The sequence below is a fragment of the Candidatus Methylomicrobium oryzae genome (assembly GCF_016745425.1).
Classification (GTDB): Bacteria; Pseudomonadota; Gammaproteobacteria; order Methylococcales; family Methylomonadaceae; genus Methylomicrobium; species Methylomicrobium oryzae.
On the sequence record NZ_JAERVK010000012.1, the window covers coordinates 1 to 57,307 of the forward strand.

Below are 57,307 nucleotides of genomic sequence, written 5' to 3' on the forward strand. Positions count from 1 at the left end.
AGATGTGGCGCTTATATCAAATGAGCTTAAAAATTTACGAAGCGCGTATAATTAAGAGAAATTTTTGACAAAAAATATAGAGATTATGTCAATTTTTTTTACACTTATGTACCTGAAAAACGAATAAATCGCTCTTCAGTAGAAAAAACGCTCGAGCGGATGAAAAATAGCCAATTTTTTACAAACTTAGCGGAATCTACTGTGGCGGGGGCATGTAGGCGGTTTTTCGAGGTGTATGCATCATAATGAGTTTTTGATATTTTTGATAATGTGTCAAATGTACGCATTGATATTCTCTCTTAGTCAGCGTGGACTGTAGCAATAGCCCCCAAGCAGCATCTTTATCACAACTTTGCTATATGTGTTTGTGTTGGGATTTTTTACACAAAAAAAATGTTACCCCGTAAAAAACAGCAAGCCTAATTCTATATTTTTGTTTTATATACATTTTTTATTTTTGGCGCAAATTATGCTTAATAAAGGACACAGTGTTAACATCATAATGAGCCACACCTATTGTGAAATAGGGCCGGAAAGCTTGACAGGTCTCCTTAACAATTTATAAGAGAGATGGCTGGGTTGCAAATAGAGAATTTACCTCATGCCCTTAATTTCAAGGAATAATTTATGAAAGGCCATAGATTTTTAAAATATTTGTCAGCCAGCTTAGTAGGAATAACCTTTTATTCAACGACCGCTTCAGCGATTCCCATGTTGCAATTAACTATCGCAGGCGGAACCTACAACAATACGACCGAAACGACAGTCGCTGGCTCACAAAGTTTCGATTTGTATGCAATACTGACCCCTCAAGGCAATCCTACGCAAGCGGATATTGATGCGTTATTGGCGGGAACTTATCGCATCTCGGCTGCGGTAGCGCCTAAAACCGGGCCTGCTGATTCCAACTTGGGGTCTTTTACATTTGGGGGCACTACTGTAGGTGTAACTGCTGATATGGTATACGGGGTCGCGCCCATTGATACTATCGGCGGTCAGGATGCTGATGCTGGTGACTTACCCGATCACGGTATATTTGACACGTTTTTTACGGAATTCGATTTCCAGTTTAACCCAAGCAACACAGCGGGCACAATTGATGTTCAAACAACGCAAGGAGTTGCACCGCCAGCCGGTACAGGCTCATATTACGCCAAGTTTAGCGTAGATACTTCTTTGCTCGATGCTTTAGCGAGCATACATTTCGATCTGTATAACACTAAAATTTGCGCTAACTCAAGAGGGCAATGCCTCATCACTGGGGACGTTGATACAGATGATTTCGCACCTTTCTCCCATGATGCCCAGAGCCAAAATGGAGGTTGCACCACTGTTCCCTGCACTCCTGGAACATCAGGCTCGCCCGTTCCTGAACCTGAGAGTCTTTCATTATTAGGCCTTGGCATGGTAGCTAGCGTTTTTGCCTTACGCCGCCGCGACAGCAAGCTGAAAGTCTGTTAATAGCTTTTCCAGAAGTTCTATTCAAGCGCCTACTGGCCTCCAGTCAATAATAGGAGGTCAGTAGGCGTTTTTTATTTCGGCGTATAATTATCTATATTTTTTGATCGATGGATATAGTGCAGTCGCCCTCCTGCTTAAGCAATGAACGGAAACTCCGGCTGAAAAATCTATCGGCGTCGTTTTTTTTACTCTTCGTCATTTACGGATTTCATTCCATTGCCCCCTATTACCAGATATACGCAAACATCGAGCTGCGGTTATTTTCTCTCCATTGCCGTATCAGGGACCTATTACCAGCGCTTTACTCAGTTTACGGATTATTACTGTTGCTCTATTACCTGAGCGAAAAGCAACCCACACTCTCCAAATCGGTTTATTGCCTGCGGGCGCTTAAACGAGTGGTGCGCTCTCCCCGCAATGTCTATGAGGAGGGCTTAAAGCCCGAGGAACGTTTAGGCATTCTGAGCATCCTGCTCAAAAGTTTTTTTGCACCGTTGATGGTCGCTTGGCTGCTCGATCATACGATTCAAATGCTTACCAATGGCCTCTTTATTTTTAATAATCCAGGCTTGTTGACGAGTGAATTCTTGTTTGTTTTCAATAAACACGGCTTTTGGTTTTTGTTTCAAGCTATTCTGTTTCTTGACGTATTTTTCTTCACTTTAGGCTATTTGATCGAATTGCCTAGGCTGAACAACATCATCCGCTCCGTAGACCCTACCTTTCTCGGATGGGCTATAGCATTGGCATGCTATCCGCCCTTTAATAATATAGCGGGAAAAATTTTAAGCTGGAAAATAACGGAATTTCCCCAATTCAGTAATCCGGTCATTCACATCAGCGCCAATCTTCTCATATTGCTGTTAATGACCGTCTATACCTCAGCGTCCGTCGCGCTAAATTTCAAAGGCAGTAATCTGACTCATCGGGGCATTATTGCATCGGGGCCCTACCGATTTATTCGACATCCTGCCTATGTCTGCAAAAATCTCGCTTGGTGGATCGGTTCGCTACCATCATTAAGCGCAAACGCATCGACATCATCCTTCTGGAAAGCATTGCTCATACTGGCTCCAATGCTGGGGTGGACGTTAATTTATGTATTACGCGCATTAACCGAAGAGGATCATCTGAGAAAGGTTGACGGCGATTATGACCAGTATTGCCAGAGAGTTCGGTATCGCTTTATACCCGGCTTGCTATAGATCCACTGTTTTTCCCTTCCTAAGTAGTTTTACCAATCGCAACGGGAATGTGCGGACGTACGGTTTAAAAAATCGTAAAATACTCTGACACTTTAACTTATCTATTACGAAAATTACCACAAAAAGTTGTTTATAGTTTTCTCCGCGTTTTACCGTAAGGATTAGTTTAGCTACACATCAAAAACATCGCCTGAGTGCGCGCATCAACAGAAATTAACAGAAGAAAACGCATGTTCTCTTCCTTTACAACCCAAAAGTATAAAGGAAGAGGAAAGAGTAGTAGGGCGTTCGAAGTATTTAACAATTTATGAAATTTTGCCGCACTGAATCTTGCGTACGACTGTCACCAACCAGTCGATCTCCGCGTAGGTGTTATAGAACGCCAGCGACGGCCGGACCGTGCTTTCGAGCCCGAAACGGCGCAGGATCGGCTGCGCGCAGTGATGGCCGGAGCGCACCGCGATGCCTTCCTTGTTCAGCGCGGTGCCGATATCTGCAGTGCTGAGCCCTTTTAGCACGAACGACAAGACGCTGGTTTTCTCGCGCGCAGTGCCGATCAGCCGCAAGCCGGGAATCCTCGACAACAGCTCGGTCGCATAGGCCAACAGCTCGTGCTCGTAGCGGGCGATGTTGTCGATGCCGATCTTCTGCACATACTCCAGCGCGGCGCCGAGCCCTACCGCATCGGCGATATTGCCGGTGCCGGCCTCGAAACGCGCGGGCGCAGGCTGATAGACCGTCTTTTCGAAAGTCACGTCTTCGATCATGTTGCCGCCGCCCTGCCAGGGCGGCATCGCTTCGAGCACCTCCGGTTTGCCGTACAATATGCCGATTCCGGTCGGGCCGTAGATCTTGTGGCCGGAAAACACGAACCAGTCGCAATCGAGCGCCTGCACGTCGACCTTGATGTGCGAGATCGACTGTGCGCCGTCGAGCAGGACTTTAGCCCCGACGCGATGCGCCAGCTCGATGATTTCCTGCGCCGGCGTAATCGTGCCGAGCGCGTTCGAAACCTGTGTGAAGGCGACCAGCTTGGTCTTGTCGTTCAGCAATTTCCGGTATTCGGACAGCAGGATCTGTCCCGTCTCATCGACCGGAATCACCCGCAGGACGGCGCCTTTCTCCGCGCACAATTGCTGCCAGGGCACGATGTTCGCATGGTGTTCGAGCCAGCTGACGATGATCTCGTCGCCCGGCCCGACGTTCGCCCGGCCCCAGCTTTGCGCGACCAGGTTGATCGCTTCGGTCGAGCCCCGCACGAATACCACCTCGTCGGCCGAATTTGCGTTGATGAAGCGCGCGACAATCTGCCGGGCATTTTCATAAGCATCGGTCGAGCGCGCGGCCAGTTCGTGCGCCGCCCGGTGGATGTTCGAATTTTCGTGCCGATAAAACTGGCTCAACCGGTCGATCACGATCTGAGGTTTTTGAGTCGTCGCGGCATTGTCGAGCCATACCAGAGGACGGCCGTTGACCTTTTCGTTCAGGATCGGAAAGTCGCGGCGCACCGCCTGCACGTCGAACGGCGGATGCGCGGAACCGAGACTCTGCACCGCCGCGTCCCGCCCTGTGCCCACAGCCTCTTCGAGAAAATAAAACGAAGAGCCGGAGGATATTCCGAAAAGCCCGGTCTTCGGCATCGCCAAGGTTTTCAGCTCGCCGTTATCCGGCAAGCCGAAGCTTTCCGGCCTGACGCCGTATGATGACGCATCGCCGATCAGTCCGGACAAGCCATGCGTCGCCGACGCCTGCGGCACCGCGTCGAGCCCTTCCGCATTCGCATAGTGCTGAAAATAATACGGTGTACCCGACGCCGTGGGTTCTTCGGTTCGACTCGGCGCCGCCAGTTCATGCAAGCCGCTTTCGTGCGGAACGCTGAACGACAGAGGCACCTTCGCATGCCCCGAAGACGGCGAAATATCGGTGATAGCCTCGGTGACCGAATGGCTCACCGCCGGTTGCACGAAATGAGGACTTTCACCGGACGGCAGCTCAGTGAAAAACTCGTTCGCCCAGCGGCTCAGTTGCTCGATATCCGGCAAAGGCGGCGCATTGGTAAACCTCTCCAGATCACTTCTTGTAGTCATACGCGTAGTCATAATAGTTGTCCACTTCGACGTTTTCGAGCAGGCCGAGCGCATCGTCGGTCAACACCGCCAGCGAGCAGTACAAGGACACCAGATACGACGCGATCGCCTTGTGGTTGATGCCCATGAAGCGCACCGACAGGCCCATGCTCAGTTCGTCGGTCAGATTCGGCTGGTACAGGCCGACCACGCCCTGGCGGCTTTCGCCGGTGCGGAGCAGCAGGATGTTGGTCTTGCCGTTGGTGATCCGGAGCTTGTCGGTCGGAATCAGTGGCAGTCCGCGCCAGGTCAGAAACTGCGAGCCGAACAACGAAATGGTCGGCGGCGGGGTGCCGCGGCGGGTCGCTTCACGCCCGAACGCCGCGATCGCGCGCGGATGCGCGAGGAAAAAAGCCGGCTCTTTCCAAACCTTGGCGATCAGTTCGTCCAGATCGTCCGGCGTCGGCGAACCGTTGCGGGTCTTGACCTTCATCGAATCGGCGACGTTGTTCAACAGGCCGTATTCGGCATTGTTGATCAATTCGCTTTCCTGGCGCTCCTTGACCGTTTCGATGGTCAGGCGCAACTGCTCGCGGATCTGGTTATGCGGGCTGCTGTACAAATCGGCGATACGGGTGTGGACGTCCAGCACGGTATTGACCGCGTTCAGCCGGTATTCGCGGCCCCATTCCTCGTAATCGACGAAGGTTTGCGGCAGCACCTTTTCGTCGAGGCTGGAACAGTCCACCGCGAGGCTGGTTTCATTCTTGACTTTGTTGACCCGGTAAATACCCGCTTCGACCGGCACCCATTGGAGCAGGTGCACCAGCCAGCGCGGCGTAATGGTCCCCATCATCGGGACGGTCTTGGTGGCATTGGAAAGCGTACGGGCGGCTACGTCACCCAACGCGGTATGGGCTTCATGAATATCGGACATCGGAAGGTTCCTCTTGGTTAAAAAAATAGCAGGGACAAAAAGCCCGGTTTGCGCTTTACTCCCGGCAAACCGGAGCCTCTTTTTTGGATAAAATTTCGCTGTGCGCGCGCGATTGGGTCACAATGCTGCCGGGCGCGACGCTCTCGGTCAGCCAGACGTTGCCGCCGATCGTCGAGCCCCGGCCGATCGTGACGCGGCCGAGGATCGTCGCGCCGGCATAGATCACTACGTCGTCCTCGACAATCGGATGGCGGGGGTAGCCTTTGGCCAGATGGCCATCCGCGTCTTTCGCGAAGCGTTTCGCGCCCAACGTGACCGCCTGATACAGGCGGACATGGCGGCCGATCACCGCGGTTTCGCCGATCACCACGCCGGTGCCGTGGTCGATGAAGAAACTTTCGCCGATCCGGGCTCCCGGATGAATATCGATCCCGGTCGCCGAATGCGCGATTTCGGTAATCATCCGCGCGATCAGGCGTACGCCGAGATCGTACAGCACGTGCGCGATGCGCTGATGGATGATCGCGGTGACGCCCGGATAACAGACCAGTACTTCATCGATGCTGCCGGCGGCAGGATCGCCCTCGTAAGCAGCCTCAATATCGCTGTCGATCAGCCGTCGCAGGGCCGGAATCATTATCGCGAAAGCCCGAGTCACCGATGCGGCCTGCCGCAGAATCGCCTCGGGATCTGCGCCTTCCGGTGCCGTGAAGCACAACTCCCGGCGGACTTGTTTTTGGAGTTCCCTGAGCGTCACGTCGAGGGTGTGGCCGACATAGCTGTCGATGCCTTCGTCGGTCAGATCGGGAAGCCCCAAACGGTTCGGAAACATCGCCGCGCTGAGTCCTTCGACGATCGAAACCAGCACTTTGCGCGACGGCAGTTTCGGCGGCTTGTTCAGGCGCGACCGGCTTTCGAGCGAACGCAAGCGCAGCGTACGCAGTTCGGTCACGAGGCTGTCGATGGCAAGACGGTTTCCGTCCATGTTGATCTCTCCTAAGGTTCTCGAATGGTCAAAAACGATATCGGGCCGACGGCAAGCCGGCTCGGCAAAACCCCCATCACAAAATTTTGGGCAAAAAAAAGCCAGTGCTCCCGAGGCGAGGAGTCACTGGCTTCCGGTTGTCCGGTCAGCATGGATCTGACTGTGTGGGTGTAAAATACTGCAACCGGCGAAATGCTGTCAAGCCGGCCCGGCGTGCCGGCAAGTCAGGCCACGGTCTGCGGCCGGCCCGCCGCCAATAATTCGTCGATAAAAAACCGGCAGAACGACGGCAGGTACAGTTGTTTCAAATACGCAAAGCGGGTTACCGACAGCGGAATCAGATGCCCAAGATCGCGCGCGATCAGGTCTTCGTCGGCCTGCGGCTCGAACGCGGTCGCCGCGATGATCCCGACCCCCAGGCCGATCCGCACATAGGTTTTGATGATGTCCGAATCGGCCGCTTCGAGCGTGATGTCCAGCCCGACATGACTGTCGCTCAAGGCCTTTTCGATAGCCGAACGGCCGGTATAGCCCTTGCTGTAGGTCAGGATCGGATAATCGGCCAGCCGTTCCAGCGTGATCTCACCTTCGGCCAAAGGATGGCCTTTCGGCACGACCGCGACATGGTGCCATTCGTAGCAGGGCTTGATGATCAGCTTGTCGTCTTCCTCGTTCAGCTTTTCGGTGCAGATCGCGATGTCGGCCTGATGATGATGCAACAGATCGATCAGATTGGTCGGCGAGGACTGCACGATGTAGATCTTGATGTGCGGATAGCGCTCGCGGAACTTGCGGATCGGCTCCGGCAGAAAATATTTGGCCTGCGTATGGGTGGTCGCAATGTGCAGTTCGCCGCCCCGGTTGTTCAGGAAATCTTCCGCGATCGTCTGAATGTTGCGTTTGGACACGTTGATCAGCGTGACTTCTTCCATGATCCTTTCGCCGAGCGGGGTGAGCCCGATCAGCTTTTTCCCCTGGCGCTCGAACACTGGCGCGCCGAGCTCACCTTCCAGCAGCTGTAGCTGGCGGCTGACTGCCGACTGCACGACGAACATTTTCTCCGCCGCCTTCGACAGGTTGTAGTTGGTCTCCTGCAAAACCCGCAGGAGTTCGAGTTGGTTCAGATTCATGCTTTTCTTGACGTCAATTCAGCGATAGATTTTTGCAGAGAGCCGCGAGGCGAGACTTTGTCAACGTTCATTCTCTCTTCCAGGGGAGAGGATTAACTCCATGTAGGGTACGCTATGCGTACCTTTTAAAGCTTTTTAGAGGAATTGTGCCTCTTTAATTAAGGTACGCACCTCATACCCCATTAATTGAACCAGTGTGCATGCCGAATCCTGAGCGCAACCCGGTCGCCTTTCGCGAGCTGCAAAGCCTTAAACCGTTCGTTCGGCATTTGCGCATAGACGACCGGGGCCAACTTGCCCTGTTCCCGCACTTCTCTCGCCAGTTCGACCCGAATCGCCGAGCCCAGATGCTGCCAGTCCTTCAGGGTGAACGGCGAGGAAGACGCATCGGCGTTTTTTTCGATGTCGATGTCGTGCGGACGCACGTGCGCAGTCAGTGCCTCAGGATCATCCAGAACGATTCCCGCATGCTGCAGCCAGATTTTATCCTCATTGTCGAGATGGAACACATTGGTCTGACCGACGAATTTCGAGACGAACGCGTTGGCCGGATGGTCGTAGATCTCGCTCGGCGACCCTTGCTGCTCGATCCGTCCATGATTCAGCACCACGACCTGGCTGGCGACTTCCATCGCTTCTTCCTGGTCGTGCGTGACGAAAATGCTGGTCACGTTCAATTCATGGTGCAGATTGCGGAGCCATTGTCTGAGGTCCTTGCGCACGCTCGCATCGAGCGCGCCGAACGGTTCGTCGAGCAGCAGCACCGAAGGCTCGACCGCCAGCGCGCGCGCCAGCGCGATTCGCTGCCGTTGGCCGCCGGAAAGCTGATCCGGATAGCGGTCGTGCAGCCAGTCCAGCTGCACCAATTGCAGCAGCTCGTGCACTTTCCGGCGGATCATCGCTTCGCCGGGACGTTCTTTGCGCGGCTTGACGCGGAGCCCGAAAGCGATATTGTCAAACACGGTCATGTGCCGGAACAAGGCGTAATGCTGAAACACGAAACCGATGCCGCGATGGCTCGCATGCTGTTCGGTTTTGTCTTCCCCGCTCAACAGCACGCGCCCCGAATCGGGCTGTTCCAGTCCGGCGATGATGCGCAGCAGCGTGGTCTTGCCGCAGCCGGACGGACCCAATAAAGCGACCAGCTCACCTTCCGGGATCTCCAGATCGATATGGTCGAGCGCGGCGAAATCGCCGAAGTTTTTACTGATGTTGGAAAGTAGGATGCTCATAATACAGATTCAATGTGCAAAGTTAATGCGTAGGCTGGGTTGGAGCTTTGCGGAAACCCGGCAACGCGCATCGAAATGCCGGGTTTCGTTCCTCAACCCAGCCTACCTCTTTTATTTATCGCTTCTTCCATTCCAGAATGCTCTTCAAAATCAGCGTCACGATCGCAAGCCCGGCCAGGATCGATGCGCTGGCGAACGCGCCGACGAAATTGTATTCGTTGTAGCTGACCTCGACGTGCAGCGGCAGGGTGTTGGTCAGGCCGCGGATATGGCCGGAAACGACCGACACCGCGCCGAACTCCCCCATCGCGCGCGCGTTGCAGAGTAAGACGCCGTACAGAAGCCCCCATTTGATATTCGGCAGGGTGATCAGGAAAAAGGTCTTCCAGCCGCCGGCGCCCAAAGACAGGGCCGCCTCTTCCTCTTCGCTGCCCATTTCCTGCATCAAGGGGATCAACTCGCGCGCCACGAACGGAAAGGTGATGAACAGCGTCGCCAGAATGATTCCGGGCACGGCGAAGATAATCTTGATATCGTGCTCCCGCAGCCATTCGCCGAGCCAGCCCTGCGCGCCGAACAGCAGCACGAAGATCAGGCCGGAAATGACCGGCGAGACCGAAAACGGCAGATCGATCAAGGTGGTCAACAGGCTTTTGCCCGGAAATTCGAAGCGAGTAATCGCCCAGGCGGCCGCAATGCCGAATACGGTGTTCAACGGCACCGTCACCAGGGCGGTGAGCAGCGTCAATTGCATTGCCGCTTGCGCGTCGGGTTGCGCCAGCTCGGCCCCATAGGCCTGCCAGCCTTTCGCAAACGCCTCGACGAGCACGACCGCGAGCGGCAGGCATAAAAACAAAAAGATGAAACCGACCGTCACGGTGATCAGCCCCCATTTGACCCACGACGGGTCGCCGAGGGAAATCCGGCTCCGCGCGCCCTGTTCGGCCGGTCCGGAATAGGTAATCGCATTCATTGCATGATCCTCCTAAAGTTGACCCGAGCGCTTTCGCACCCAGTATTGCAGCAGATTGATCACGAACAGCAGCAAAAACGAAACCACCAGCAAGGTCAGCGCAATCGCGGTCGCGCCGGCGTATTCGTATTGCTCCAGCTTGGTGATGATCATCAGCGGCACGATTTCGGAAACATACGGCAGATTGCCGGCGATAAAAATCACCGAACCGTACTCGCCGATCCCGCGCGCGAATGACAGCGCAAAACCAGTCAAGAGGGCCGGAAACACGTTCGGGAAAATCACTTTTAAAAACACCTGCAGACGGGTCGCGCCGAGCGTCGAAGCGGCTTCTTCCATTGTCGCATCGAACTCCTGCAAGACCGGCTGCACGGTCCGCACCACGAACGGCAGCGCAATGAAGATCAGCGCGATCACGATCCCGGTTGGCGTATAAGCGACCTTGATGCCGAACGCCTGCGAAAGCAATTTGCCGAGAAAGCCGCCGGGCTGGTAGATCGTCGCCAACACGATGCCGGCCACCGCGGTCGGCAGCGCGAAAGGCAGATCGATCAGCGCATCGAGCACGCGCTTGCCCGGAAACGGATAGCGGACGAAAGTCCAGGCGATAATGAAGCCGAACAAACTGGCAATGGCCGCAGCGATCAGCGAGGCCGCGAAACTGACTCGAAAAGAGGCCAGCACCCGCTTGTTGGTGATGACGGCGAGATATTCATCCCAGCTGAGCAAGAGGCTTTTAGCAATTAACGTGCTGAGCGGAATCAGCACGATCAGCCCCAGATAGAACAGGGTAAAGCCGAGGGCCGGGCGCTTACCCGGCATGATGTGACTCTGTCTCATGAATTTTACGCTTTGGTGGTGGTGAGCATAAATCGGTCTTCTCTGGAAGCCGTTACGGCCCCATAGGGTACGCTCGATTGCAAGGATGCAGGAGCAATTGCCACGTGCGTACCGTTTAAAAATTCAAGTCTGTAGCAAAGCCGGTACGCGCAGCGTACCCTACAAAAAAAAGCGTTGAATGCGTCCGTCCCTCGACTACCCAACGCCAACCATGGGAGGCATTCACCATGGGATGACCCGATCGATGGCTCCGCACCGATCGTTGAGGAGGTTCTTCCTTGCCGGAATCGATATTTTCAAAACCGCTCGGCTCGTTCAGCTTAATCCTGCGTACAGGCCGAACGCATTATTTACTGTTCGTAAATCTGGTCGAATATGGCGTTGTCGTCAAAATGATCTTCCTGCACCTCGTCCCAACTGCCGAACACGTCGTTCACCTTGAACAGATCCAGTTTCGGAAACCGCGCGACATCGGCCGGATCGGCATATTTCGGCTCGCTCGGCCGGTAAAAATGTTTGGCTGCCAGTTTCTGTCCGGTCGGCGAATAGAGGAATTGCAGATAGGCTTCCGCCAGATCGCGCGTCTTGTGCTTATCGACAATCTCGTCGACGATCGTAACCGGCGTTTCGGCCAAAATGCTGCTCGGCGGCACTACGATGTCGACCTTACCTTCGCCGAGTTCTTTGATCGCCAGATACGCCTCGTTTTCCCAGGTCAGGAGCACGTCGCCGATTTCCCGCTGCAGAAAGGTCGTGGTCGCGCCTCTTGCGCCCGAATCGAGTACCGGTACGTTCTTGTACAGCTTCTTCACGAAGTCTTTCGCCGCGTCCTTGCCGCCGTATTTCTTTTCGGCGAACGCCCAGGCCGCCAGATAGTTGTAACGCGCGCCGCCCGAGGTTTTCGGATTCGGGGTCACGACCGAAACGCCGTCCTTGACCAGATCGTCCCAGTTTTTGATGCCTTTCGGGTTGCCCTTGCGCACCAGGAATACGATCGTCGAGGTGTAAGGGATGTTCTTGTTGGGCAGGCGCGACTGCCAGTCCTTGGGCAGCAGGCTGGTTCTGCGGGCAATGTTGTCGATGTCGTAGGTGATCGCCAGCGTCAGCACGTCGGCCTCGAGACCGTCGATCACGGCCCGGGCCTGCTTGCCCGCGCCGCCGTGCGACTGCTTGATGTCGACCGTTTCGCCGGTTTTTTCGCGCCAGTATTTGACGAATTCCTGGTTGAAGTCCTGGTACAGCTCGCGGGTCGGGTCGTAAGAGACATTCAGCAGGCTCCGGTTCGCGAACGCGTTGCCGCCGAGCAGCAAGGCCGCCGCCAGCAGGCCTGTTTTCAATACGTTTCTGGTGTTCATCGGTTCACTCGCACAATAAAGGAATAAAAATATCTGGCACTATCATAGGGTTTACCGTTTTGAATAAAAAACGATATATTCCGAATTTATTATCTGATTTTCAGATAACCGCCCTCTTTTCACTTGAACGCATTCAGGGTGAGTTCCAGGTAGAAAAAGTCGGTATCTTTTTCAAACATGCCCGGAATGTTTCCGTTCGAGGCCACCATTCGGTTCCGGACGAAATCGCCGGTCGTAAAGTGCGAATAGCCGACCGTAGTCTTAACGTGCTTGATCGGGTCGTAGCGCAAGCGGATATCGAACGAATTACCCAGGTAATCGCCGCTTTTTCCAGTTCTATCGCGGTTGAAATCATTCGCATCCGGAACGCTGAACAGATTGTTGAAGCGGTCCTTGTCGCTGGCCAGCCAATACAGGCCGAATCCGGTATCGATGCTCAGATCTTTGCGCGGCTGAAACTCCAGTCTGATTTTTGGTGCGCTGATGTTTTCCATTACAACGTAATCGTCCGCGCTCCAGGGCCTGGCAAAACCGAAAAACCGCTCGAACCGGTTGTTTTTGTTGTCGTTCGGATTTTTGTCGCCGCTCGCGTAACCGTACTGCGCGCTGATCCGGGGCTTCCAGGGATGGTCGAAGGTATAGCCCGCCTCGAAAGTAAAACCGAAAGCATCCTGTTGCAGCGCCTTTCCGGTATTTCTGTCGTTGCTGCGGCCGAACTGATACATCGCGTCCATGTCCCAGTTAAAGCCGGTGCCCGGAATAAAGCCGTAGGCACGCAGGGCGGGCGCGATAATATCCCGATTGTCCAGATCGCCGGGATTTTGGGTGGCCGATTTTCTTAAGCCCAAATAATAAGGTTCCAGCGTGACCCATTTGCTCCATTTGCGCCAATGCCCGATCGCTCCGTAAAACCATTGCTGCTCGATCGGCTTGTCAGTGTTGTACTTGAGGCGGTCCAAAGGCTGCAACGCCAGTCCGTCGATGCTCCAGTCGTTTTTATCCTGACCCAGTGCGACCTGGAACCCCTGAAAGGTGTTGGTCGTGTTGCGCCATTCGTTGCTCGCGATCAGGCGGCGATCGAGAAATTCGAAATTGAAGCGTCCCGCTTTGATGCTGAGCGGCCGGTTCTGGCCTAAGTCGTCTTTGCCCAGCGCGTCCTTGAAAAACAATTCGCCGTAAGCCTGAATGAACTCGAATTCGTTCACATCCCGGTTATCTTCCGTAAAGCGGCTGTTGTAGCGGCGGGAATCCTGAACTTCGACCGCAAAACGGAACGGATCCAGGATATCCTTAAGCCCCAGATAGGCACGCGTTTTCAACAGCACCGGCTCGTCGACGCCGCCGGCGTAGGCGCGTTTGGCCGCGGGGCCCGCATTCGGCAGCGGATTGCTGCGGCGGATATCGTCGTCGCGATGCTCGTAGCGCGTCCTGTTTTCCAGACCGACATCCAGCCAGGTAATGTCCCGGAACGCTTTAATGCCGGTTTTGCTCAGATTGACCGTGTAAGGCGGCGGCTGCGTGAGACGTTTGGTACCGTAAGTGCCGGGCTCCTTATAATAGCCATCCCGCTGAGCGGCTTCCTCGGCAATTTCCTTTTTGACTTCTTTTTTTCTGGCTTCGATCTTCGCTTTCATTTCGGCATCAGGCTCGCCGGCCGCAAAAGCGGACGGCGAACCGGCGATCCCAACCAAACCGTTGACGGCTGCGGTTAATAATAGAAATTTTCTCGTTCTCATACTTTTCTCGGGGGAACAGCCTGCTCCGGTCATCCGGTCGATTGCTGTCAAAAAAAATTGCTCTCTATCCTCGGTGTTCCGCTGGATTTCGGCTGCACTATTTACGGGAAAGGTCGGGCCTCAGTTTTTCTTTGCGCTCGATCTGCACGACCTTGCCTTCGTGCACGATGATTTCGAGAGAGCCGAAACGGATGCCTTCCAGCATTTGGCTGATCTGGTGCATGATTTCAAGGTGCTGATTCTTGGTCGGACTGGGTTCAACGTGATTGGCCATGCCGGTACTCCATACAAAAAGTCTTGTTGGAGCGAATTTTAAATAGCTGATTGAATTTGAAAAAACGATATTATTCGATTTGAATATCTGTTTTTTTGAAAGCGGCGAAATTATTTGTGCTAGCAAGCCAGCATGGCGCACGGCAAAAAACCGATCCGTTACCCCTGCTTCTGTCTGCCGAAAGATCCCCTCCCCGACACATCGCCCAGGGAGGCAAAACGCAATTTTTCCCGGCTATTTCTATCCCCGTTAACATGATGTTAATATAACCGTGTCAGACTTACTTTTCTTGGTTCTTCAGGATATTACTTTTAACTCTTCATGTGGTTTGGAAATATCATGAAAAAATTCGATTCGGCCAGCGTTGTTTTGCTCGGGTTAGCGGTCGTTCTGGCTCTCCCCGGTTGCGCGGGCAGCCGATGGCATGAGAGCACGGGAGAGCATTTCGACGATGTCCTGTTGACCGCCAGGGTCAAGACCTCGATTCTCGGCGATGCCGGGGTTAAATTTCTGCAGATCCATGTCGAGACCTTCAAAGGCATCGTCCAGTTGAGCGGCTTTGTCGATTCGGAGGCTGCCGCCGAGCGGGCCATCTATCTGGCGCGGACCGTCAGCGGCGTCAAGCAGGTCAACAACAGTTTGATCGTCAAGTAAACCGGATTCTTGACGCGCATCCGCGCCACTACCCATCCATTTTTTACCTCACGAAAACATCATGAAAAAATTCAGCTCATTCCTGCGTTTTTTATTGGCCTTGCTAATCATCGCCTCGCTGGCCGGGTGCGCGAGCAGCAAACGCTATGAAAGCACGGGCGAATATATCGACGATTCGGTATTGACCACCAAGGTCAAGGCCTCGATCCTCGGCGACTCCAAGCTCAAAGTGTTGCAGATCGACGTGGAAACCTTCAAAGGCATCGTCCAGTTGAGCGGGTTCGTCGACTCCCAGGCTGCCGCCGACCGGGCCGTGGAGTTGGCGCGTAAAGTTAGAGGCGTCAAGCAGGTCAACAACAGCCTGATCGTGAAATAAAAAAGCCCTGCCAGGCTTTAAAACCGGGCAGGGCTTCTAAGCTTGCGAAACGCTACGGGCTTTGCTATTCCTGCTCGCGCGCCTTCAGCATCGCGGTCAGGCTGCGCAGCGCCTGTCCCCGGTGGCTCAGCGCATTCTTGACTTCCGGAGCCAATTCGGCGGATGCGCAATCGAGCGTCGGCACCCCGAAGACCGGATCGTAACCGAATCCGTTGCTGCCTGCCGGCCGGGTCAGAATCCTGCCTTCCCAGACGCCCTGCGCGATCAACGGCATGGGGTCGGCCGCATGCTGCATGAAGACCAGCACGCAAATGAAGCGCGCGCTGCGCTCCGCTTCCGGTACGCCGTCGAGCTCCCTGAGCAGTTTTTGCAGATTGTCCAGGTCGTTGCTTCCAGGTCCCGCATAGCGCGCGGAATAGACGCCCGGAGCGCCGTCCAGCGCATCGACGACCAACCCCGAATCGTCCGCAATCGCGGGCAACCCGCTGTGCAGGGCCGCATGCCGGGCCTTGATGATTGCGTTTTCGACGAAAGTGGTGCCGGTTTCTTCCGCGTCGCCGATCGAGAAGTCGGATTGCGGCACGATCGGATGATCGGCCAGCATGGCCTGGATCTCACGAATTTTTCCCGGATTGCCGCTGGCGAGTACGATTTTTTGGTGTTTTGTGAAGAGCATGACTCAGGAGAAAGGCGAAAATTGTTGCTTTTTACGAAAGGTGGGTGCAGCCAATGTCCCTAGGTTAAGGTATTTTGTGGCCGGATAAGCGAAGCGCACTTGTGCCCTCTGGGGGTATCCGGCATCGGCGTGGAGGATGCGCTTCGCTTATCCACCCTACGGCCCATTAACTTAACGGCATTGGATTTACACCCAACATCCCCCAGGTTTTGGCAATGCTGCTGCGAATACAATCCGGAAAAGAAACAGTCGGCATGGGTCTCTCTCAGACCTTGAACCTTATCAGCATTTTTCCAGGGCTTCCCGCTGCTTCTCGATCAATTGCCTGATTCCGAAGCTGGCCAGTTCAAGCATGGCGTCGAGCTCGTCCTTCCGGAACGCATGCCCTTCGGCCGTGCCCTGGACTTCGATGAACGCCGCCGCGTCGTTCATCACCACATTCATGTCGGTTTCGGCGTTGCTGTCCTCGTTATAGTCCAGATCCAGCACCGGCACTCCGTTATAGATCCCGACCGACACCGAGGCGACCTGGCCGTGCAGCGGATTGGTCTTGATCAGCCTTTTCTTGAGCATTTGCCTGACCGCCAGCGACAAAGCGACGAAGCCGCCGGTAATCGAGGCGGTGCGAGTGCCCCCGTCTGCCTGCAACACGTCGCAGTCGATCGTGATCGTGTTCTCGCCGAGCGCCTTCAGATCCACCGCGGCGCGCAGCGAGCGGCCGATCAGGCGCTGGATCTCCATCGTGCGGCCGCCCTGTTTACCGGAGCTGGCTTCGCGCCCCATCCGGCTGTGCGTGGAGCGTGGCAGCATGCCGTATTCCGCCGTGATCCAACCTTCGCCTTTGCCTTTGAGAAAGCGCGGCACCTGGCTGTCGACGCTGGCCGTGCAAATCACGCGGGTATCGCCGAACTCCACCAGCACGGAGCCTTCCGCATGTTTGGTATAGCCGCAGGTAAATTTGATTTCTCGCAATTGATCGGGTTGTCTTCCGCTCGGTCTCATGTGTTTAGATGCCAAAATTAAATCCGCACAGTATACCCGAACTGTCCCGACTGGAAGGAGCAAATTATCAATATATTGATATTTATAGGGAATCGCGCCGGATTCCCTTTCGGGCTTATTCGGTCCTCAGCGCCTCCAGCGGTTCAAGCCGGGAGGCCTTGACCGCCGGCGCAACGCCGGCGGCGATCCCGATCAGTACCGAAACGGCAAAAGCGGAGAGAATATAGCCCCAGGCCAGCTCGACCGGCAAGGCGGGCAAGGCATAGTCGATCGCCTCGATCACCAGCATGCCGGCCAGCGCCCCGGCCAAGCCGCCCGCGACGCTCAAGGCGAGCGCCTCGCCCAGAAACAGCCGGAAAATGACCCGCCTTTCCGCCCCGACCGCGCGCAGCAGGCCGATCTCGGAAATCCGTTCGGAAACCGCGATCGTCATGATCGTCAAGATCCCCACCGACCCGACCAGCAAGGAAATGCCGCCCAGCGCGGCGACGCCCAGCGTCAGGATACTCAAGACCGAATCCATCGTTTCGAGCATCTGGTTCTGGGTAATGAGCGTAAAATCCTCGAACCCGTGCCGGGCGATCATCAGTTTCTTAACCGCATTCTGCACGGAAGCGACCGCAACCGAACTTTTATAGAGCACGTCGATTTCCATCAGGCTTTCCCGGTCGAACAGTTCCAACGCTTTCGCAGCCGGAATATAAAGCGTGTCGTCCATGTCGAAGCCGAGCATCTGGCCTTTTTTCCGCATCACCCCGATTACCCGGTAACGGTCCGTGCCGATGCGTATCCTTTGGCCCAGCGGCCCGGCCGCGCCGAACAGTTCCCGCGCCAGTTTGTCGCCTAAAACGGCCAGGGCGCGCGGATTCCCCTCATCGTCGGGCAGAAAGCGGCCGGTTGCGACTTTCAGCCGCCACACTTCCGGCACCGCGCTGCCCACACCCAGCACATTGGTACGGCGCTGTTTGCTGCCCGCTTCGACTCGCACATTGCCCTGCACGACCGGCACGACCGCCAGTACGGGCGGCAGCTTGCGCAGCGCGGCCGCATCGTCGAGCGACAGGGGGCGCACGGTGCTGATCGTCGCCCCGGAGATGCCGAAAGTGCTTTTCTTGCCGGGACTGACCGACAGGAGATGGGTGCCGAATTGGGTGAATTCGGCCAATACAAAGGTATGAATCCCGCGTCCGATCGAAGTCAGAATCACCACCGCGGCAATACCGATCACCAGGCCCAGCGCGGTCAATGACGAACGCAGCTTGTGGCTGGCGATGGAGCGGTAAGAGAAGAGCAATAAGTCCGGAATGCGCATGGTCAAAGGGTCAACGTTTGGCCAAAGCGGCGATCGGATTCAGCTTGGCGGCCTTGCGGGCCGGCAGAAATCCGAACGTCAGGCCGGTCAGCAGCGCAACGCCGAGCGCCGCCAGGAACGCCCACGGCGGCAGCGCCAACGGAAATTTCGGATAAGCCAGCTGCAGGCCGGCCAGGGCAAGCTGCCCGAGCAGCGCGCCGACCGCGGCGCCGGCCAGCGACAACAGGGCGGCTTCGGCCAGGAACAGCATGTGCAGCTGCCGGCGGGTCGCGCCCAGCGCCTTGAGCAGGCCGATTTCGGCGGTACGCTGGGTCACGCTGACCAGCATCACGTTCATCACCAGCACGCCCGCGACCGCGAGGCTGATTGCGGCGATGCTGGCGACGGTCAGGGTCAGCGCCGCCAGTATTTTGTCGAACGTCCCGACCACGCTGTCCTGGGTAATGATCGTCACGTCGTCCTCGCCTTCGTGGCGCGCCTTGATGATTTTTCGGATGTCATCGACCGCTCGATGCATCGCTTGTTCGGATTTGGTCTCGGCCAGAATCCTGAACAGCGCCTCGGTATCGAACAAGGCCTGGCTTGAGGCGACCGGCACGATCACCATTTCGTCGAAATCGACGCCGATCGACTCGCCCTCGGAAGCCAGAACGCCGATCACCCGGAAACGCCGGTCGTTGATCCGCAGCCATTGGCCGATCGCCTGCCGGTTTGCGAACAGTTCCTTGCGGATCGTCTGGCCGATCACGCAGACCGAGCGCGCCTGATCGGCCGGGATTTCGGGCAGAAAGCCGCCCTGCGCCATGCTCAGATGCCTGACCCCGAGCAATGCGTGGGTCGAGCCGAAGATGTTCGTTTCGCGTTCCAGTCCTTGGCTCGAAACCGGCGCGGCGCCGATCATCAGCGGCGCGATCGCGGCGATATGAGGACTGGCCGACAGCGCCCGCGCATCGCCGAGCGTCAAATCCCGCGGCGTCTCGCCGAATAACGGCGGCGGGCCGCCGGTCGTTTCGTTGCGGCCCGGCAGCACGATCACCAGATGCGTGCCCAGCGATTCGAACTCATGCACGATATAACGGCGCGCGCTGTCTCCCAACGCGACCAAGACCGAAACCGAGGCGACTCCGATGCTCATCGCCAGAATGATCAAGGCGGTCCGGAGCGGCTGGGATCTGATCGCCAGCAAAGATTGGAGAAAAAGGTCGGTCGGAAGCATGGTCCGTAGGGTACGCTGCGCGTACCTTTTCATTCAACTCTGAACAAGGTACGCACGGCGTACTTTACAAGGGTTATGCCTGCGCTTTTTTGTACTGGACCGAGGAGTACACCGACAATCCGATCAAAATCGCGCCGGTCAGACCGGTCACCACTTCGGAAATGTGGGTGGTGATGCTCATCAGCATGATGCCGGCCAGCACGCCGATCGCGTAGTGCGCGCCGTGTTCCAGAAAAACATATTCGTCCAGCGTGCCCTGGCGCACCAGGTAGACGGTCAGGCTCCGTACGAACATCGCGCCGATCGCCAGTCCGAGCATGATGATGATCACATCCTGGGTGATCGCAAAGGCGCCGATTACGCCGTCGAACGAAAACGAAGCGTCGAGCACTTCCAGATAGAGAAAACTCGTCAATCCGGCTTTTTTGAGAGCGCCGGCTACCTGCGCGCCTTCCTCTTCGTCTTCGAACAGCGCGTCCAGACTATCGACCATCACATACAGGATCACCCCCGAGACGCCGGCCACCATCACCTGCAGGCGAAGCTCGGCAGGCAGCCAGTGCTGGATCACCAGCAGCAAGCAGAGCGCCACGATCAGTTCGATCGATTCGAGCTTACCCCAGGCGGCCAGTTTTTCTTCGATGCGTCCGAGCCAGTGCAGCTCCTTCGCGTCGTCGAAGATGAACCCGAAAAACACCATCAGCAAGAACATTCCCCCGAACGCGGCAATTTCGACATGCGATTCGGCCAGATGCTGCGCATAGGTCATCGGTTCGTGCAGCGCCATGCCGGCCACGCCGACCAGGCCGATCCCGGTCGCCACCGAAACGATCAAAATCGGGAACAACAGCCGCATCCCGAATACCGCAATCAAAATGCCCCAGGTCAGGAAATAAAATTGCCAACGTTCGTCCATGCGCTTCAGGACGGAGGCGTTCACCACCGCGTTGTCGAACGACAGGCTGACTTCCAGGACACCCAGAATCAGCGCGATGAACGCACCGGTCAGGCCTCCCCAATAAAACGCGATCGCGACGGACAAAACGGTCACGATCATGGAAAGACGAAAATGCTGCATGCAAATCTCCTCGTAATAAACGACTTTTATTATGAAACCTTAACTATAAGTGATTTAACCGAAAATCAACAGTTCTTCCCTTAAAATTAAGGCTGCGGCCTGAAGGCCGGCAGGATTCCGAAGGGAACGCATATTTCGTACCAATCTCATCTTTATCGCTTATAATGACCGCGCAATTCTCGCCCAGCCCAACCGCCGAGCCGGCGGCGAGTCCGCTTACCCTCTCCAGCGCAAGCTGCATATGACTCTGTGATGTTATGGATTTCGTAAACAAGCTCAGCCCTGCCCAGTTTTTACAACACCAACTCCGGGAAGTGATCAACCTGCTCGAAAAGCAGCAGTTGGAAAAATCGCTGCTCGAAAGAACGCCGGGCGAACATCACGAGCTTCTCGAAACGGTCCTGCGCAAACAACAGGAAAGCCGCCTGCAGGAAAAACTGGCGGAGCTGCATCCGGCGGATATCGCGTTCATCCTCGAATCGCTGCCGCTGGATCAGCGCATGCTGGCCTGGAACGCGATCGAGGCCAGCCATCACGGCCAGGTTTTGGTGGAAGTCTCCGATGCGGTCCGGCACACCCTGATTTCGAGCATGGAATCGGCGGAACTGGCCAGCGTGGCGGAAAACCTGGATGCGGACGAAATCGCCGACCTGGCCGACGATCTGCCCAAGAACGCGATGCTGAAGATCCTGCGTTCGCTGAATAATCTGGAACGCAAGCATGTGAACGACGTGCTGGCCTATGAAGACGACCAGGTGGGCGCGTTCATGGATTTCGGCACGATCACGATTCGCGCCGATCTGACGCTGAATGCGATCTCGGACTATATCCGCAATCTCGGCAAATTGCCGAAGCATACCGATAAACTGTTCGTCGTCGATCACAACAACATCGTACACGGCGTACTGCCGCTGTCGCGGCTTTTGACCCATGCGCCGGCGCTGACTGCCGAAAACGTAATGGTCACCGATTTCGTACAGTTCGAGGTCGATCAGGAAATTGCCGAGGCCTCGCACGCGTTCGAACGGTATGACTTGATTTCGGCCCCGGTCGTCGACCGCGAAGGCCGGCTGCAGGGACGGCTGTGCATCGACAGCGTCCTCGATTACATCCTCGAAGAGAACGACGAAGAACGGCTGATTCAGGCGGGCGTCACCGAAGAGGAAGACCTGTTTTCCAGCGTCTGGCGAAGCGTGCAGAACCGCTGGCCGTGGCTGCTGATCAATGTCACCACCGCCTTTATCTCGACCCGGATCATCGGCTTTTTCGAAGATGCGATCCTGCAGTTGGTAGCGCTGGCGTCGCTGATGCCGATCATCGCCGCCACCGGCGGCAATACCGGCAACCAGACCAGCATTCTGATCATTCGCTCGCTGGCTTTGGGGCAGATCACCTCGATCAACGTCGGCCGGCTGATCCGGAAGGAGCTGACCCTCGCCCTGCTCAACGGCACTTTTATCGGGCTGGTCGTGGGTTCGGTCGCCTTTTTCCTGTACCGGGACTGGCCCCTGGCGGGGGTGATGGCGCTGGCGATGTTTTTGAACCTTATGGTTGCGGTCGTGGCCGGCCTCTCGATTCCGTTGCTAAGGCACAAATTCGACAAGGACCCGGCCGCCGGCGCCAGCGTGATGCTGACCTCGATTACCGATGCGATGGGATTCTTTATCTTTTTGGGGCTGGCGAGCCTGTTCCTGTTATAGAAAGAGAAACCTTTCCTACTTCTTCATTCCCCGATACCCGGAGGTAATCGGATAACGCCGGTCGCGCCCGAACGCCCGTTCGGTGATCTTGACGCAGGGCGGCGACTGGCGGCGCTTGTATTCGTTGCGGTCGACCAGGCTGACGGCCCGGGCCACATCTTCGGGGCTGAAGCCGGCCGCGATGATCTCATCGGCCGACTGGTCAAGCTCGACGTAGCGTTCGAGAATAGGGTCGAGTACTTCGTAAGGCGGCAGGGAGTCCTGATCGACCTGGCCGGGCGCCAGTTCCGCAGACGGCGGCCGGATCAGCACCCGTTCCGGAATCACCAGCGACACGCCGTTCCGGTAGCGCGCCAATTGATAGACCAGCATCTTCGGCACGTCCTTGATCGGCGCGAAGCCGCCGGCCATGTCGCCGTACAGCGTCGCATAGCCGACGCTCATCTCGCTCTTGTTGCCGGTCGTCAGCAGCAACTTGCCCTGTTTGTTCGAAATCGCCATCAGAATCACCCCACGGCAGCGCGCCTGGATGTTTTCTTCGGTCGTATCGGGTTTCGTACCGGCGAAAATCCCGGCCAGCATTCCGCTAAAGGAGGATACGGCCGGGTCGATCGGTACGGTATGGTGGCTGACGCCGAGCGCCTCGGCCTCCCAGACCGCATCCTCGATGCTCATCGGCTGGGTATAACGCGACGGCATCAGCACCGCTTCGACCTGATCCGCCCCCAGCGCATCGACTGCCAACGCCAGCACCAGCGCGGAATCGATCCCGCCCGATAAACCCAGCAGAGCCCCCTTGAAGCCGTTCTTGCGGACGTAATCCCGAATCCCCAGCACCAGCGCCTGATATTCGCTCGCCACCGGCGTATAAAGCGGCGCGCAATCACCTTTGAGCGGCCAACCGTCGACAAAATCGACGACACCGACCTGCTCCTTGAACTCTTCGGCCCGGAACACAATCTCGCCCTGCGCATCGACCACGAACGAAGCGCCGTCGAAGACCAATTCGTCCTGGCCGCCGATCTGGTTCACATACACCAGCGGAATTTGCGCGGTCTTGACTTGGCCGCAAACCACCGCTTCGCGCTGGCGAATTTTGCCCGCATGGAACGGCGAGGCATTCAGGGTCAGCAGCAGATCGGCGCCTTCGCGCTGATTCTCGGCGATAATGCCGGCGTGCCAAACATCCTCGCAGATGGTCAAGCCGATCCTCGTCCCCTTGAAGGAAAACACGCAGGTCTTGTCGCCGGCGGAAAAATAGCGCTGCTCGTCGAACACGCCGTAATTGGGCAACGCCCGCTTGCGGTAGCGGGCCAGGATCCTGCCCTGATAAAAGACCGCCGCGCTATTGTAAAGCTTGCTGCCGTCCTGTTCCGGAAAACCGACCACCGCGGCGATAGCCTTCGGCAGCAGCACAGCCAGCCGGTTAAGGGCGCCGTTCGCGGCGTTAATGAAGTCGGGTCTTAACAGCAAGTCTTCGGCCGGATAACCGGTCACGGTCAGTTCCGGAAAAACAACCAAATCCGCGCCGAGAGTTTCATGGGCATGTTTGGCGTTTCGGACGATGTTTTGGACGTTGGCGTCGATGTCGCCGACCAGGAAATTGGTTTGCGCGAGGGCGATTCTTAAAGTCATGCGGGCTCGTAAAATTCGAGACGTTGGATTTAAGGGAAAGAAGAAATTGAACAAAGACCTGCGGGTTTTAAAAACCCGGCAGGTCTTCGGCATGAACCTTCAAAAGCGGTAAACCTGAATTACCGCGGCAAACAGCCTCTGATCGCCGCGCCGATGTCGGTCGGCGAGCTGACCACTTCGACCCCGGCCGCTTTCAGCGCCGCGACTTTGCCCGCCGCGGTGCCCTTGCCGCCGGTCACGATCGCGCCGGCGTGGCCCATGCGCTTGCCGGGCGGGGCGGTTTGGCCGGCGATATAGGCGACCACCGGCTTGGTCACATGCGCCTGGATATACTCGGCCGCATCTTCTTCCTCGCCGCCGCCGATTTCGCCGACCATCACGATGCCCCGGGTCTGCTCGTCTTCCTGAAAGCGGCTCAGCACGTCGACGAAGTTCATGCCGTGGATCGGATCGCCGCCGATCCCGACACAGGAGCTCTGACCAAGGCCCTGGTGCGTCGTCTGATGCACCGATTCGTAGGTCAGCGTGCCGGAGCGCGAGACGATCCCGATCGATCCCGGCAGATGGATCTTGCCGGGCATGATGCCGATCTTGCATTGACCGGGCGTGATCACCCCGGGACAGTTCGGGCCGACCAGCAGCGCGCCGGTGCCGGCCATCGCGGCTTTCACGCGCAGCATGTGCAGGGTCGGAATGCCCTCGGTGATGCAGACGATCAGCTTAATCCCGGCATCGACCGCTTCGAGGATCGCATCGGCCGCGTAAAACGGCGGCACGTAAATCATGCTGGCATCCGCCCCGGTAGCCTTGGCCGCTTCCTCGACCGTATTGAATACCGGCAGGCCCAGATGCCGGCTGCCGCCGCGCTCCGGCGTCACCCCGCCGACCAGCTGCGTGCCGTATTCGAGCGCCTGCTGGGAATGGAAAGTACCCTGTTTGCCGGTAAAGCCCTGGCAGATCACCCGGGTGTTTTTATCGATCAAGATACTCATGCTGCGGCCTCCGCCAGCGCTACGACCTGTTCCGCCGCATGCGTCAAATCGTCGGCGGCATATAAATTGAGACCGGTACTGTTCAGCAGCGCCCGGCCCTGTTCGGCATTGGTGCCTTCCAGCCGGACCACCACCGGCACCGCGACATGCACCTGCTTAATCGCGGCCAGAATCCCGCTGGCGATAATGTCGCACTGGACGATGCCGCCGAAAATATTGACCAGCACCGCCTTCACGTTGCCGTCGGAGAGGATCAGCTTGAAGGCTTCGCAGACTTTCTCCACGTTGGTGCCGCCGCCGACGTCCAGGAAATTGGCCGGCCTGCCGCCCTTCAATTTGACCAAATCCATCGTCGCCATCGCCAGCCCCGCGCCGTTCACCATGCAGCCGATCGTGCCGTCGAGGGTGATATAGTTCAAGCCGTATTGCTGCGCCTTATTTTCTCTTGCATCTTCCTGTTCGTGATCCCTGAGCGCCAGAATGTCCGGATGCGCGGCGACCGCATTGTCGTCGAAGTTGATCTTCGCATCGAGCGCGAGCAATTCACCCGCTTCCGTTTCGATCAACGGATTGATTTCGATCTGGCTGGCGTCTTTTTCCAGAAACAGCCTGTACATGCCCTGCATGATCCCGGCCAGCGCCTTGATTTGTTCCCCCTTGAGACCCAATGCATAGGCGCAGCGCCGGCATTGGTTGGCCTGCAGACCGGCGGCCGGATGAATCGCGATCGACAGGATCTTTTCAGGCGACTCATGGGCAACCGCTTCGATGTCCATGCCGCCGGCGGCGGAAACGATGAACGTCATCCGCTCGCTGCCCCGGTCGACGATCAGGCTAAGATAGAGTTCGCGTTTGATCGGATAGGTTTTTTCGATCAACAGTTTTTGAACCGGCAAACCGGCGCTATCCGTTTGATGGGTGACCAGACGGCTGCCGAGCAGGTCGCGGCTCACCGCTGCAACGTCCTCAACCCTTTTCACCAGTTTCACGCCGCCCGCCTTGCCGCGCCCGCCCGCATGCACCTGCGCCTTCACGACCCAGCCCGCGCCGTCCAACTCCCTTGCGGCCCGATCGGCTTCCTGCGCGGACGCCGCCGGCCTGCCCTCCGGCGCCGGTATCCCGTAGCTGCGAAACAGCTGTTTGGCCTGATATTCGTGAATATTCATGGATGCTCCGATGAGGCGGGGTTACGATATTGATTTTTCGCAAGATCGCGCGCGGCAATGCTATGCTTATTGGATAACGGATATTCTAATAAATTACCGGAAAAACAGCATCAACATTAGTCGGCATGCCGGAAAATAATCAAAGCATCATCCATCCCTGTCCGCTATCGAAAGGTTACGGCATTCCCGAACAGCAGGCATGGCTGCTTTTAAAAGTCTACTTGGTTTACCGGCTGTTTCTGGCCGGCTTTTTCATCGCGCTGTTTTACGCTCCCGTCGCACCTTCGGTGCTGGGCTCTTTAAATACCCAACTTTACCATTCCGCCAGCCTGCTTTATCTGCTGCTGACGCTGATCTCCGGCTTCCTGCTCCGCTCCCGATTCGCCACTTACAGCCTGCAGGCGCAATTCCTGCTGTTTTCCGACATCATCCTCTTAACCCTGATCATGCACGCTTCCGGCGGACTCAAAAGCGGCATCGGAATTTTAATGGCCGTGTCGGTGGCGTCGGGCGGCGTCACGATCGGCGGGCGCTGCGCCATGTTTTTTGCCGCGATGGCCAGCCTGCTGGTGTTGGCCGAAGAGATTTATGCGGATTTCACGGACAGCTTCGCCGCAGCGTCCTACCCTTATGCGGGAATGCTGGGGGCCGCCTTTCTGACGATCGCACTGCTGTCCTACGTACTCGCAAAGCGGAGCGAAAGCCTTCTGGAACTGGCGGCCCGGCACGAACGAACGATCGCGAACCTGGAAGAACTGAATCACTACATCATCCAGCATCTGGAAACCGGCATCCTCATCACCAACCGGAAGCAAATCGTACAGTTGGCCAATACGGCCGCCTTGAAAATGCTGAATCTGGAGAAAAGCCCCCTGCATTTGCGCGATATCTCGGCCCGTCTCTCCGAAGACTTCGGCGACTGGCTCTATGACCAGGAGTTGGATCAGGCGGAACTGACCCTCCCCGATCAAGCCGAAATCCGCGTCCGCTTCATCCTGCTGCCGACCCGCAGCCGTGCTTTCTACATGCTGGTGCTGGAAGACATCGCGCTGTACAACCAGCATGTCCAGCAAAGCAAACTGGCTTCGCTGGGGCGCCTGACTGCGAGCATTGCGCACGAAATCCGCAATCCGCTCGGAGCGATCAGCCATGCCGGGCAACTGCTCTCCGAAAATCCTGATTTCACTCCGCAAGACCGGCGTTTGACTCAGATCATCCAGACCCATTCAAAACGGGTAAACAAGATCATCGAGGACATCCTGCAGCTTTCCCGACGCAGCGCCTCGCGCCGGGAAAAAATTCAGCTTAAGCCCTGGCTGACCCACTACCTGGAAACGTTTACGCTGGAACATCAACTGGCCGAGCAGAAAACGTTCAGGCTTCATATTGACCAGGACCGGCTAACCGCATTCATCGATCCCGGCCATTTGAAACAAATCCTCGACAATCTATGCCGGAATGCGCTGCTCTACGGCCATCCCGAACATGGGCCGATCACTCTGCACGTTTACATAGCGCAAAATTCGCCTTGCATCGAAGTAATCGACAATGGCCCCGGGATCGCCCCCGAGCATCAGAGCCGCCTGTTCGAACCCTTTTTCACTACCTCGAGCAAAGGCACCGGGTTAGGGCTTTTCATCTGTAAGGAATTGGCCGAATTAAACCACGCCAAATTAGGCTATCATTTATCCCAAAACCAACGCAGCAGCTTCAGGCTGTATCTGAGCGATGCCGATAAATCATTCCGTTGAATAAATGAAGACACCTTTTGCATTGATCGTCGACGACGAGCCCGACATTATCGAATTACTCGAAATCACCCTGAACCGGATGGGCGTCGAGACCCGGAGCGCCGGCACGGCTTCCGGCGCCAGACAATTATTGCAGGAGCGCACCTTCGATCTCTGCCTGACCGATTTGAAATTGCCCGACGGCGACGGACTCGAACTGGTCGAATTGATTCAGTCCTCCGATGCCCCGCCTCCGGTCGCGGTGATCACCGCCCACGGCAATATGGACACCGCAATCACCGCAATGAAAAAAGGCGCTTTCGATTTCGTTTCCAAACCGGTCGATCTGTTGGCACTGCGGCAACTGGTCGCGAACGCGCTGAAATTCAAGGATAACACATCGGCCAAGGACCGCCGGATGCGCCATACCCTGCTCGGCGAGTCGCAGCTGATGCGCGACATCCGTTCCAAAATCGCCAAGCTCGCGCGCAGCCAGGCACCGGTCTACATTCACGGCGAATCAGGCGCGGGCAAGGAACTGGTCGCTCGCTTGATACACCAGCAGAGCACCCGCAGCGACAAATCCTTCGTCGCGATCAACTGCGGCGCGATACCGCACGAACTGATGGAAAGCGAATTCTTCGGACATAAAAAAGGCAGCTTCACCGGCGCAGTCAGCGATAAAAAAGGCCTGTTTCAGGCTGCGGACGGCGGCACCCTATTTCTCGATGAAATCGCCGATCTGCCCCCTTCGCTGCAGGTCAAACTGCTCCGGGCAATCCAGGAAAAAAAGATCCGCCCGGTCGGCGAACAACAGGAAATCCCGGTCGATGTGCGGCTGTTGAGCGCGACCCACAGAAATCTGGCCGAGATGGTGCAGAACGGCAATTTCCGCCAGGATCTGTTTTACCGGATCAATGTAATCGAGTTGAATGTGCCGCCCCTGCGCGAACGCACCGCCGACGTACCGGTGCTGGTCGAACATATTCTGGTCAAACTGACCGAGCAGACGCATACGCACAAGCCAGAAATTTCACAGGCGGCGCTCGAAGCATTACTGCGCTACCGTTTTCCGGGCAATATCCGGGAGCTCGAAAACATTCTCGAAAGGGCGCTGGCTTTGTACGATGGGAAATGCATCGAAGTGGACGACCTGAATCTGCCGATCGGGATCGCGGAGACGCATCTTTCCGAAGAATCCCGCTACGATCCGGGCCAGGGTTCGCTCGAAGATTATCTGGAAGCGATCGAAAGACGGGCGATTCTGCATGCGCTCGAAGAAAACAGATGGAATAAAACCGCAGCGGCTAAACAGCTAGGGTTAACGTTCCGCTCGTTCCGCTATCGGCTGAAAAAACTGGAACTGGACGACTGAAATTGGGAGCGCGGGGAAGCAGCTGCGCGAATGGAGCGCTAAGGTTGAATTGCCCGTCAGAAGGCCGGGCCGATCAGCTGGGATGTTCGGAGAAAGGGTTGAGTGTCAAGACCTGCCGTTTTTTTTAATCCCGGCAAGTCTCTCGTTCGTAAGAAAGGCAGAGCCAACCTATCCCACTCAAAACCGCAGCGTGACGCCTCAACAAGCGCTTAGGATGGGGTCGATCATAACTTCCTCCTCTCGCTTTCCCGCCGAGCGCTTATCGTAAATATCCTCTTCCCGGCTCGGTTACACCCAAAGAGCACAAACCGCTGTAGGGTACGCTGTGCGTACCATTGGAGGTGAAAAGGTACGCACAGCGTACCCTACAACTGAAGGTTGTGATTAAAGAACGTCTGTACACCTTTGTCACCTACGGGGTGTCTCCTGACAGGCGCTAAGCGTGGTAACGATCAAGAGGTAACAAGGAGGTTATTCTTGGCCCCCATCCTTAGCGGTCCACTCCATGCTATCCGCCCCTGCGCTTACCGCCCCAGGAAAAAACGCCTTCTACATTCAAGCCCGGTATTTCGGCATCGCTTCGAGCTTGGCGACCGCGTCCTTGATTTTGGCCTCGGCGCCGGCATCCAGCTCATTGTTTTTGTAGATCTTGTCCAGCAACCCTTCGGCGACCAGCGCTTCCTTGATCCAGCGCTTGGCGAAACGGTAGTTGGTAAATACGGGGGTTACTTCACCGGTCTCGGGATTGCGCAGCCCGGTCTTGGCCGCCGCACCGGAAGCAGGAGCCGGGGCGATACTCGCAGCAGCGGGCGCCGGTGCAGGTACTGCAGGTTTGGGGGCATTTTCGGGCTCCGCTTTAGCGGCGGGTTGCGGTTTCGGAGCGGGAGCAGCGGCCGAAGGTGCCGGCGTCTCCTCATGAACAGCGGTTTTTGTGCCGGCACTCTTATCGTTTACGACCTGATAAACGACATAAGCCACAAAAATAACGGTCAGAATAAACAACCCTTCAGTCATGACGCAAACCCCCCTCTAAATTTTTTTGAATTGATACGCCGGTGATCATTATTATCATCAAGAGCCTACGGTTCTCCGGCAAGCCGCTTAGCCATGTGCCGAATATACCAGATGCGGGCAAGGGTGGTAAACCTTCGCCGTCAAAATAAATGGGGGTTGTTGCGGGATAAACGCTACCAGCAATCCTTGCCTTCGGCAAGGGAAGGCAAATCGTCGCGCAACCCCATCGCATAGCGGTTGAAATAGTTCTTCAGCAAGCCGGCCCGGTCGACCCAGCCCATGCCGGCGGACCGCAATTCGCTCAATCCCGAAGCGCGGATGCCGAAGACCTTGTTCAAGGCATCCATACTGCCCATCATGATCAGATTGTCGCCTTTACGCCAGCGTTCGTACCGGCGCAGCAAGCTCCGTCCCGCTAACGAGCGTTGTCCGCGCTTAGCCTCCAGGATCACCTCGGCGATAGCGGCCGCATCCAGCAGGCCCGCGTTTGCGCCCTGTCCGGCCAGAGGGTGCATCACATGCGCCGCATCGCCGGCCAGCGCCAGATGATCGGCGGTATAACTGTTGGCGTATTGAAAGCGCAAAGGGAAAGCCGCGCGCGGCCCCACCGCCAGCATCCTGCCGAACAGCCCGTCCGAGGCCTGCTCCAAGGCGGCCAGAAAATCGGCATCCGCCAGGGCCAGATACGCCTTCGCGGTATCCGAACGCAAGGTCCAGACGATCGAGCACCGGCCGTTCGCAAGCGGCAGAAACGCCAAGGGGCCTTCGTCCAGAAAGCGCTGCCAGGCCGTAGCCCGATGGCTCAGCTCGGTGGTCACCGTTGCAACGAGCCCATGCTGGCCGTAGTCCCAGCCGGTCACGCCGATACCGGCCAGCTTGCGCAGAAGCGAATCGTGACCGTCTGCCCCAACCGCCAAATCAGCCGCAAAAATCCGCCCGTCGTCAAGTCTGAGGCGCACGCCGCCCGGTTCGGCCTCGATCCCGGAAACCGACGCCGGCGTGATGCGAGTCACACTGTCCAGCGTATCGAGCACGTCCCACAGCGCGGCGACCGTCACCCGGTTTTCGACGATGTAGCCGAGTTCGCCGTATTCGGTATCCGCGCAATCGAAATGCAGTTCGCCGCCTCCGCGCGCATCGAAAACGCGCATTTCCCGGTACGGGGAAACGCCGCGGCGCACCATGCCCGGCCATGCCTCCAAACGCTCCAGGATCCGTTGCGAGGCGCGGGTCAGCGCCGAAACGCGGATATCGATCGGCTCCGGCGGCCACTCCCGCAGAGGCGCCGTTTTGTCGAGCAGCGCGACGCGCACGCCGCCATGCCCGAGCGCGCAGGCTACCGCCGCGCCGACCATGCCGCCGCCCGCCACAATCACTTCGAAACGTTCGCTCATCGTTTATCTCCGGGCGCCGAGGCGCGGCAGCCGGCCGGACAGGCCCATGGCATGCCGCGACAGCAGGGATTTCGCCGCCGGAATCCGGTCGAGCAGGCACAAGCCGGCATTCCGGACCGCAGCCACCGGCAGCCATTCGTTCGAGAAAATGTGAATCAGCTGATCGGTAAAACGGATCGTGCGGTCATGATCCCGGCGGCGCGCCTCGGCATAAGCCTTCAAGAGCGCCGGATCGCCGATGTCGCCGCCTTGCGCATGCCGCCCAAGCAGCGCTTCCGCCAGCGCGGTCACATCGCGGAGGCCGAGATTGAATCCTTGGCCCGCGACCGGATGCAATTGATGCGCCGCATTGCCGACAATCACCGCGCGTCCCTCGACCATTCGCTCCGCGCGGATCAAGGTCAGCGGGAACGCCCGCCGCGGCGCGGCCAAGCTCAGTTCGCCGAGCCGGTAGCCGAAGCAGGCCTGCAGTTCGGCGGTAAATTCGGCTTCCGGAAGCGAAAGCAGCGTTTCGGCATCTTCCCGCGTACGCGTCCAGACCACTGCCGAATGCCGCTCGTCCACCGGCAACAACGCTAAAGGACCCGAGGCGGTAAAGCGCTCGTACGCAGTGAACCGGTTAGGACGGGACGTGCTGACCGTAGTCACCAGCGCGGTCTGACCGTAATCGGTCATCTGCTGACCGATATCGAGCAGTTTGCGCACTGATGACAGGCCGCCGTCGGCGCCGGCCAGCAGTTTTGCGGATAAGGTGACGGACTCGCCGCCCTGTTTCAGACTGACGCCGATCTCATCACCGCCGGAATAGAGGCCCGCGACCCGCGCCGGGCAAATCCGCTCGATGCCGGCCGCTTCGGCACGATCCGCGACATGCCCTTCCAGATCGCGCGCAGTGATCACATAACCCAGCGCCTCGACGCCTTCCTGTTCGGCCGACAGCCGGGCCTTGCCGAAATGGCCGCGATCGGATACGTGGATCGTTTTGATCGGGGTAGCAGCCTGCCGAATGCCTTGCCAGACACCCAGTGCGTCCAGCATGGTGACCGTGCCGGCCGCCAGGGCCAGCGCGCGGTCGCCGGCGGGGGAGGCACGCTGCTCGGCGCGCGTGTTCGTTTCGATGACCGCAAGCTTCAGACCCGGATTCTGCAGCGCCAGGGCCAGGCAATTGCCCGCCAGCCCGCCGCCCGCGATCAATAAATCGTATTCCGGCTGCATCAGGCGGCCTGCATCAGGGCTTCGATTTCGTCGATCGTTTTCGGCACCCCGGCCGTCAGACATTCGTAACCGCCTTGGGTCACCAAAACGTCGTCTTCGATCCGTATGCCGATGCCGCGCCATTTTTCCTCGACCTTCTCGTAATCGTGCGGAATATACAGGCCGGGCTCGACGGTCACTACCATGCCCGGTTCGAGCAGGCGCCATTCCTGTTCGACCTTGTAGTCGCCGACATCGTGCACGTCCATCCCGAGCCAATGGCCGATCCGGTGCATGAAAAACGGCTTGTATTTCTCGTCCTTGATCAGTTTCTTGACCCTGCCCTTCAGGATGCCCAGCTCGACCAGGCCTTTGGTGATCGTTTCGACCGCCGCGTCGTGCGCCGCATTCCAGGGCAGGCCGGGCCTGACCTGTTCGAGCGCCGCGGACTGCGCGTCGAGCACCAGTTGGTAAAGTAGTTTTTGCGGCTCGGTAAACCGGCCGGAAACCGGAAAAGTGCGGGTAATATCGGCCGCGTAATGGTCGCACTCCGCGCCCGCATCGATCAGCAGCAAATCGCCGCTCTTCAGCACATCTTTGTTTTCGATGTAGTGCAATACGCAGGCATTCTTGCCGCCGGCGACGATGCTCGGGTAAGCGACATGGCGCAAACCGCCCTGATAAAACTGGTATAAGAGCTCCGCCTCGATCTGATATTCGTACAGGCCGGGCTTGCAGGCCTGCATCGCCTTGACGTGCGCCTTGGCCGACACCTCGGCCGCACGCCGCATCAGTTTCAGTTCGGCCGGACTCTTGAACAGGCGCATCTCGTGCAGGATGTGCTCGAGCGATACCAGTTCGCCCGGGGCGGTGATGCCCCGGCGGGTCTGGCCGCGCAGGTGGTTGATCCATTCGAGCAGGCTGTGATCGAGGTCGGGGTCGCGCCCCAGCGGATAGAACACCTTGCCCTTGTTTTCGAGCATGCCGGGCAGAATTTCGTGAAGATCGTCGATCGGAAACGAATCGTCGGCCTCATAATGCTTGACCGCGCCTTCGAGGCCTGCATGGGCGCCTTCCCACAGCGCCTTGGTCTCGTCGTATTCGCGGCAGAACAGGATGTATTCGCCCTGTTCCCGGCCGGGGATGAATACGGCCAGCGCTTCGGGCTCGTTGAAGCCGGTCAGGTAATAAAAATCGCTGTCCTGCCGATAGGGGTAATGCACGTCGCGGTTGCGAACGCGTTCAGCCGCGCTGCCGATCAACGCGATGTTGCCTTTGCCGACGCGCTGCATCAGCTGCTTGCGCCGTTTTTTGAATTCGCTTTGTTTCATGCTGGGTATTGCCGGTTAATGAATCCTGATGCGCCCGTTCGAGCCGAGCTCGGCGCGCAACAATAAGACCGCGGTACGCAGATATTCGGTAACTTCCATGAACGCGGCCTCGTCTTCTTCGCCCTCCGCATCGGGGTCCAGCCGGGTGAATTCGACAATGTCGCGAAGGATTTCGCGGGTCTGGCCGGATTGTTCGCCGTTCCGGTACAGCGCACCGACACCGAACAAGAACCCCTGACACCAGTCGGCAAGCGCCGCGATCTGCTCCCTTAACGGGACGTCATCCGCCGGCAGAAACGGCTCGAAGTCGTAATCCCCGCTTTCCAGAGACGCCCTGGTTTCCTCGAACAGCTGCGCAAGCTGCCGCGACTGCTCGGCCCTGACCTCGTCGCCTTCGTCAAACAGCTGTTTGATCCAAGCGGCACTTTGCGTTTGCCCATTCACGCACAACATGCCGGTCGCCAAACCGTGCGCTTCCGCGGCCGAGTTGACTTCGTCGCTGCCTTTGAAAAAACTGTCTATATCCTGGTAGGTCATAATTCGAATAGACTGGATGAATGTAGCTATGCTACCACCGAAAAGCGCCGCATGCCCATAAATACGCTATCCTACGCGTTTGCCGCCGCCTTTCGGAAGGGCGGAAAATAGCCTGTTTTCTGTGCGCAATCCCCTTACGGGTACTTGCCCAATATGTGTATAATGGCATTCGCATCGGGGTAACTCATTGATGTCCGTCATTTTAACAGAAAGTATTTCGTGTTTATGCCCGGCATAAAAACATCTCCTAACACCCTTAACGCCAAGTTCAGATGACGATGAACACAAAACCGAATCAATCACTCGAATTGAAAGAGCTTGAAGAAAAGCTGGACTTGCTGATCGAACAATACAATGCACTTAAAAACGAAAATCATTCGCTGAAAATCAAACAGGAAGCCCTGGTGAAGGAAAAAGCGAAACTGATCGAAAAAACTACACAGGCCCGGATTCGCGTAGAAGCAATGATTTCCCGCCTGAAAGCGATGGAACACGGTTCATGAGCACGGTCAAAAAAGAAGCGGTCGTCCTGACGATCATGGGCAAGGAATATAAAATCGCCTGCGAACCGGAAGAGCGCCAACGCCTGATCGAATCTGCGCAACTGCTCGACAAACAGATGCGGCAAATCCGCGACTCCGGTAAAGTGAACGGTGCCGACCGAATCGCCGTGATGGCGGCCCTGAACCTTGTGCATGAGCTTTCCTTTCTGAAAAGCCAAAACGACAGCCTGCGTTTCGATTTCGGCTCGTCGCTGGCCGACATGATCCAGAAAATAGAAAACGTTTTGGAAAATCGATAAACGCGATACAATAGAGTCCTGTATCTCCTGCAGCGTTCGAAATGTATTGGGTGTTTCCTGAACCTATTTTTACCCCGGGGGCGAACATCCGGCAATGGTGAGCATGCCCGTACTTGTCGGGAAGCCTGATTTACCGATCCAGCCTCCACTTGAACCTACGGTTCAAGGACGAAAGTACATTACGGCGCAGGCGGGAGATGCAACATCATCCTTTTTCGGCGCCTTAAAAATCCGCGCCTAAACCAGTCCCATCGTCTTCCCCGCAAGGACAAGTTCAAGCTGTCCATTGACTTCCTGGCTTCAATCCGGGCGATGCCGTATCTCCGGCAAACCGAAAGTCCCTACCTAATCAAAAAATTCCCATGAACCCAGTGACACCTGGAGCCGGGAAAACTCCCTTTTCCCTAAACCAGCGCCGGCTTACCGCTTCCTATACGCCTGCCGCAAACCCGGCCGCCTCGATGCCTGCGATCGCGCAGCGCTCATCCTGGTCCGATACGTCGCCGCTAATCCCGACCGCGCCGATCAATTGATTATTTTCCTTGTCGCGAATCAGCACGCCGCCCGGTACCGGCATCACCTTGCCCTGCGACAGCGTCACCAGTGAATTCATGAAGTCCGGCCGCTGCACCGCAACGCCGGCCAAGCTTCTCGACGATACGCCCATACTGACCGCCCCCCAGGCCTTGGCGGTCGCGATCTCCTGACGGATCATGCTGGCGCCGTCTTCCCGCTGCAGCGCTTTCAAATGCCCCGCCGCATCCAGCACCACCACGGTCAACGGCGCCATTTTCAGTTCTCTGGCCTTTGCAATCGCAGTCTGTATAATCAAATTGGCTTTTTCCAATGTCAAAATGTGCATCCTTCAATCTCTTTTTTCAGGTGATGTGTTGAGTAAAGGCAATAAGTGCTGCCAAATCTTGTCCGCAATCAACGGCTGGGCTTTCGCATTCGGATGCAGGCCGTCGGGCTGCATCAGTTCCTCGACCAGCGCAATATCCCCGAGGATGAACGGCACCAAGGGCACGGATTTTTCCCGGGATAATTCGTGGTACACATTATAAATCATATCGATATAGCGTTTACCGTAATTCGGAGGGATAGTCATGCTGAGCAGCAGCACCTTCGCGCCGCGCGCCCGGCTGCGGCGGATGATCTCGTCCAAATTGTGTTTCAGTGCAGCCGGCGAGAGTCCGCGCAAGCCGTCGTTCGCGCCGAGCTCGATGATCACCACCGACGGTTTTTCCTCGCCCAGGATGCGGTCGATGCGGGCAAGGCCGCCGGCGCTGGTTTCGCCGCTGATGCTCTCGTTGCGGACCAGGGCCTCGATACCCGCCTTCCGTAGTTTTGACTCCAGCAAGCGTACCCAGCCCTGCTCGACTTCGATCCCATAGGCGGCACTGATGCTGTCGCCCAGCACCACCACCGTTTCGGCGTGTATATTGAGCGAAAACAATGCCGCGCCCAGCCATAAACAGAATTTCGACAACATGAACAATCCGCGCAAGGAACCCATAATGGATATTATCGTAACAGAAAACCTCAGCAAATCGGTGACGACTTCCGAAGGCGTTTTGCATATCCTGAACTCGATCGATTTACGGATCCGGCAGGGCCAAAGCGTCGCGATCACCGGCGAATCCGGCTCCGGCAAATCGACGCTGATCGGGCTTCTGGCAGGCCTCGATACGCCCAGCGCCGGCTCCGTCCGGCTGGACGGACGATCATTAACAAAGCTCGACGAAGACGGCCGCGCCGCGCTGCGTAACGAGCTGATCGGCTTCATGTTTCAGTCGTTCCAATTGTTACCCGGCCTGACCGCGCTCGAAAACGTGATGCTGCCGCTCGAACTGAAAGGCGACCGGCGGGCCGCATCGGAGGCCCGCGACTGGCTCGGCCGGGTGGGCCTCGGCGAACGCCTGAAGCACACGCCGAAACAGCTCTCCGGCGGCGAGCAGCAGCGCGTGGCGCTGGCGCGTGCGTTCGCGACCCGTCCGCGGATCCTGTTCGCGGACGAACCGACCGGCAACCTCGACAGCCGGACCGGCGCGACGGTGATCGACCTCTTGTTCGAATTGAATCGGGAAAACGGGACCACCCTGCTCTTGGTGACCCATGACGCCGCGCTGGCGGAACGTTGCGAACGCACGGTCAAACTGGCTTTCGGGAGGCAGATATGAACAGAATGAAGCTTGCGTTGCGCCTGCTCGGCCGCGAAGCGCGGTCCGGCGAGTTGACGTTGCTGATACTGGCGCTCTTGATCGCGGTCACCGCCTTGACCGCCGCCTCGCTGTTCGCGGACCGCCTGGAACGGGCGATGACCGCGCAAACCGCCGAATTTCTGGCGGCCGACCTGGTCATCCAGAGTCCCGGCCCGATCCCGGCGGAATGGCTGGCCGAGTCCCGCCGGCTGGGCCTGAAAGAAGCCCGGACGACCGAGTTTTCGAGCATGCTGATCGAGAACGACGAAATGCTGCTGGCCAGCATCAAAGCAGTCGACGCCGCCTATCCGCTGCGCGGCTTCTTGAAAATCGCCGACGCCGAACACCGGACCGAAACGGTCGTCACCCACGGCCCGGAAATCGGCGCGGCGTGGGTCGAACGCCGTATCCTGTCCGCGCTGAAGCTGAAATTCGGCGATGCGCTGACGGTCGGCGAAAAAAAGCTCCGAATCACCCAAATTCTGACCTATGAACCCGATCAGCAGGGCGGTTTCTTCAGTTTTTCGCCGCGCGTGCTGATCAACGCCGCCGACCTGGAAGCGACGAAAGTGATCCAGCCCGGCAGCCATGTGCATCGGTTCTTCCAATTCAGCGGCGACTCGAAAGCGCTGTTCGCCTTCCGGCGCTTCGTAAAACCGCAGTTGAATCCCTCGCAACGCCTGCTGGACGTTCACGAAGACCGGCCCGAACTCGGCTCGGCACTGACCCGCGCCGAGCAGTTCCTGGGCCTGTCGAGCATCGTGGTGGTAATCATTGCCGGCGCCGCAATCTCGATGGCGGCGCGGCGCTACAGCGAACGCCATTTCGATACTTCGGCGCTGCTCGGCTGTTTCGGCTGCACGCAGGGGGAAATCCTGAGGCTCTACTGCATGCAGTTCGCGCTGCTGGGACTGGTTACCGGCGCGCTGGGCTGCGGATTCGGCTGGCTGTTTCAGGAAGGATTGTTTTTACTGCTGCGCCCCTTGCTGCCCGCTTCGCTGGCGCAGCAGCCGGGCGCCCTCGCGGTACTGTTCGGCGCCGGCGCCGGCCTGATCATCCTCTTCGGCTTTGCATTGCCGCCGATCCTACGCCTGAAGCGGGTGCCGCCGCTCAGAGTCCTGCGCCACGAACTGGAACCGTTGCCGAGCAGCGCCTGGCTGGTTTACGGCCTGGCGCTGACGTTGATTTGCGCACTGGTCTGGCGCTATACCGGCGACGCCGGAATGACCGCGGTGGTGACCGGAGTCACGATGGCGGCGCTGCTGCTGCTTGCCCTGATCGTTTGGGCGATGCTGTCCGCGATCCGCAAGCTGCTGCCCCGCATGCCGCTGGGCTGGCGTTTCGGATGGCGCGGCCTGCTCCGCGAACCGCGCGCGAGCATTGCGCAGATTCTGGCATTCGGCGTCACGCTGGCGGCGATGCTGTCGAGCCTGATGGTTCGGAACGAACTGATCGCTACTTGGCGCCACCAATTGCCCGAGAATGCGCCGAACCATTTTGCACTGAACATCTTCCCGGACCAGTTGGCAGCGTTCGAACGCTCCCTGCAGGATAAAGGCATCGAAAGCAGCCCGTTTTATCCGGTCGTCCGGGGCAGGTTGACGCATATCAACCGGAAGCCGGTACAGGAGATCGCGGTCAGGGGCTCGCAGGGCGATAACGCCACGCACCGCGAATTGAGCCTGACCTGGAGCCGCGAGGTGCCGGAAGAGAACACGATTGCGGCCGGCGCGTGGTGGAACCGAAACGCGCCCGGCTTGGTATCGGTCGAACAGAAACTCGCCGACAGTCTGGGCATCAAAGTGGGAGACCGCCTGACCTTCAGCTCCGGAGGGCGGCAGTTCGAAGCGACGGTCGCCAATTTCAGGGCGCTGCGCTGGGAATCGATGAAGCCGAATTTTTACATGATTTTTTCGCCCGGCACCCTGGAAGATTTCCCCCATACCTTGATGACCAGTTTTTATCTGCCGGAAGCGAAAAAAAACGCATTGAACGCGCTGGCAAAAGAATTCCCGAGCATGTCCATCCTCGAAGTCGAACGGATTCTGCGGCAATTGCAGACGCTGTTTACGCAATTGACAGAGGCGGTCAATTATTTGTTCTACCTGGCCTTGTCGGCCGCGCTGACCGTCCTGTTCGCGTCCGTGTACGGCACACTGGACCAGCGCATCCATGAGAGCGCACTGCTCAGGACATTCGGCGCTTCGCGCGGCTTTCTAAGGAAAATGCAGAGCATTGAATTTTTCTGCCTTGGCGCTATCTCAGGAGTGATCGGCGTACTAATTGCCGAATCCCTGAACTTTGCGCTGTACCGCCAGGTCATGCATATCCCGTTCCAACTACATCGCGACTTATGGCTGACCATCCCTTTACTCAGCGCCGTAATCGTCTTGTCAGCGGGCCTGTGGGGATTGCGCCGGGTAGTCCGCAGGCCTCCGTTGCGGAGCTTAAGAGAGCTATAATACGATCGGATTAAGATCAGACCGTTCATCCATTATTCATCAAAGATCGGCTACACTTTGTTCCAACTAAAATTAAAGAAGGTAAACCCATGAAAAAATCAGCTTTAAGCTTGGTCATTATCGGCAGCGTCCTGCTGACGGGCTGCTACAGTTACGGCGGCTGGCAGCCGACTGTAGACCCTTACAATGACCCGAATGCTTATCGAATCAATCAGGATATGGCCGAGTGCCAGCAGCTCGCCAAACAGGCTTCCGGAGGAACGACCAAGGAAACTGCAATCGGCGCGGGCACCGGCGCTTTGATCGGCGCGGCGGGCGGCGCGGTGGTCGGCGCCTTCACCGGCAACCCGGGCGCGGGCGCGGCAATCGGCGCGGCGGCAGGCGGTTTCGGCGGCGGCGCCAAACAAGGCTTCGAATCCGAGCATGATTACAAGCGCTCGTATGCGACCTGCATGCGCAACCGCGGACACCGCGTAGTCAACTAAAGGCCATCTTCCGGGGCTGGCACAAGGAAGTGCTTGTGCCATCGACCCTTTCAACCAGTGCCCTTGGCGTTTTCGCTTCCCGCGAAGCGCATCAGGAGTTTCGCCAGACAGGTCCGTGCCGTTGCCGAATAGACGCCCGGCTCGTCATAAACCGTAATCGTTTCGAAAACCGGAGCCGACACAGGCTGCCGGCCAAACGTCAAGGCGGCTACCTTGGCCTTGCTGTGCGCATAGCCTCGAAAAACGGCTTGGCGCCATAAATGCAAGCCGGCCTGCGCGCACAAACGGGTAAACGTTATCCCCGACTGCACGGGTAGCAATACATAAAACACCCCATCCCGCGCGAGCAGCCGCGCCGCAATCCCGACAAGTTCGGCATGCGTCAGATGCACATTATGACGGGCGGCATTGCGCATCGGCTCGTCGGCGTTCAAATGGTTCTCGAAAAAGGGCGGATTGCTGACGATCAAGTCGTAGCGGCCGGATTCCAGGTCCGCGAAATGCTGAATGCTGTCCCGAACCGCCTGCAGCCGGTCGGCCCAGGGGCTGCGGCGGAAATTTTCCGCCGCCTCCCGGCACGCGTCGTCCATCAGCTCCACACCGATTACCCGGCCGGCACCGAGCTGCGCCGCGATCAGCGACAGCAGTCCGCAGCCGGCGCCGATGTCCAGCACGCGGCCTTCCGGACAGACCGGCATCATCGCACCGAACAGCAGGCTGTCCGTACAAATTTTCATCGCCGCCCGTTCCTGGCTGACCGAAAATTGCTGAAGGCGAAAAATCGACAATACTTATCTCCAAGTCCCGTTAAACCTGCCGCAGGCCCTTATTCGGGATGACCGGCATCCGCCTGCTCCTCATGTCTCGCCGCTTTCGGCGGGCTCTTTTTCCACAAGCCGCGGCTCGAAAAGCATCCCCATCCCCATTTCAGCCAGTTCAGCAAGGCGGCGGCCAGCCACAGCGACCATGCCAGCATCAACAGGCGGTAAACCTTCAGCGGCACCGAAACGACGGCCGCTTTCGGCAACAGCGCTGCGCTTCTGTCCTGGTACCAGTTCAACGCATACGGCGAGGACTGGTTGCCGGTGATCATCATGTCGGGCGTATTCAAAAGGCCCTGCGAAACTGCGGCAAACAAGATTCCCAGCGACAGGACCGTCAGGCCGCCGAGCAGAATCTGCAGGGCGTTGAAATAGCGGATCTCGGCGGCGGATTTTCCGCATCGCCAGCCGAGCAGCATCAGCCAGGCAATCACGACCAGCGCGGTCGGCAGCGGAATCTGGCTGAGCCCGGCCAGCAATAAAAACCATTGCCAGTGTTTCAGCGGCGTTAGCGGTATCCTGCCGAGCCCGATCGAAATCAGCGCCAGCACGATCAATACGCCCCAGAACAACACCGCCGGCCCCATTTTCGGACCGTCGACCCACAGCACCCAGCGGTCTTCGCCGAGCCGGATGTTCAAGCCCGCATTTACGCTGGCCGCGCCGAGGTCAACCTCGGGCGTGGCCACGCGAGCGGCAATCGGCTGCGCTTCGAGCCAGCGCAGCGTGACGGTTTGGGTGCCGGGCCTGACCGGCAGCACCAGCTTGCGGCCTTCCAGGCGCAAGGGCTGCGGCTGTCCGTCGATCGCGACCGTCTGCAATTCCGCGGCTTCCGGCAACAAAAGCGGATGCTGTCCGCCTTGCGAACTGCGGAGGCGGAGCGAAAGCTCCGTATCGCGGATGCGCTTGCCGGGCGTCATCGTCAGCCGGCTATTGTCGATCGTGAGGGTCCGGCCGGCAGCCGCCTGCGGCCGCGACACCGCCAGCATGATTTTTTCGCCGGGCCAGGGCCGCCATTCGGGCAGCCAACGCTGTTCGTGATTCAGGTAGATCATCGGAATGCCCGACGTTTCGATGTGCCAGACCGGGCTCACGTCCGCCCTGAACACCTCGATCCATTGGTCTGTCGGCGCGGCGGCCAATTCGAGCGTATCCGATTTGGCGAGCGTCGACACCCACGCCATTTCGGCCTGACCAGCGGCCATGTTTACGTCGGCCTTGCCGTTTCGGACGCGCACGCCGGGCGTGGTGACCGCTTCGCCGGGCAACAGGGGCACCGACAGCAGGACCGGCGATCCGGGCTCGGACAGCCGGACGATCCGTGTCGTCACCTGCCAGTCCAGGCCCAGTTGCAACGTGCGTTCGATCCGGACGAACGCCGGCAGCACGCCGGGCGTCAATACCTCGGCCTGAGTCTTGCCCGGCGCCTTTTGCACGCGTTCGAACCGCAGTTGCTCGCCCGGCAGGCCGTTTTCCCCGATTCCTACCGTTTCCCAGCCGCTGCCCTCCACCGTCACCCGATGCGGTTTCAGCGGCAGCGGCAGGGTAAATTGGCCGGTCGCCGGCAAGATACCGCGCAGTACGACCGCATGCCGGCCCGGATCGAGATGCAGCCAGAGGTTGTTGCCGGTACGGAACAACCCCGGCGCGGGCACGCCGTCGACGGTCACCCGATTCGGAAACCACTGCCGGTCATCCGCCGGTAGCGGTACCGCGACGCCCTGCGCCGCATGCATGTCGAGCGAAAGCTGCAGCGCTTCGCCGTCGAATTTGACCTGCATCGCCGAACTTTCGGCGCAGGCCGGCAGGCAGTCGGGCGCTTCGAGCAGGCGGGCTTTCAATTGATCCAGCACCGCCTGGCCCGGAAAATCCGCATGGGCCGGTTCGGACGGCAGCGACAGCACCGGCATCAGCAGGCACCAGAAAATCAGCGCGGGAGAACCTTTGAAACGGATAATCCATTTTTCGGCAACCCCGAACATCAAAAGCGCCAGCACCGCAATTAAGGCAACGCGCAGAAAATTCAGCGCCAGCGTCAATCCGGGCGGCAAATACCAGAGCGTCAATGCTTGTCCCGGATCGACCGAGCCGTTCCAGGTCAACAGCACTCTATGCCACTGCCAGGCGGGCAGGCCCGGCCCGGTCTGAATCTTGGCGTTCGGGTCGACGCGTTCGACATCGGCCGGCTTGTTTTCGAGATATCCCATGCCTTCGGCGACGCTGCCGGCCGCATCGGCCACTCTCGATTTGCTGAACATCCGTGGCGGCTCCCTTTCCTCGTGCATCGCGGCCGCTTCCGGCGCAGCCGGCATTTGCGCGGCCGCCGGATAAGGCGGCGCGCTCAGGCTCTGCCAGGGCCTTTCCAGTTGCGGATAAAGGCCGATGCGCACCTGATCGATCATGAAAGGCACCGCGATCAGGATCAGTCCAAGCCAGCTTATGCGCCGATACCAGTGTACGAATTGCAGGAACCGGCCTTCCGGCAGCACCCGGATCAACGCGGTCGCTGCCAGAAGATGCAGCCAGACATAATGCGGCGCACCGGCTTCGTGCCAGATCAACGCGAGCGCGGCCAGCGCGATTCCGCCCCACAATGGCGTCCACAGCTTGTAGACCGCGAGCGCCGAGACCAGCACCAGAAACAGGTCGAGCAAAGTCCAGCGGGCGACCCAGGTATCCGGCACGTTGTCGACGCCGCCCGCCGCCAACAGGCGCCAGCCCGGCGGCAGGTTCAGTTCGGCGCTGACCTGCTGGAAACTTTGCTCCCAACCGACCGCGCTGATCTCGCTGATCGCACCGGTTAGGCGGCTGTCCGCCTCCAGCGAAATGATCCCGCGCCGAACTTCGACTCCTTCCTTGCCGGAGCCTTCGAGGCGCGTGATCAGTTGATCGCTGCCGTCCAGCGCGACCTTGCCGAGCTTCAGTTCGGGCAGCGCATTCAGCCGCCAGCCGCGCGTCATTCGGCCGCTGATGGTGTCGTTAACGGTATAACCTGCGCCGTCGAAATCGAGCCACAGTTTGCGCGTCAAATTGAGCCGGCTCGGTTCGGGCTCCGGATCGCCGCGCCGGATCACCTTGAACTGCATGGTCTGGCCGAATTCGACCCGATAAGCGGGCCAGGCTTGCCAGTCGTCCGGCAAATTGGTCAGGTTCGCATCGACCGCGCCGACTTGCTCGATTTCCACGACCCTGAGCGCCGGGCGCGCATCGAAGACCCAGATTTCCGAGTCAGGCCAGGCCGCTTCCTGTTTATCGGCAACAGCCGGCGCCTGGAACGGCAGTGCCTCGACCGGCCCGGCGCTTCGGTAGGCCAGATCGATCTGCCAGCGTCCGGGCCGCAGCTGAAGCAAGAGCCGGCCGCCGTCTTCGAGCCGCGCCGGCAACGGGCTGCTCAAATGCAAGGGAATGAAGCCTTCCGGCAACGGCACGGCCAGCTTCAGCTCGCGCGGTTCGCCGGACACGTCGAGCACCAGCCGGGTGATCAGTTCCAGGGGCACCTCGTCGACGATGCGCCTGAATACTTGCAGCACAACCTTGTTCTCGACACCCGCGGGCTTGCCCGGACGCTGCTCCGGGGCACTCACCCAGATTTGGCCGTCCCTGAATACCGGATAAGGGACCGGGCTGCCGTTCACGTTCAGGCTCACCAGGCCGGTATCGGCCGGTACGGCCAGCGTTTCGGGCATCGCGTCCCAGAAAAACTCGCCCTTGATCCGGTACGCCTTCGGCTCCGGACCGGCGTTATCCAATTTGAGCGCAGGCAAACCGTTCCGGTTAATCACTTCCATGGGATTGTCGTTGAGCGTGACCGCCTGCGGCCAATGCCTGTCGTCGCCCGGCAGCAGGATCCAGTTGTCCCGGAACACCGAGCCGCGCAGCGAAAACGTACCGCGCCGGTCACCCAGGTCCAGCGCCAGTTCGGTCGGCCAGCCGCAGTGCTTTTCGTCGAAGCTGTTGTACAGGAAAGGGCAGCCGTGCTCCGGACTATCGTGGAGAACCCAGTCGATCCAGGGCTTGAGCGGTTCGGGCGCGTGCTCCGGCGCCAGCGGCACAGCCTGGGCCGAGGAAAAACCTAAAAAGAAGACAAAGCACAGACGAGCGAAACGGTTCATGAAGGCTCCCCAGCGAGTGAACTTGCTGCGGTATCTTACTTGGAACTTTGCAAAAATTCTAACGGGTTTGTTCACTGCCGAAAGACAATCGCTTACACGATCGAAACGATGAATTTGGTAGAATAGCCGACCGACCTACAATGAAACGGACAATGTTCATGACGGCTTATCGCCATATTCTTTTGACCGCAGATTTTTCGGAAGACGGCGCGTCGATTGCCGCGCGCGCCCAATCCCTGGCCGCCTTGTACAGGGCGAAATTGAGTATCCTGCATGTGCTCGACGACATCCCGATGCCCGATACGCCTTACGGCACCGTGATTCCGGTCGATCGACCTTCCGAATACGACCTTTTGGAAGCCGAACGCGGCAAGCTGCTTGCCCTGGGCACCGAACTCGGCGTCCCTCCCGCCGATCTCCGGCTGATCTGGGGCGTGCCGAAAGACGAAATCGTGCGGCATGCCGAAACGATCGCGGCCGACTTGATCGTGGCCGGCTCGCATGAGCGGCACGGGCTGGCCTTGCTGCTGGGCTCGACCGCAAACGGTGTACTGCATCATGCGCCCTGCGATTTGCTGGCGGTCCGGATTCCCGACGGCGAAGAAATTTAGATAACCGTTCAGAATCTTTATTTTATGAAGCATATCCAATGGCTGCCGGTATCTTTTGCAAGCCTAACATTCGCCATGCTGAATGCCGCGTTGGCGGCCGAATCTGAGGATAGAAGAACGGATACCACACACCGTTCGCCGAAAGATGCAGCCCCAGGGTCGGCATTGCCTGCGCAAGCCACATTTGAACGGATTGCGAATGAGACGGGCGGGACCTATATTTTTGTGCCTAACGGATCAGCCGAAGATTACCGAAACCATTTCCAAAAAATGTTAGAAACCATGATAGAGGAGAACAACCGTGGCGAAGGCCAGTGATTTAAAGAAAGGCATGGTCGTCGAAATCAACGGCGCCCCGCATGTCGTCAAACAGGTGGAGGTCAGAAGCCCGTCGTCGCGCGGCGCTTCGACCCTGTACAAGGTGCGCTTCAACAACCTGAAGACCGGACAAAAACTCGACGAGACGCTGAAAGGCGACGATGCCTTCAAGGACGCCGATTGCGTGCGTGCGAAGGTGCAGTTTTCGTATCAGGACGGCGACAATTTCATCTTCATGAACCAGGAAGACTATAGCCAGTACACCCTGAACGCCGACGACCTGGAAGGCAAGGTCGAATACCTGACCGACGGCCTGGAAGGGATCGTGGCGCTCCTGGTCGACGACGAGATCATCGGGATCGAACTGCCGTCCTCGGTCGTGTTCACGATCGTCGAAACGCCGCCTGCGATCAAGGGCGCCACTGCCTCGAGCCGGACCAAGACTGCGAGGCTGCATACCGGCCTCGAAGTGCAGGTGCCCGAATACATTGAAACCGGCGAATCGGTCAAGGTGAATACCGAAACCGGAAAATTCATGTCCCGGGCTTGAACATCGGCCGCGGATGCTTTTCAATTGCCCCCAGGGCGCCTTCGACCTGATCCGTCTGCCGCTGCGCCGCAACGAACTGTTGCAGCCTTTCGACGCGGCGGACGAGTATCTCCTGACCTATCTGTCCGAGCAGGGCCTTCCGAAAGGCGGGAGCCGCGTGCTGATCGTCAACGACAGCTTCGGCGCGCTGGCGGTCGCGTTGAGCGATTACCAACCCGATGCGGTGTCCGATTCTTTCCTGTCGCATCAGGCAACCGGCATCAATTTGGAAAAAAACGGCAAGACCCGGGACAGCACGCGTCTCCTGCACAGCCTGGAGCCGTTGCAGGGCGCCTACGACCTGGTGCTGATCAAGGTTCCGAAAACGCTCGGCCTCTTGGAGCACCAGCTGATCAGCCTGCACGGCCATTTGCAGCCGGACGCGCAAGTGATTCTGGCCGGAATGGTTAAAATGCTGCCCGGCTCGGTCTGGCAATTGGTCGAACGCCTGCTCGGTCCGGCCACGACCGCATTGGCGCGCAAGAAAGCCAAACTGATCTTTGCGAAGCCGGTCCCGCGCGACAATCCGCCGCCGAATCCGTATCCGGTGCGCTACCGGCTCGAAAATACCGATTTTCGGATCGTCAATCACGCGAATGTGTTTTCGCGGGACAGCCTGGACATCGGCACGCGTTTTTTTCTCCAGCATCTTCCCGAAGGATGGGGCCAATCCGAGATCGTCGATCTGGGCTGCGGCAACGGCGTGGTCGGCTTGATCGCGGCCCGGCGCAATCCGGAAGCCGTGCTGCATTTCGTCGACGAGTCCTACATGGCGGTCGCTTCCGCCAAGGAAAATTTCGAAACCGCGTTCGGCACGGAACGCAAGGCAACCTTTCAGGCGGGCGACGGTTTGAAGGCATTCGCATCGGAATCGGCCGATTTGATCCTCTGCAATCCGCCTTTTCATCAGCAATATCTGCAGGGCGACCAGATTGCGGTCGGGATGTTCAAAGACGCGAAACGGGTATTGCGCCGGGACGGCGAATTATGGGTGATCGGCAACCGGCATCTCAATTATCATGCCGTTTTGGATCGCTTGTTTGGGGGATATTCCGTGGTAGCGGCCAATCCGAAGTTTGTGATTCACAAGACCCGGAAAAGACGCTAGAGAAGTAAAGATCGATTTGGCCTGAATCAGCCGGGAAAGAAGGCCCGCGCCGAAGCTGGAACAGCGGCGCGGAGAATGAAGAAACAGTTATACATGGAAAAAATCCCTTAACCGTTAGTAGCTCTACGGTTCAGGAACATGTTGGTGTAGATCGCGGCCGAGGCGAAGAATACGTTCGAAAAGATGAACTCGCCCGAAATGAAGCCGGCAATCCCGCTGATGAACATAAGGCCGATGATGATGTCACGTTTAGCGTTTGACATGGTGTTTACTCCTAAGATGTAGTTGATAGTAAATGAAAATTTCACAGCTACAGTATAGGGTTGAGATCAGCCATTTACAATATTAGAAACGGTTAATTAATAGTTTCCTGCTTATTGACAATAGCGCCCAATATCCTTACACCGGAGCATCGGCTTCACCTTCCGATTATCCCCATGCTTTTAAATTAAGAACTGCGTAGGGTGGATAAGCGAAGCGCATCCACCACTTAATCGCCGGATGCGCTTCGCTTATCCACCCTACATTCGATTAATTTTCCAGTATTGACCTATCCCCATTGCGACTTCCGCGCACAGCATCGCCGCGATCAAAGTGTTAAACTATCGTTTTTTATTGCGATTCGCGCAGCGAACCACTCCTGACCCACCCCATGGCTGAAGATAACGCCTTGATCTTTTCACCGGCCGTGCCGGCATCCCAAAACGCAGTGCAGATTTGGAGCGGCCTCTACGGCTGTGCCGACGCGCTGGCGCTGGCGTCTGCGATCAAAAACGAGAATCGGCTGTTTCTGATCGTGACGGCCGACAACCACACCGCGCTCCGACTCGAACACGAGCTGGAATTTTTCCTGCAGGATACCGGCCTTCCAATCCTGCATTTCCCGGACTGGGAAACGCTGCCCTACGACGTGTTCTCGCCGCTGCCGGAGATCATTTCCGAACGCCTGAAAACGCTCGCGCTACTGCCCCAAGTCAAGCGCGGCGCGCTGATCGTCTCGGTCGCGACGCTGATGCACCGGCTCGCGCCCAGGGAGCATGTGCTGGCATACAGTTTTTCGCTGAGCGTGGGCGAGGTTTTCAACCTGGAGCTGAACAGAATCAAGCTCGAAAGCGTCGGCTACCAGTGCGTCTCGCAGGTTTATCAGCACGCCGAATTCGCGGTGCGCGGCTCGATCGTCGACCTATTCCCGATGGGCAGCCAGACACCTTACCGGATCGAACTGTTCGACGACGAAATCGAATCGATCCGCACATTCGATCCCGAAACGCAGCGCTCCCTGGACAAGATCGACCGGATCGAGCTGTTCCCGGCGCGCGAGTTCCCGTTTACCGACGAGGCGATCAAGCACTTCCGGCAGGCCTTCCGCGAGCTTTTTCCGGACGCCTCGACCAAAAACGCCCTGTACAGCGACATCAGCAAAGGCATTGCGTCGGGCGGCATCGAATATTACCTGCCCTTGTTCGTCGAACGCACGGCAACCCTGTTCGACTACCTGCCCGCCGATGCGGTATTCGTGCTGCCGGCAAAGCTCGAAGCGCAGGCCGAGGCCTTTTCCGCGGAAGCGCACGAACGTTTCGAACAGCGCCGATTCAATGTCGACCGGCCGCTATTAAAGCCGGAACTGTTGTTTTTGAACCCAACCGAGCTGAAACAGCGCACTGCAACTTTCGCGCAAATCGCGCTGCAGAGCGGCGATGCAGGGCCGGAAGCTAAGGTCGCGTTTGACTGCACGCCGCTGCCCGAATTGACGATCGACGCGAAACTGAAGGAGCCCGCGCAACGGCTGCGCCAGTTTATCGAAGGCTTCGACGGCAAAATTCTATTCGTCGCCGAATCGGCCGGCCGCCGGGAAGGCCTGATCGACCGGATGAAATCCTTCAAGATCCGGCTGAAAGCGGTCGAAGGCTGGCGCGAATTCATCGCAGCCGAGGACAAGCTCTGCATCACGGTCGCACCGATGGATCAAGGCCTGTGGCTCGAACAGCAGAAAATCGCGGTCGTTGCCGAAAGCCTCTTATCCGGCGAAAAAGCCCAGCAGCGGCGCCGGCGGCGAATGGCGGCGGCCAAGGAACTCGAAAAGATCGTCAACAATCTGAACGAATTGACGATCGGCTCGCCGGTCGTGCACCAGGAACACGGTGTCGGCCGCTACCTGGGCCTGCAGACGCTGGAGATCGGCGGCATCCCGGCCGAATTTCTGGCGCTCGAATACGCGCAGGGCGACAAGCTGTACGTGCCGGTTTCATCCCTGCACCTGATCGGGCGCTACACCGGCGTCGACCCGGAAACCGCGCCGCTGCACAAGCTCGGCGGCGACCAGTGGAGCAAGGCAAAAAAGAAGGCGATCGAAAAAATTCGTGACGTCGCGGCGGAGCTGCTGGAAATTTACGCGAAGCGCGCGGCCAAAAAAGGCCACGAGTTCCACATCGCCTATAGCGACTATCAAACCTTCGCGGACGCCTTCCCGTTCGAGGAAACTCCGGACCAGCAGACCGCAATCGAGGCGATCCTGGAAGACATGGCCGGCCCGCAGCCAATGGACCGGGTCATCTGCGGCGACGTCGGTTTCGGCAAGACCGAGGTCGCGATGCGCGCGGCCTATATCGCGGTGCAGGACGGCAAGCAGGTCGCGGTCTTGGTGCCGACGACCCTGCTCGCCCAGCAGCATTACCAGAACTTCCGCGACCGTTTTGCCGACTGGCCGGTCCGCGTCGAAGTGATGTCGCGCTTCGTGACGCCGAAGCAGCAAAAGGAAATCGGCGATGCGCTGGCCGAAGGCCGGGTCGATATCATCATCGGTACGCACAAACTGCTGTCGAAGGAACTTAAATACAAGGCGCTCGGCCTCGTGATCATCGACGAGGAGCACCGCTTCGGGGTGCACCAGAAAGAACACTTCAAGAAACTGCGCAACGAGCTGGACCTATTGACCCTGACCGCGACGCCGATCCCGCGGACGCTGAACATGGCGATGTCGGGTCTCAGGGACATTTCGATCATCGCCAGCCCGCCCCCAAACCGACACGCGATCAAGACCTTCATCAGCGAATGGGTCGATGCCCTGGTGCAGGAGGCGTGCCTGCGCGAGATCAAGCGCGGCGGCCAGATTTTCTTCCTGCACAACGATATCAAGTCGATGGGCAAAATGGCCGGCGAACTGCAAAAACTGGTGCCCGACGCGCGGATCGAGATTGCGCACGGCCAAATGCCCGAGCGCGATCTCGAACGAATCATGCTCGACTTTTACCACCAGCGCTTCAACCTGTTGCTCAGCACCACGATCATCGAGAGCGGAATCGACATTCCGAGCGCAAACACCATCCTGATCAACCGCGCCGACAAACTCGGCCTCGCCCAACTACACCAGCTCCGAGGGCGCGTCGGCCGCTCCCACCACCGGGCCTACGCCTATTTCATCGTACCGCCGAAAACCCTGATGACCAAGGATGCCTTGAAACGGCTCGAAGCGATCGAAGCTTCCGGTGATCTCGGCGCGGGCTTCATGCTGTCCTCGCACGATCTCGAAATCCGCGGCGCGGGCGAACTGCTCGGTGACGAACAAAGCGGCCAGATTCAGGAAATCGGCTATACCCTGTACACCGAACTGCTCGACCGTGCCGTCCACGCGCTGAAATCGGGCAAACAGCCGGAACTGGAGCTGCCGGCCGAAATGGGCCCTGAAGTCGACCTGCAGGCCCCGGCCCTAATTCCGGAAGACTACCTGCCGGACATCCACGCGCGCCTGGTGCTTTACAAGCGAATCGCGAACGCCGAAACTCACGAGGACCTGCGCGACCTGCAGATCGAAATGATCGACCGCTTCGGCCTGTTGCCCGAGCCGGTCAAGACCTTGTTCAGCGTAACCGAACTCAAGCAGGGGGCGCAAAAGCTGGGACTGAAAAAGATCGAGGCGAATGCGGCCGGCGGTCGCCTGGTCTTTACCCAGGAGCCGAAAATCAACACCGACCGGTTGATCCTGTTGATTCAAACCCAGGCACAGGTTTATAAATTCGATGGAGCGGACAAGCTGCGGTTCGTCAAAAAGTTCGAGACGGTCGAGCAGAAGCTGGAATTTGTCAAGGATCTACTAGCCCGCCTATCGGTCGATTAACCACATTCCTAACTGTCCTGCACTCAGGCTCACAGGCTTTACACGTGACAAATTTGAATGCACTTTACGAAGCGGTACTGGATTCTGTAAATCAGGAGATCGCCGTGATCGACCATGACGGTACAATTGTTTATGCAAACCGGGCCTGGCAACAATTCGGCACAGACAACAATTTAAAGGACGGGGTTTCTGCAGGAAGCAATTATCTGAAGGTTTGCGCAGTTAGCGCGGCGGCCGGCGACAGGCTTGCAGCCGAAGTCGCCAACGGAATCCGGGAGGTAGCCTCCGGGAAACGCGCTTCATTCTCCTGCGAATACCCTTGCCACAGCCCCAATACGCGACGCTGGTTCATTATGAACGTGACACCTCTGCGATGCGGCTTACCGTTTTTATTGGTGATTTCCCATCAAAACATCACAGAGCGCAAATTGATGGAGGAGCAAATCCAATTCCAGGCATTGCATGATCCGATGACCGGACTTTCCAATCGACTGCACTTCAGTGAAGTTCTGGACAAGGAATGGCGGCGCGCGCTCCGTTCTCGCGAGCCGCTCAGCCTGGTAATGCTGGACATTGATTTTTTCAAACAATACAACGACAAATTCGGTCATCTTTCAGGAGACCAATGTCTGATTGAAGTTTCCCATATATTGAAAAAATTCTCCAACAGAGCCGATGATCTCGCTGCGCGTTACGGCGGAGAGGAATTCGTACTGATTCTCGGAAATACCGCTCCTGACGCGGCCTACCATATTGCCGAATCGATAAGAAAAAGCGTCTATGATTTGGAGATCGTCTACGACGACGTCCAAAGAATCACAATCAGCGCGGGCGTGGCTTCTTTTATTCCCAACATGCAGCTCAACACCTTAAGATTGCTCAATGAGGCGGATAAGGCGCTTTACCGGGCAAAACGCGAAGGACGCAATAGAGTGGTAATCGGGGAAACAGGTTGATGGGAGATCAAAACCAACTCGTAGGCACCTGGTGCGCTTCACTTCGTTCAGCACACCCTACGGCTCTAACCTCCAAAGCCCTAATTCAAGCCCTGAATCTCAGACGCAAACAAGCTCGTAGGATGGGCTGAGGTACGAAGCCCATCAGTCGCGACCGATGCGCTTCACTTCGTTCAGCGCATCCTACGGTTCCCAACCTGCTAATATTGATCCAGGCCAATTTTTAAAGCCCTCTGCTCAAGCCCGGAGTTTTAGAGGCAAACTCGCTATTTCCCTTCCACATTCGAAGCATGCAGCCCGCACTCCTTCTTGGCCGCATCCTCCCACCACCATCTTCCGGCGCGCTCGTGCTGGTTGGGCAGTACCGGCCGGGTGCAGGGCTCGCAGCCGATGCTGATATAGCCCCGTTGGTGTAATTCGTTGAAAGGCACCTGATAGGCTTCGATATGGTCCCACACCTGCGCGGACGCCCAGTTCAGGAGCGGATTGAATTTGACCAGCGTATGCTCCGGCGTTGAAAACGCGGTATCGATCTGCACTTCCGGAATGCTCTGCCGGGTGTCGAGGCTCTGGTCCTTGCGCTGGCCGGTAATCCAGGCATCCAGGTGCGCCAGCTTGCGCTTGAGCGGCTCGACTTTGCGGATGCCGCAGCATTCGTGGTGTCCGTCTTCGTAGAAACTGAACAGGCCTTTCGTTTTGACCAGATTATCCAAAAGCTCCCGGTCCGGACTCAGCACCTCGATCGCAATGCCGTAATGCTTTCTGACCTTTTCGATGAAACGGTAGGTTTCGGGATGCAGACGGCCGGTATCCAATGAAAAGACCTGGATGTCCGGGCGAATTTTGACCGCCATGTCGATCAGCACCACGTCTTCCGCGCCGCTGAACGAAATCGCGATGTTATCGAACAGTTCCAGCGCTTTTTTCAGAATCACGCGCGGATTTTTATTCTGCAGTTCGTCCTGCAGGGTTTGAATATCGAAGGATGTCATGCGGGCAGGGTCATATCGTCACATTGGGCAAAATAGCATGCCAGGAAATCGTCGAACGACAGCGTATCCCGGCTCTCGATCTCGGCTTGTTTGATCAGGGATTGTTCGGCGAGTTGCATAAATTCCCGGTTGCGAACGTCCGAGAGGCGGCGGCTTTTGAAATACTGCACATGCTCGTTCGACGACTGCAGCGCCAAGCAGGCGAACGGTTCATCATTCTTCGACATTGCGCTCAGCATGCGGGCCGACGGGGTCAGATCCGGATTCCGCACCACCTCGCGCTGTTCCGCCAACGCCGCGCCATACGGTTTATCGGCCAGCCCCTCGTCGAGCACCCGGCAAATCGGCTCCATCGCATCAAGGATCTCGTTCGCCCAGTCCTGCAACGGAATCGACTCGCCGTTCCTGTTCAGTTCCAGGCCGGGCTTCCGGCCGTTGTTCGCGACCGCCAGTTGATTCGCATTGTAGATTCGATAATCTTCCTGCGTGTTGGGCGGGCTGTCGTGGAGCAGGCAGTTGAGCAGCAAGGCCTCGATGAAACGGCCCCGGCTCGCGTTAATTCCGACCGGCTCGAACACATCCAGATCAAGCGACCGCATCTCGATATAGCGAAGGCCGCGCCGCTTCAGCGCCAGCGTCGGTTTCTCGCCTGACATCGCGATCTGCTTCGGACGCATCGTGCTGTAAAATTCGTTCTCGATCTGCAGAATGTTGCTGTTCAGCTGCCGGTATTCGCCGTCCACCTTCACGCCGATCTGTTCATACTCCGGATACGGGGTCGTGATCGCATGATAGAGGCTCTTGATATAGGCGGGCAGCGAGTTGTAATCGATGTTCAGCGATGCCTGATTCTTGCTTTTGTAACCGATATCGCTCATCCGCAACGAGGTCGCGTACGGATGGTACAGTGTGCCTTTATTAAAGGTTTCGAACTGGCTCATCAAGGAAGGCCGGCTCTTGAAGAAGCTTTTGCAGATCGCCGGCGAGGCGCCGAACAGGTAAAGAATGATCCAGCCGACGCGCTGGAAGTTACGGATCAGGCCGAAATAAGCGTCAGCGGTAAAAGCTTCGAGGCTGTCCTCGCGGTTTTCGAGTCCGCGGAGCGCCGGCCACAGCTCGGCCGGCACCGAATAGTTGAAATGAATTCCGGCGATCGCCTGCATCGTCCGCCCGTAGCGGTGCCACAGGCCGCGCCGGTAGACGTGCTTCATTTGTCCGACATTCGAGGTGCCGTAGGTCGCGATCGGGATGCTTTCGTCCCCGTCGATCCCGCACGGCATGCTTGCGCCGAGCAGCATCTCATCGTCCAGATGATCGTAGACGAACTGGTGCAGGTCGGTCAGATAATCAATCGTGTCGTCGATCTCCGCGAACGGCGGCGTGATCAGTTCGATCAGCGCTTCCGAATAGTCGGTAGTGATATAGGGATGCGTCAGCGCGGAACCCAGCGATTTCGGGTGCGGCTTTTGCGAAATGAAACCGTCCTTGCCGATACGGAGGCTCTCCTTTTCGATGCCTTTCAGACCTCCCGCGATCAGGTGTTGGCGCCCGCTGTTCAAGAGCCGCTCCAGCCGCGGCGAAGGCATCGTATCGGAATGATTCATGGGAAGGTCGTTACGCTCTTCTGTCCTGTATAATCCGACTATTATAAAAGGTTGGAACCCCGCAAGAAAAATTAAATGACGAGACGGAGTATAAGACGGTGAGCGCAGAAGCGCTTCGCATTCTGAAATCGGTATTCGGCTACGACCGCTTCCGCGAACCACAGGCCGACGTGATCGGCCATCTTACGGCCGGCGGCGACGCCTTGGTGCTGATGCCGACCGGCGGCGGCAAATCGTTGTGTTACCAGATTCCCGCCCTGCTGCGCCCCGGCGTCGGCATCGTGATTTCGCCGCTGATCGCGCTGATGCAGGACCAGGTGAGCGCCCTGACCCAGCTCGGCATTCGCGCGGCGTTTCTGAATTCGACGCTGGGCCTGGACGATGTCCGCCGGATCGAACAACAACTCGTGGGCGGCGAACTCGACCTACTCTATATCGCGCCGGAACGGCTGACCACCGAACGGACGCTGTCCCTGTTCTCCCGCATCAAAATCGCCCTGTTCGCCATCGACGAAGCGCACTGCGTCTCGCAGTGGGGCCACGACTTCCGGGCCGATTACCTGCAGCTCTCGCTGTTGCACGAACGTTTTCCCACCATCCCCCGTATCGCACTGACCGCGACCGCCGACCCGAAAACGCGCGCGGAAATCCGGCAGCGGCTCGGCCTCGAAGAAGCCCGGCTGTTCCAGCGCGGCTTCGACCGCCCGAACATCCGCTACCGGATCGTGCAAAAGCAAAACGCCCGCAAGCAATTGCTCGACTTCATCCGCGCCGAGCACGACGGCGACGCCGGCATCGTCTATTGCCTGTCGCGCAAAAAGGTCGAGGAAACCGCCGGCTGGCTGCAAAGCCAGGGCTTCAAGGCCCTGCCCTACCATGCCGGAATGGACGCCGCGCAGCGCCGGCACAACCAGCACCGTTTTCTGATGGAGGAAGGGCTGATCGTCGTCGCGACGATCGCGTTCGGAATGGGCATCGACAAACCGAACGTGCGCTTCGTTGCGCACCTGGACCTGCCGAAAAGCGTCGAGGCCTATTACCAGGAAACCGGCCGCGCCGGGCGCGACGGCCTACCCGCCGACGCCTGGATGGCCTACGGCCTGCAGGACGTGATCATGCTCCGGCGCATGCTTGCCGATTCGCCCGCGGACGCGGCACGCAAGCGGCTGGAGCTGCACAAGCTGGACGCGATGCTGGCGCTGTGCGAACAGGTGCACTGCCGACGGCAGGCGCTGCTTGCCTATTTCGGGGATCAATTGGACCGGCCCTGCGGCAACTGCGACACTTGCCTGGAGCCGGTCAAGACCTGGGACGGCACGCTGGCCGGGCAGCAGGCGCTGTCCTGCATCTACCGGACCGGCCAGCGCTTCGGCGTTGGGCACCTGATCGACGTACTGCTCGGCAAAACGACCGAAAAAGTGCTGAATAACGGGCACGACCGCGTTTCGACCTTCGGGATCGGCAAATATTTGCAGGAACAGCAATGGCATTCGCTGTACCGGCAACTGATCGCGCGCGGCCTGGTCGATGTCGATTTCGAAAGCATGGGCACCTTG

The 57,307-nt window shown here is 57.9% G+C and carries 49 protein-coding genes, 1 other RNA gene and 1 riboswitch (1 of these 51 cut by a window edge); of the genes, 20 read left to right on the forward strand and 30 right to left on the reverse strand.

Going from position 1 to position 57,307, the window contains the following annotated elements; genetic code table 11:
• Positions 1–496: 496 nt before the first annotated feature.
• Positions 497–587, forward strand: a riboswitch (cyclic di-GMP riboswitch).
• 40 nt (positions 588–627) lie between these two features.
• On the forward strand, positions 628–1,461 hold the full coding sequence (locus JJL52_RS13840; protein WP_202053237.1) for a choice-of-anchor N protein: 834 nt from the start codon (positions 628–630) through the stop codon (positions 1,459–1,461).
• A 326-nt stretch (positions 1,462–1,787) separates the two neighbouring features.
• Positions 1,788–2,666, forward strand: coding sequence for a methyltransferase family protein (locus JJL52_RS13845; protein ID WP_202053083.1), 879 nt, complete (start codon positions 1,788–1,790; stop codon positions 2,664–2,666).
• 305 nt (positions 2,667–2,971) lie between these two features.
• On the opposite strand, the gene JJL52_RS13850 is transcribed toward JJL52_RS13845, so the two are convergent.
• The 10 genes from JJL52_RS13850 to JJL52_RS13895 all read right to left on the reverse strand — a co-directional run bounded on the left by JJL52_RS13850 (position 2,972) and on the right by JJL52_RS13895 (position 14,194).
• The gene (locus JJL52_RS13850; RefSeq protein ID WP_236994261.1) at positions 2,972–4,753 is read right to left on the reverse strand and encodes a family 2A encapsulin nanocompartment cargo protein cysteine desulfurase; all 1,782 of its coding nucleotides are present in this window, start codon (positions 4,751–4,753) and stop codon (positions 2,972–2,974) included.
• On the reverse strand, positions 4,737–5,669 hold the full coding sequence (locus JJL52_RS13855) for a family 2A encapsulin nanocompartment shell protein (protein ID WP_202053085.1): 933 nt from the start codon (positions 5,667–5,669) through the stop codon (positions 4,737–4,739). Before JJL52_RS13855 ends, JJL52_RS13850 begins: the two co-directional genes overlap by 17 nt.
• Before the next feature lie 55 nt (positions 5,670–5,724).
• Positions 5,725–6,654, reverse strand: a complete 930-nt coding sequence (epsC, locus tag JJL52_RS13860) for a serine O-acetyltransferase EpsC (protein WP_202053086.1) — start codon at positions 6,652–6,654, stop codon at positions 5,725–5,727.
• Between the two features lie 224 nt (positions 6,655–6,878).
• Entirely contained in the window at positions 6,879–7,784 is a 906-nt protein-coding gene (locus JJL52_RS13865; protein ID WP_202053087.1) for a LysR substrate-binding domain-containing protein, read from the reverse strand.
• A gap of 182 nt (positions 7,785–7,966) precedes the next feature.
• Positions 7,967–9,016 carry a sulfate/molybdate ABC transporter ATP-binding protein gene (locus JJL52_RS13870; RefSeq protein ID WP_202053088.1) on the reverse strand — a complete coding sequence of 350 codons (1,050 nt, stop codon included), beginning with the start codon at positions 9,014–9,016 and terminating at the stop codon, positions 7,967–7,969.
• Positions 9,017–9,131: 115 nt separating this feature from the next.
• Positions 9,132–9,989, reverse strand: coding sequence for a sulfate ABC transporter permease subunit CysW (gene cysW, locus JJL52_RS13875; protein ID WP_202053089.1), 858 nt, complete (start codon positions 9,987–9,989; stop codon positions 9,132–9,134).
• 12 nt (positions 9,990–10,001) lie between these two features.
• Entirely contained in the window at positions 10,002–10,829 is an 828-nt protein-coding gene (gene cysT / locus JJL52_RS13880; RefSeq protein ID WP_202053090.1) for a sulfate ABC transporter permease subunit CysT, read from the reverse strand.
• Between the two features lie 350 nt (positions 10,830–11,179).
• Positions 11,180–12,184 (reverse strand): sulfate ABC transporter substrate-binding protein, encoded by a 1,005-nt coding sequence (locus JJL52_RS13885; protein ID WP_202053091.1) that lies wholly within the window; start codon positions 12,182–12,184, stop codon positions 11,180–11,182.
• A gap of 119 nt (positions 12,185–12,303) precedes the next feature.
• Complete coding sequence (locus tag JJL52_RS13890) at positions 12,304–13,920, reverse strand: alginate export family protein (protein ID WP_202053092.1); 1,617 nt, start codon at positions 13,918–13,920, stop codon at positions 12,304–12,306.
• A gap of 97 nt (positions 13,921–14,017) precedes the next feature.
• Positions 14,018–14,194 carry a YezD family protein gene (locus tag JJL52_RS13895; protein WP_202053093.1) on the reverse strand — a complete coding sequence of 59 codons (177 nt, stop codon included), beginning with the start codon at positions 14,192–14,194 and terminating at the stop codon, positions 14,018–14,020.
• A gap of 339 nt (positions 14,195–14,533) precedes the next feature.
• Between JJL52_RS13895 and JJL52_RS13900 the strand changes: the two genes are divergently transcribed.
• Positions 14,534–14,848, forward strand: a complete 315-nt coding sequence (locus JJL52_RS13900; RefSeq protein WP_202053094.1) for a BON domain-containing protein — start codon at positions 14,534–14,536, stop codon at positions 14,846–14,848.
• A gap of 61 nt (positions 14,849–14,909) precedes the next feature.
• Positions 14,910–15,224 (forward strand): BON domain-containing protein, encoded by a 315-nt coding sequence (locus JJL52_RS13905; protein WP_202053095.1) that lies wholly within the window; start codon positions 14,910–14,912, stop codon positions 15,222–15,224.
• Between the two features lie 64 nt (positions 15,225–15,288).
• On the opposite strand, the gene rdgB is transcribed toward JJL52_RS13905, so the two are convergent.
• The 5 genes from rdgB to JJL52_RS13930 form a co-directional block, all read right to left on the reverse strand.
• Positions 15,289–15,900 carry an RdgB/HAM1 family non-canonical purine NTP pyrophosphatase gene (gene rdgB, locus JJL52_RS13910; protein ID WP_202053096.1) on the reverse strand — a complete coding sequence of 204 codons (612 nt, stop codon included), beginning with the start codon at positions 15,898–15,900 and terminating at the stop codon, positions 15,289–15,291.
• A gap of 282 nt (positions 15,901–16,182) precedes the next feature.
• Positions 16,183–16,902: a ribonuclease PH gene (gene rph, locus JJL52_RS13915; protein WP_202053097.1), complete on the reverse strand. Its 720-nt coding sequence runs from the start codon at positions 16,900–16,902 to the stop codon at positions 16,183–16,185.
• Positions 16,903–17,017: 115 nt separating this feature from the next.
• Positions 17,018–18,214 carry an ABC transporter permease gene (locus tag JJL52_RS13920; RefSeq protein WP_202053098.1) on the reverse strand — a complete coding sequence of 399 codons (1,197 nt, stop codon included), beginning with the start codon at positions 18,212–18,214 and terminating at the stop codon, positions 17,018–17,020.
• A gap of 10 nt (positions 18,215–18,224) precedes the next feature.
• Positions 18,225–19,430: an ABC transporter permease gene (locus JJL52_RS13925; protein ID WP_202053238.1), complete on the reverse strand. Its 1,206-nt coding sequence runs from the start codon at positions 19,428–19,430 to the stop codon at positions 18,225–18,227.
• Between the two features lie 73 nt (positions 19,431–19,503).
• On the reverse strand, positions 19,504–20,508 hold the full coding sequence (locus JJL52_RS13930) for a DUF475 domain-containing protein (RefSeq protein WP_202053099.1): 1,005 nt from the start codon (positions 20,506–20,508) through the stop codon (positions 19,504–19,506).
• 257 nt (positions 20,509–20,765) lie between these two features.
• Between JJL52_RS13930 and mgtE the strand changes: the two genes are divergently transcribed.
• Positions 20,766–22,208, forward strand: a complete 1,443-nt coding sequence (gene mgtE / locus JJL52_RS13935; protein ID WP_202053100.1) for a magnesium transporter — start codon at positions 20,766–20,768, stop codon at positions 22,206–22,208.
• Between the two features lie 15 nt (positions 22,209–22,223).
• On the opposite strand, the gene JJL52_RS13940 is transcribed toward mgtE, so the two are convergent.
• The 3 genes from JJL52_RS13940 to sucC form a co-directional block, all read right to left on the reverse strand.
• Positions 22,224–23,843, reverse strand: a complete 1,620-nt coding sequence (locus tag JJL52_RS13940) for an NAD+ synthase (RefSeq protein ID WP_202053101.1) — start codon at positions 23,841–23,843, stop codon at positions 22,224–22,226.
• Between the two features lie 119 nt (positions 23,844–23,962).
• On the reverse strand, positions 23,963–24,835 hold the full coding sequence (sucD, locus tag JJL52_RS13945; protein WP_202053102.1) for a succinate--CoA ligase subunit alpha: 873 nt from the start codon (positions 24,833–24,835) through the stop codon (positions 23,963–23,965).
• Complete coding sequence (gene sucC / locus JJL52_RS13950; RefSeq protein ID WP_202053103.1) at positions 24,832–26,001, reverse strand: ADP-forming succinate--CoA ligase subunit beta; 1,170 nt, start codon at positions 25,999–26,001, stop codon at positions 24,832–24,834. The genes sucD and sucC overlap by 4 nt, the downstream gene beginning before the upstream one ends.
• Positions 26,002–26,126: 125 nt before the next feature.
• Here sucC and JJL52_RS13955 point away from each other — a divergent pair, with 125 nt between their 5' ends.
• Both JJL52_RS13955 and JJL52_RS13960 read left to right on the forward strand, forming a co-directional pair.
• Complete coding sequence (locus JJL52_RS13955) at positions 26,127–27,752, forward strand: two-component system sensor histidine kinase NtrB (RefSeq protein ID WP_202053104.1); 1,626 nt, start codon at positions 26,127–26,129, stop codon at positions 27,750–27,752.
• A gap of 4 nt (positions 27,753–27,756) precedes the next feature.
• Positions 27,757–29,106: a sigma-54-dependent transcriptional regulator gene (locus JJL52_RS13960; protein ID WP_202053105.1), complete on the forward strand. Its 1,350-nt coding sequence runs from the start codon at positions 27,757–27,759 to the stop codon at positions 29,104–29,106.
• A 555-nt stretch (positions 29,107–29,661) separates the two neighbouring features.
• Here JJL52_RS13960 and JJL52_RS13965 read toward each other — a convergent pair.
• The 5 genes from JJL52_RS13965 to JJL52_RS13985 all read right to left on the reverse strand — a co-directional run bounded on the left by JJL52_RS13965 (position 29,662) and on the right by JJL52_RS13985 (position 34,576).
• Positions 29,662–30,120, reverse strand: a complete 459-nt coding sequence (locus tag JJL52_RS13965; RefSeq protein ID WP_202053106.1) for a hypothetical protein — start codon at positions 30,118–30,120, stop codon at positions 29,662–29,664.
• Between the two features lie 173 nt (positions 30,121–30,293).
• Complete coding sequence (locus JJL52_RS13970) at positions 30,294–31,514, reverse strand: UbiH/UbiF/VisC/COQ6 family ubiquinone biosynthesis hydroxylase (RefSeq protein WP_202053107.1); 1,221 nt, start codon at positions 31,512–31,514, stop codon at positions 30,294–30,296.
• Between the two features lie 3 nt (positions 31,515–31,517).
• The gene (gene ubiH / locus JJL52_RS13975) at positions 31,518–32,729 is read right to left on the reverse strand and encodes a 2-octaprenyl-6-methoxyphenyl hydroxylase (RefSeq protein ID WP_202053108.1); all 1,212 of its coding nucleotides are present in this window, start codon (positions 32,727–32,729) and stop codon (positions 31,518–31,520) included.
• Complete coding sequence (pepP, locus tag JJL52_RS13980; protein WP_202053109.1) at positions 32,729–34,039, reverse strand: Xaa-Pro aminopeptidase; 1,311 nt, start codon at positions 34,037–34,039, stop codon at positions 32,729–32,731. The genes ubiH and pepP overlap by 1 nt, the downstream gene beginning before the upstream one ends.
• A gap of 15 nt (positions 34,040–34,054) precedes the next feature.
• The gene (locus JJL52_RS13985) at positions 34,055–34,576 is read right to left on the reverse strand and encodes a UPF0149 family protein (RefSeq protein ID WP_202053110.1); all 522 of its coding nucleotides are present in this window, start codon (positions 34,574–34,576) and stop codon (positions 34,055–34,057) included.
• Positions 34,577–34,854: 278 nt separating this feature from the next.
• Between JJL52_RS13985 and JJL52_RS13990 the strand changes: the two genes are divergently transcribed.
• From JJL52_RS13990 to ssrS, 3 genes are all read left to right on the forward strand, one after another.
• The gene (locus JJL52_RS13990; protein WP_436231524.1) at positions 34,855–35,079 is read left to right on the forward strand and encodes a TIGR02449 family protein; all 225 of its coding nucleotides are present in this window, start codon (positions 34,855–34,857) and stop codon (positions 35,077–35,079) included.
• Entirely contained in the window at positions 35,076–35,378 is a 303-nt protein-coding gene (locus JJL52_RS13995; protein ID WP_202053112.1) for a cell division protein ZapA, read from the forward strand. The genes JJL52_RS13990 and JJL52_RS13995 overlap by 4 nt, the downstream gene beginning before the upstream one ends.
• 21 nt (positions 35,379–35,399) lie before the next feature.
• A non-coding RNA gene (gene ssrS / locus JJL52_RS14000) (6S RNA) lies at positions 35,400–35,579 on the forward strand.
• A gap of 229 nt (positions 35,580–35,808) precedes the next feature.
• Here ssrS and JJL52_RS14005 read toward each other — a convergent pair.
• Both JJL52_RS14005 and JJL52_RS14010 read right to left on the reverse strand, forming a co-directional pair.
• A complete protein-coding gene (locus tag JJL52_RS14005) occupies positions 35,809–36,240 on the reverse strand; it encodes a GlcG/HbpS family heme-binding protein (RefSeq protein WP_202053113.1) in 432 nt (143 codons plus the stop codon).
• Positions 36,241–36,243: 3 nt separating this feature from the next.
• The gene (locus tag JJL52_RS14010) at positions 36,244–36,870 is read right to left on the reverse strand and encodes an arylesterase (protein WP_202053114.1); all 627 of its coding nucleotides are present in this window, start codon (positions 36,868–36,870) and stop codon (positions 36,244–36,246) included.
• Between the two features lie 25 nt (positions 36,871–36,895).
• Here JJL52_RS14010 and JJL52_RS14015 point away from each other — a divergent pair, with 25 nt between their 5' ends.
• From JJL52_RS14015 to JJL52_RS14025, 3 genes are all read left to right on the forward strand, one after another.
• Positions 36,896–37,558: an ABC transporter ATP-binding protein gene (locus tag JJL52_RS14015; RefSeq protein WP_236994262.1), complete on the forward strand. Its 663-nt coding sequence runs from the start codon at positions 36,896–36,898 to the stop codon at positions 37,556–37,558.
• Positions 37,555–40,041, forward strand: coding sequence for an ABC transporter permease (locus JJL52_RS14020; RefSeq protein ID WP_202053116.1), 2,487 nt, complete (start codon positions 37,555–37,557; stop codon positions 40,039–40,041). The genes JJL52_RS14015 and JJL52_RS14020 overlap by 4 nt, the downstream gene beginning before the upstream one ends.
• Before the next feature lie 89 nt (positions 40,042–40,130).
• Entirely contained in the window at positions 40,131–40,526 is a 396-nt protein-coding gene (locus tag JJL52_RS14025) for a YMGG-like glycine zipper-containing protein (protein WP_202053117.1), read from the forward strand.
• A gap of 50 nt (positions 40,527–40,576) precedes the next feature.
• Here JJL52_RS14025 and JJL52_RS14030 read toward each other — a convergent pair whose 3' ends face one another.
• Together JJL52_RS14030 and JJL52_RS14035 are read right to left on the reverse strand one after the other, a co-directional pair.
• Positions 40,577–41,314, reverse strand: coding sequence for a tRNA1(Val) (adenine(37)-N6)-methyltransferase (locus tag JJL52_RS14030; RefSeq protein ID WP_202053118.1), 738 nt, complete (start codon positions 41,312–41,314; stop codon positions 40,577–40,579).
• A 38-nt stretch (positions 41,315–41,352) separates the two neighbouring features.
• Positions 41,353–45,459, reverse strand: a complete 4,107-nt coding sequence (locus JJL52_RS14035) for a hypothetical protein (RefSeq protein WP_202053119.1) — start codon at positions 45,457–45,459, stop codon at positions 41,353–41,355.
• Positions 45,460–45,617: 158 nt separating this feature from the next.
• On the opposite strand from JJL52_RS14035, the gene JJL52_RS14040 reads away from it, so the two are divergent.
• From JJL52_RS14040 to JJL52_RS14055, 4 genes are read left to right on the forward strand one after another with little or no spacing between them, the layout of a single operon-like run.
• The gene (locus JJL52_RS14040; RefSeq protein ID WP_202053120.1) at positions 45,618–46,070 is read left to right on the forward strand and encodes a universal stress protein; all 453 of its coding nucleotides are present in this window, start codon (positions 45,618–45,620) and stop codon (positions 46,068–46,070) included.
• Positions 46,071–46,094: 24 nt separating this feature from the next.
• Positions 46,095–46,388: a hypothetical protein gene (locus tag JJL52_RS14045; RefSeq protein WP_202053121.1), complete on the forward strand. Its 294-nt coding sequence runs from the start codon at positions 46,095–46,097 to the stop codon at positions 46,386–46,388.
• Positions 46,372–46,938, forward strand: a complete 567-nt coding sequence (efpL, locus tag JJL52_RS14050; protein ID WP_202053122.1) for an elongation factor P-like protein EfpL — start codon at positions 46,372–46,374, stop codon at positions 46,936–46,938. The genes JJL52_RS14045 and efpL overlap by 17 nt, the downstream gene beginning before the upstream one ends.
• Before the next feature lie 13 nt (positions 46,939–46,951).
• Positions 46,952–48,085 carry a methyltransferase gene (locus tag JJL52_RS14055; RefSeq protein ID WP_202053123.1) on the forward strand — a complete coding sequence of 378 codons (1,134 nt, stop codon included), beginning with the start codon at positions 46,952–46,954 and terminating at the stop codon, positions 48,083–48,085.
• Between the two features lie 107 nt (positions 48,086–48,192).
• Here JJL52_RS14055 and JJL52_RS14060 read toward each other — a convergent pair whose 3' ends face one another.
• Positions 48,193–48,348, reverse strand: a complete 156-nt coding sequence (locus JJL52_RS14060; RefSeq protein ID WP_202053124.1) for a hypothetical protein — start codon at positions 48,346–48,348, stop codon at positions 48,193–48,195.
• Positions 48,349–48,737: 389 nt separating this feature from the next.
• Here JJL52_RS14060 and mfd point away from each other — a divergent pair, with 389 nt between their 5' ends.
• Both mfd and JJL52_RS14070 read left to right on the forward strand, forming a co-directional pair.
• Entirely contained in the window at positions 48,738–52,199 is a 3,462-nt protein-coding gene (mfd, locus tag JJL52_RS14065) for a transcription-repair coupling factor (protein WP_202053125.1), read from the forward strand.
• A gap of 44 nt (positions 52,200–52,243) precedes the next feature.
• Entirely contained in the window at positions 52,244–53,155 is a 912-nt protein-coding gene (locus JJL52_RS14070) for a diguanylate cyclase (protein WP_202053126.1), read from the forward strand.
• Between the two features lie 266 nt (positions 53,156–53,421).
• On the opposite strand, the gene JJL52_RS14075 is transcribed toward JJL52_RS14070, so the two are convergent.
• Entirely contained in the window at positions 53,422–54,147 is a 726-nt protein-coding gene (locus JJL52_RS14075) for a phosphoadenylyl-sulfate reductase (RefSeq protein ID WP_202053127.1), read from the reverse strand.
• Entirely contained in the window at positions 54,144–55,751 is a 1,608-nt protein-coding gene (gene gshA / locus JJL52_RS14080; protein ID WP_202053128.1) for a glutamate--cysteine ligase, read from the reverse strand. Before gshA ends, JJL52_RS14075 begins: the two co-directional genes overlap by 4 nt.
• A 98-nt stretch (positions 55,752–55,849) precedes the next feature.
• Here gshA and recQ point away from each other — a divergent pair, with 98 nt between their 5' ends.
• A protein-coding gene (recQ, locus tag JJL52_RS14085; protein ID WP_202053129.1) for a DNA helicase RecQ crosses the window boundary here: on the forward strand, positions 55,850–57,307 show its 5' portion. Its footprint extends 666 nt past the window's final position; 1,458 of the gene's 2,124 nt are visible here — the first part of the coding sequence; the start codon lies at positions 55,850–55,852; its stop codon lies beyond the right edge, outside the window.

What these genes read in the sequence shown, in the direction of transcription:
- JJL52_RS13840 (WP_202053237.1), top strand. Translation starts at nt 628, where the DNA reads ATGAAAGGCCATAGATTTTTAAAATATTTGTCAGCCAGCTTAGTAGGA.
- JJL52_RS13850 (WP_236994261.1), bottom strand. Translation starts at nt 4,753, where the DNA reads ATGACTACAAGAAGTGATCTGGAGAGGTTTACCAATGCGCCGCCTTTG.
- JJL52_RS13855 (WP_202053085.1), bottom strand. Translation starts at nt 5,669, where the DNA reads ATGTCCGATATTCATGAAGCCCATACCGCGTTGGGTGACGTAGCCGCC.
- epsC (WP_202053086.1), bottom strand. Translation starts at nt 6,654, where the DNA reads ATGGACGGAAACCGTCTTGCCATCGACAGCCTCGTGACCGAACTGCGT.
- JJL52_RS13865 (WP_202053087.1), bottom strand. Translation starts at nt 7,784, where the DNA reads ATGAATCTGAACCAACTCGAACTCCTGCGGGTTTTGCAGGAGACCAAC.
- JJL52_RS13870 (WP_202053088.1), bottom strand. Translation starts at nt 9,016, where the DNA reads ATGAGCATCCTACTTTCCAACATCAGTAAAAACTTCGGCGATTTCGCC.
- cysW (WP_202053089.1), bottom strand. Translation starts at nt 9,989, where the DNA reads ATGAATGCGATTACCTATTCCGGACCGGCCGAACAGGGCGCGCGGAGC.
- cysT (WP_202053090.1), bottom strand. Translation starts at nt 10,829, where the DNA reads ATGAGACAGAGTCACATCATGCCGGGTAAGCGCCCGGCCCTCGGCTTT.
- JJL52_RS13885 (WP_202053091.1), bottom strand. Translation starts at nt 12,184, where the DNA reads ATGAACACCAGAAACGTATTGAAAACAGGCCTGCTGGCGGCGGCCTTG.
- JJL52_RS13890 (WP_202053092.1), bottom strand. Translation starts at nt 13,920, where the DNA reads ATGAGAACGAGAAAATTTCTATTATTAACCGCAGCCGTCAACGGTTTG.
- JJL52_RS13895 (WP_202053093.1), bottom strand. Translation starts at nt 14,194, where the DNA reads ATGGCCAATCACGTTGAACCCAGTCCGACCAAGAATCAGCACCTTGAA.
- JJL52_RS13900 (WP_202053094.1), top strand. Translation starts at nt 14,534, where the DNA reads ATGAAAAAATTCGATTCGGCCAGCGTTGTTTTGCTCGGGTTAGCGGTC.
- JJL52_RS13905 (WP_202053095.1), top strand. Translation starts at nt 14,910, where the DNA reads ATGAAAAAATTCAGCTCATTCCTGCGTTTTTTATTGGCCTTGCTAATC.
- rdgB (WP_202053096.1), bottom strand. Translation starts at nt 15,900, where the DNA reads ATGCTCTTCACAAAACACCAAAAAATCGTACTCGCCAGCGGCAATCCG.
- rph (WP_202053097.1), bottom strand. Translation starts at nt 16,902, where the DNA reads ATGAGACCGAGCGGAAGACAACCCGATCAATTGCGAGAAATCAAATTT.
- JJL52_RS13920 (WP_202053098.1), bottom strand. Translation starts at nt 18,214, where the DNA reads ATGCGCATTCCGGACTTATTGCTCTTCTCTTACCGCTCCATCGCCAGC.
- JJL52_RS13925 (WP_202053238.1), bottom strand. Translation starts at nt 19,430, where the DNA reads ATGCTTCCGACCGACCTTTTTCTCCAATCTTTGCTGGCGATCAGATCC.
- JJL52_RS13930 (WP_202053099.1), bottom strand. Translation starts at nt 20,508, where the DNA reads ATGCAGCATTTTCGTCTTTCCATGATCGTGACCGTTTTGTCCGTCGCG.
- mgtE (WP_202053100.1), top strand. Translation starts at nt 20,766, where the DNA reads ATGGATTTCGTAAACAAGCTCAGCCCTGCCCAGTTTTTACAACACCAA.
- JJL52_RS13940 (WP_202053101.1), bottom strand. Translation starts at nt 23,843, where the DNA reads ATGACTTTAAGAATCGCCCTCGCGCAAACCAATTTCCTGGTCGGCGAC.
- sucD (WP_202053102.1), bottom strand. Translation starts at nt 24,835, where the DNA reads ATGAGTATCTTGATCGATAAAAACACCCGGGTGATCTGCCAGGGCTTT.
- sucC (WP_202053103.1), bottom strand. Translation starts at nt 26,001, where the DNA reads ATGAATATTCACGAATATCAGGCCAAACAGCTGTTTCGCAGCTACGGG.
- JJL52_RS13955 (WP_202053104.1), top strand. Translation starts at nt 26,127, where the DNA reads ATGCCGGAAAATAATCAAAGCATCATCCATCCCTGTCCGCTATCGAAA.
- JJL52_RS13960 (WP_202053105.1), top strand. Translation starts at nt 27,757, where the DNA reads ATGAAGACACCTTTTGCATTGATCGTCGACGACGAGCCCGACATTATC.
- JJL52_RS13965 (WP_202053106.1), bottom strand. Translation starts at nt 30,120, where the DNA reads ATGACTGAAGGGTTGTTTATTCTGACCGTTATTTTTGTGGCTTATGTC.
- JJL52_RS13970 (WP_202053107.1), bottom strand. Translation starts at nt 31,514, where the DNA reads ATGAGCGAACGTTTCGAAGTGATTGTGGCGGGCGGCGGCATGGTCGGC.
- ubiH (WP_202053108.1), bottom strand. Translation starts at nt 32,729, where the DNA reads ATGCAGCCGGAATACGATTTATTGATCGCGGGCGGCGGGCTGGCGGGC.
- pepP (WP_202053109.1), bottom strand. Translation starts at nt 34,039, where the DNA reads ATGAAACAAAGCGAATTCAAAAAACGGCGCAAGCAGCTGATGCAGCGC.
- JJL52_RS13985 (WP_202053110.1), bottom strand. Translation starts at nt 34,576, where the DNA reads ATGACCTACCAGGATATAGACAGTTTTTTCAAAGGCAGCGACGAAGTC.
- JJL52_RS13990 (WP_436231524.1), top strand. Translation starts at nt 34,855, where the DNA reads ATGAACACAAAACCGAATCAATCACTCGAATTGAAAGAGCTTGAAGAA.
- JJL52_RS13995 (WP_202053112.1), top strand. Translation starts at nt 35,076, where the DNA reads ATGAGCACGGTCAAAAAAGAAGCGGTCGTCCTGACGATCATGGGCAAG.
- JJL52_RS14005 (WP_202053113.1), bottom strand. Translation starts at nt 36,240, where the DNA reads ATGCACATTTTGACATTGGAAAAAGCCAATTTGATTATACAGACTGCG.
- JJL52_RS14010 (WP_202053114.1), bottom strand. Translation starts at nt 36,870, where the DNA reads ATGTTGTCGAAATTCTGTTTATGGCTGGGCGCGGCATTGTTTTCGCTC.
- JJL52_RS14015 (WP_236994262.1), top strand. Translation starts at nt 36,896, where the DNA reads ATGGATATTATCGTAACAGAAAACCTCAGCAAATCGGTGACGACTTCC.
- JJL52_RS14020 (WP_202053116.1), top strand. Translation starts at nt 37,555, where the DNA reads ATGAACAGAATGAAGCTTGCGTTGCGCCTGCTCGGCCGCGAAGCGCGG.
- JJL52_RS14025 (WP_202053117.1), top strand. Translation starts at nt 40,131, where the DNA reads ATGAAAAAATCAGCTTTAAGCTTGGTCATTATCGGCAGCGTCCTGCTG.
- JJL52_RS14035 (WP_202053119.1), bottom strand. Translation starts at nt 45,459, where the DNA reads ATGAACCGTTTCGCTCGTCTGTGCTTTGTCTTCTTTTTAGGTTTTTCC.
- JJL52_RS14040 (WP_202053120.1), top strand. Translation starts at nt 45,618, where the DNA reads ATGACGGCTTATCGCCATATTCTTTTGACCGCAGATTTTTCGGAAGAC.
- JJL52_RS14045 (WP_202053121.1), top strand. Translation starts at nt 46,095, where the DNA reads ATGAAGCATATCCAATGGCTGCCGGTATCTTTTGCAAGCCTAACATTC.
- JJL52_RS14055 (WP_202053123.1), top strand. Translation starts at nt 46,952, where the DNA reads ATGCTTTTCAATTGCCCCCAGGGCGCCTTCGACCTGATCCGTCTGCCG.
- JJL52_RS14060 (WP_202053124.1), bottom strand. Translation starts at nt 48,348, where the DNA reads ATGTCAAACGCTAAACGTGACATCATCATCGGCCTTATGTTCATCAGC.
- mfd (WP_202053125.1), top strand. Translation starts at nt 48,738, where the DNA reads ATGGCTGAAGATAACGCCTTGATCTTTTCACCGGCCGTGCCGGCATCC.
- JJL52_RS14075 (WP_202053127.1), bottom strand. Translation starts at nt 54,147, where the DNA reads ATGACATCCTTCGATATTCAAACCCTGCAGGACGAACTGCAGAATAAA.
- gshA (WP_202053128.1), bottom strand. Translation starts at nt 55,751, where the DNA reads ATGAATCATTCCGATACGATGCCTTCGCCGCGGCTGGAGCGGCTCTTG.